Below are 57,671 nucleotides of genomic sequence, written 5' to 3' on the forward strand. Positions count from 1 at the left end.
AAGAATTTCGACCGCAGCGGCTCGATCGGTCCCTGGCTGGTGCCGTTCACGGACGAGGCGCAGATCGCCGACATCACGCTGACCACTCGCGTCAACGGAGAGCTGCGCCAGCAGGACCGCACCAGCCGGATGATCTTCTCGTTCCGCAAGATCATCGCCTATGTCTCGACCTTCACCACACTGGTGCCCGGCGATATCATCGTCACCGGCACGCCGACGGGTGCCGGCGCCCGCTTCGAACCGCCGATCTGGCTGAAGCCGGGCGATGTGATCGAGGTGGAGGCCGACGGCATCGGCGTGTTGCGCAACAGCGTCGTCGACGAGGCAGCGACATGACCCCGGAGCAAGTGGAAGACGCCGCCAACCGGCTGTTCGAAGCCGAGCGTTCGCGCCGCCAGATCCGGCTGCTCAGCCTCGATTTTCCCGAGGCGACGATGGAGGACGCCTATCGCGTTCAGGCGGCGCTGGTGACGCGCAAGATCGATGCCGGGCTGAAACCGAAGGGCTGGAAGATCGGCCTGACCTCCAAGGCGATGCAGTATGCGCTGGCCATCGACACGCCGGACTCGGGCGTGCTCTTCGACGGCATGTTCTTCAACGACGGCGCGACGATTCCCGCCGGCCGCTTCATCCAGCCGCGTGTCGAGGCCGAGATCGCCTTCGTCATGAAAGCGCCGCTCAAGGGTCCCGGCGTGACCCTCTTCGACGTGCTCAACGCCACCGACTACATCACGCCGGCGCTCGAAATCCTCGACACGCGCATCGAGCGCGTCAATGCGGAGACGAAGAAGACGCGCACCTTCTTCGACACGATTTCCGACAATGCCGCCAATGCCGGCATCGTCATCGGCGGGCGGCCGCAGCGACCCGATGAAGCCGACATGCGTTGGATCGGCGCCATCGTCTCGCGCAATGCCGAGGTCGAGGAGACCGGGCTTGGCGCCGGCGTGCTCAACCATCCGGCGATGGGCATTGCCTGGCTGGCGGACAGGCTCGCCCGTTACGGCATGTCGATCGCGGCCGGCGAGGTGGTTCTCTCGGGGTCCTTCATGCGGCCGGTCGAGGCGCGGCCCGGCGACACCATCGTCGCCGATTTCGGCAGTTCAGGCACGGTCAGCATTCACTTCGCTAAGGGCTGACCGGCTCTATCCGCCCCTATTCGCCGCGCAGATAGGCGATCACCACATCGGCCGCGATGTTGGACATGCGCAGGCCGACATCCCTGGTGATGTCGCCTTCGACGCGGCTCTGCACCCAGCCGAGGAAGGCGAAAGCGCGCAACGCTGAAAACAGCGGCAGTGCGGCGATGTCCTGCGCCGTCAGTCCCCGCAGCTGCCGATAACCGTCGAGCAGGGCTGCCTCGATCAGCGGATAGATCGCCTCGTCGCGGTTCTGGTAGCGGGCAACGGCAAGATCGTACATGTGCCAGCCATAGCCGCAATCGTCGAAATCGATGATGCGGATCGCGCCGTCGTGGACGAGCACGTTCTCGCGCACCAGATCGGCATGGATGATGCCGAAATTACGGGCGCTGCGTTCATGCTCCGACAGCGCCTTCACGGCCTTGTCCCTCGCCCGGAAAACCAGCTCGCGGCGGGAGCCCTCCAGGAAGGGCGAGGTCTCGAAGCGGCCCCAGGTCGGGGCCGGGCCGAAGAAGCCGTCGAAATCCCAGGCATGGCGGGTAAAGCCGGCAGGCGGTGTCCAGGCGGCGGTGACATTGTGCATATGGGCGATGGTTCGCCCGATCGCCGTGAAGACCTGTCTTGCCTGCTCGGGCGTGTAGTCCAGCGGCACGCCTCGCGCCCCGACGGCGCGGCCCTCCAGCCAGCTGAGGCAATCAACCTGGCGAGGCGGCGCCGATGTGCCGGTATCGACCGGCACGAACAGGTCGCCGGTCTGCGTCGCGACCGGAGACGGCGTGGCGACGCCGGCCGACTGCAGGAAGGACATCCATTGCAGTTCCGAGCGCAGCGCGGCGTCGGAATGATAGCCAAGCCGGTGAACGCGCATGGCCGCCGGTTGGCCATCGGGCAGGCGGACCCGAAACACCGCGTTCTCGCGGAATTTCAGCAGCTCGGGCTCACCGTCGCGGATACCCCAATGCTGGAGCGCGCGCCGCGCCAGTTCGGTGACGGTGGCGGCATCTTCCGGTTCGGACGGCACGGAAACCGCGTTCACGCCGGCACTCCGCCGACTTCATCGAGCACCTCGTCGAGCGTGCCTATCAGGAAGGCGGCATCGTCGCGGGAAAACGGCATGGGCGGGCGGATCTTCAGCACATTGCCGTGGATGCCGGTCTTGCCCATCAGCACACCCCGATGGCGCATCCGGTTGGCGACTTGCTCGGCAAGGTCTGATGCCGGCTCGCGCGTCTTGCGGTCGTGAACCAGCTCGGCGCCAAAAAACAGTCCGGCGCCCCTGATCTCGCCGATGCATTCGTGGCGTTCGGCCAGCGGGCGCAGCAGGCCATGCGCATAGGCGCCGACATCGCGTGCGTTGGCGACGAGATCTTCCTGCTCCAGAACATCGAGAACGGCATTCGCCACCACGCAGGATACCGGGTTGCCGCCAAAGGTGTTGAAGTAGCGGAAAGCGTCGCGGAAGGTCGCGAGGATCTCCCTGGTGGTGACCACGGCGGCGACCGGGTGGCCGTTGCCCATCGGCTTGCCCATGGTGACGATGTCGGGAACGAAGCCGGCGCGCCGATGGCCCCAGAAATGGCTGCCGGTGCGGCCGAATCCCGGCTGCACCTCGTCGGCGATGACCAGGCCGCCGGCCTTGCGCACTGCCGCCACGGCTTCGCCAAAGAAGCCGTTGGGAAGCGCCGGGAAGCCTTCATTGGCGAGCAGCGGACACAGGATGATCCCGGACAGGCCGATACCGTCCTGCTCCAGCGACGCCATGGCTTCGCGCACCGCGTCGCCAAAAGCCTTGCCGTTGGCCATCGCCTCCGGATGGCGATAGCTGTCGGGTGCCGGCACCAGCTTGACATGGCGGGCGCGGCCACCGACCGGCGGCATGCGCGTGCTGAGCTGCGAAACCGCTGCCGTGTTACCGTGATAGGTGGCGTCGGTGGCGATGATGCCCATGCGGCCGGTGGCGGCCTGCGCCATGCGCAACGCGATGTCGTTGGCTTCGCTGCCGGTGCAGGTCAGGATGGCGGTGGACAGGCTGGCATCGAAGGTCGCGGTCAGCCGCTCGACATAGTCGAGGATGGCGGTATGCAGATAGCGCGTGTGGGTGTTGAGCAGGCTTGCCTGCCGGCACAGGGCCTCGACCACGTGCGGATGGCAATGGCCGACATGCGCGACATTGTTGTAGGCATCGAGATATTTGCGGCCGTCGGCGTCATAGAGCCAGACGCCTTCGCCGCGCACCAGATGCGCGGGCTCGTCATAGAACAATTGCGATTTCGCGCCGAGCAGCCGGGAACGTCGGCTAACCAGCGCCTCAGCACCCTCATTCTGCTGCCCCACTTTTTCCTGCGAATAGGCCATTTGCGTACCGAAACTCCGTTGTAACCCCGTCAGACCTTGGACAGGCCTCCGTCCAGTGCTTCGCCGATCTTCACAACATCGGCGGCGCTGATGATCAGCGGCGGCGACAGGATGATGTTGTTGCCCGAAACGCGCAGCATGACGCCGGCCTCGTAGGCCGCCTCCGAAACCACGGCCATGGTCTTCTTGTCAGTCGGCTTCTTGGTGGCGCGATCCGAGACCAGTTCGAGCGCCGCCATCAGACCCTTGTACCTGACATCGCCGACGATGGCGTGCCTGGCCTTCAGCCCTTCCAGCACGGCGGCGAGTTCGTTACCCCGCGCCGCCGCGTTCTCGTCCAGGCGGAGGCGTTTGGTTTCCGCAAGCGCCGCCAGCCCCGCCGCGCAGCCGACCGGATGGCCGGAATAGGTATAGCCGTGGCCGATCGAGCCGAAGCTGGTCTTGTCGGCCTCGAAGACGTCTGCAACCTTTGCGCCGATCAGGGTGGCGCCCAGCGGGAAATAGCCGGAGGTGATCGCCTTGGCGATGGTCATGAAATCCGGCTTCACGCCCGACAGCCTGGAGCCTGACCATGCGCCCGACCGGCCGAAGCCGGTGACCACTTCGTCGGCGATCAAAAGGATCTCGTGGCGGTCGCAGATGTCACGCACCAGCGGCATGAAGCTCTCATGTGGGACAATGACGCCGCCGGCGCCGAGAACCGGTTCCATGATGAAGGCGGCAATGGTGTCGCCACCCTGGAAGGCGATCTCGTCCTCCAGCGCCCTGGCGCACAGTTTCGCCAACCGCGCCGGGTCCGTCTCGTCGAACGGGTTGCGGAAGGTCCACGGCGCCGGGATGTGGAAGACACCGGGCAGCAGCGGCTCGTAGTTGCGGCGGAAATTGGCGTTGCCGTTGACCGAGGCGCTGCCGAAATGGGTGCCGTGGTAGCCCTTCTTCAGGGCGAGGAACTTTGTTCGATCACCCTGTCCGCGGATCTTCCAGTATTGCCGGGCCAGCCGCAGCGCGGTTTCGACCGAATCCGAGCCGCCCGAGGTGAAGAAGGTCCGCACCATGCCTTCCGGCCCGAACCATTCACTGAGCTCGTAGGCGAGCTCAATCGACGGTCCGGTGGAGGTGCCGCGGAAGCCGGAATAGTAAGGAAGCGCAGTGAGCTGGTCGGCGATTGCCTTTTTGATCGGGTCGCAGCTGTAGCCGAGATTGACGTTCCACAGGCCGCCAACCGCATCGAGCACGCTTCTGCCATCGATGTCGGTGACGGTGACGCCCTCGCCCTTCATGATGATCTTCGGCGGATTGGCCCGCATCTCGGCCGGATGCGCCATCGGATGCCAGATCGGCTTGGCGTTTGTCTCGGTGAGGAAATTGATGTCGCGCATGGCAGGCTCCGCAAATGGTCTAGGCAGCTGGGACAAGGTCGAAATGGCCGAGGGCTTCGGCATAGGAAAGTGCTGGCCGCGCAACGTCGAAATGAACGGTGCGCATGCCGGCGGCACGGCCGCCATCGACATTGCGCTGCTGGTCATCGACGAAGACGCAGGCCTCGGCAGGCAGGCCGAGCGCCTCGGTGACGAAGGCATAGGCGCGAGGGTCGGGCTTGAGGATACCGGTATAGGTGGCATCGACGATGGTGTCGAACAGGTCGAGCAGCGGCAGCCGCCGGCGCAAGTCGGTGCCGTAGAAGAGGTCGAGCTCGTTGGACAGGATCGCCAGGCGAAAGCCCGCCGCATGGACGGCGCGGATGGCGGTGTCGGCCTCCGGCCGCAGCACCTTTTGCGGCTCCGCCCCGCGCGCACGCTGGACGAAGGTCTCCATTGCCTGCCAGTCCTCGCCTTTGAGCCGACCGACTTCGCTTGTGCGGGTACGCCAGTAGTCGCGCTCGCTGATCTCGTCGGCCTGCATCGCGCGCCAGAGCGGATCGCTGTCCGGATCGAACGGCCCGCGCCATTGCAGCGTTCCCGGCTCGAGGCCGAGCGCCTGTTCGGTCAAGGCATGGGTCTCGAACAGCGTCCGGGTGACGACACCGCCGAAGTCCAGGACCAACGCCTGAGCCAAAGAAACGCTCAAGCGGCTTCTCCCTTGGCTGGCGCACCGCGCGGAACAATGCCTTCCTCGACCCATCGGTCGAAGATCTCGAGCGCCTTGCCGACGAAGTCGTCGCTGTTGATGTGGGCGTCGATCTCGTGGAACTCCACGCCAACAGGCATGGCCTTGCGCATTTCGTCGACGAAGGCGGCGAGAGCCTCCGGCTCGTAGAGCGGCTCGCCCTGCATGTCCCATTCCTGGATTCCGCCGGACGGCAGAATGAAGGCAGAGCGCCCTTTCGCCGCGCCGAGCTTGGTGGCGATGGTTCTGGCGACCTGGCGGCGATCGTCGGCATCGACCGTGACCGAGCCGATCAGCCTGTTGTGCGCGTGGAACGGGCGTAGCGCAAATTTAGCCGGCAAATCCTGCCAGGTCGGCAGATCGACCATGTCGACCGCACCGGGCGCCGCGATCTGCGGAATGCCGCGGGCGCCGGCGTTCTCCAGCCGGTCGATGCCGGAACTGACGACGGAGCCGGCGAGATGGTTGGTGATTTCCTGCAGGCTGAAGTCGAGCACCGCGCAGAAATGGCCTTGCCCTGCAATCGATTCGAAGGCGCGGCCGCCCATTCCGGTGGTGTGGAAGACGGCGACATCATAGCCACGCTGCTCCAGCGCAGGCTTCAGCGTCTTCATGTAGCGCAGGCAGCTGCTGCCGAGCGAGGTCATGCCGATGGTTGGGCCGGTGGCGGGAGCCGTGGCGCGCGACGCCAGCATGATCCTGGCCGCACCGACAACCGCGCCGCAGGCCTGCGAGAGAACCGCCTTGCAGATGCTGTTGAGGCCATAAAGCCCACCCGCCCAGAGGATCATCATCAGGTCGGGCGCGACGCGTTCGGGTGGGATGAGGTGCGAATAGGCTATGGTCGAGACGACGAATTTCGGCACGCCGAGCGGCAGGCAAAGCGCCACGTCGAGCGCCAGGTCGGTTCCCATCGAGCCGCCGATGGCGATGAAGCCGTCGATCTCGCCGGATTGATAAAGCTTGCGCGCCAGCTGCACGGCGCCGCCGGCCATCAGCGTCATGGCGGTGTTCTCGTCGCCGCTCGAAACGATCTCGGCGATCGTCACATCCACGGCGCGGGCAACGGCATGCTTGTCGTGATCCGGGCTGTATGGCGGGTCGCCCAGCACGCTGACATCCATCATCACGGCGCGGCCACCCGATGCCTCGATGCACTGCTTCATAAACCCGAGCTCGTCGGCCTTGGTGTCACCGGTGCCGATGACGAGGATTCGGGGCACTGTTGCCGTCTCTGCCGACATCACGCCTGCCTCCTCAGCGTTTGCAGGTTTTCGCCATTGAGGCGCATCGAAATCTCCCGTGCCGCGGCCATCACCGCAAGTCCCCGTTCCGCGATCGCCGCCGGCGTCGTCCTGGCATTCGGCGCGGCCACCGCGATGGTGCCGAGCGCAAAGCCGTCCGCCGCGCGGATTGCCGCCGCGACGCTGATCACCCCTTCCTCGAAACCCTGGTCGCAGATCGAATAGCCGCGATCGCGCGTCTCGGCGATGGATGTGGAGATGGCGGCCGGATCGATCAACGTATGCGTCGTGAAGGCCTTGAGGGAGCCCGTCAGGCATGCCTTGACGGTCTCGTCGCGGGCGAAGGCCAGATAGGCGATGCCGGAGGCGGTGGAGTGCAGCGGCAGAAGCTGGCCGATATCGATATTGACCCGGTTTGCCCAGGCCGGATGCTCGACATGGACGGTGACCAGCGCATCGACGCCGAATTCCGACAGATGCACGGTCTCGGCTGTGGACGCCGCGAGATCCCGCACCAGGGGAACCGCTGTCTGCAGGAAGGGAAAGCGCGCCTCGCGGATGCGGGCCAGACGCGACAGGCCAGCGCCGAGGCGATAGTGCCGCGTGGCGGCATCCTGTTCGACGAAGCCATGGCCGGTCAACGCCACCAGCAGCCGTCGCGTCGTCGCCTTGTCGAAGCCCGACCGGCGCGCCAGATCCGACAGCCCGAGTTCGGGCTCGTCGACGGTGAACAGCTCCAGAAGTGAGATCGCCTTGCCGACCGTACCCAACTTCGCCTCCTTCGACTAATCATTTAACGTGTGAATTAACTTGACAGGCATCGACTTTGTTTGCAAGTCTATATTCAAAATAAGGGTTCAAATAATGAACCAACATCCAGAGCAGATGGAACAGGCCGATTGGCCGGCGGACCCAAGGGTTCGCACACAGGAGGGACCAATGTCAGCAGTTACGGAGCAGGCGCCGGCCAACAGGCTGCGCAAGAACAGTCTTGGCGTCGGCGCCATCACCTTCATGGTGATTTCGGCGGCGGCACCCCTCACGGCGGTGGCCGGCGGCACACCGCTCGGCATGCTGATGGGCAACGGCGCCGGCTTTGCCGGCACCTATCTCATCGTGACCATCCTGCTGCTGTTGTTCGCGGTCGGCTATGTGACGATGTCGCGTCACGTCGGCAATGCCGGCGCCTTCTACGCCTATGCGGCGCGTGGGCTCGGCGGCCTGGCCGGCGGCGCCACGGCGCTGATCGCCATCCTGTCCTACAACGCCATGCAGATCGGCGTCATGGGCCTGCTCGGCGCGGCGACGGCCGGATTGTTTGCCGGCTGGGGTATCAATTTGCCCTGGTGGGTATGGAGTTTCATCGCCATCGCGCTGGTCGCCGTGCTCGGTTATCGCCAAGTCGACCTGTCGGCCAAGATCCTGACGGTGCTGGTCCTGTGCGAATATCTGGTGGTGCTGGTCCTCGACATCGCCATCCTCAAGACCGGCGGCGATAGCGGCCTGTCGGCGGCGCCGTTCAGCTGGAGCCAGATCACATCAGGCGCACCGGCCATCGCCATCCTGTTTTGCTTTGCCGCCTTCATCGGTTTCGAGGCGACGACCATCTATGCCGAGGAAGCCCGCGACCCCGAGGTCACGGTTCCGCGCGCCACCTATTTCTCCGTGCTGCTGATCGGCGTCTTCTACATGGTCACGGCATGGCTGATGGCGGTCGGCGCCGGTGTCGACAAGCTGCTGCCGGCGCTGCAGGGACTGCAGGACCCGACGACCTTCCTGTTCGGCCTGTCCGACCGTTACGCCGGAACGATGCTGTCGCATGCGATGAGCATCCTGTTCGTGTCGAGCCTGTTTGCCGGCGTGCTGGCGTTCCACAATGCGGTTGCCCGCTACATCTACGTCTCTGGCCGCGAAAAGCTTCTGCCGCAAACGATCGGTGTGACCCATTCGGTGCACCAGAGCCCGCATGTCGCGTCGGTCATCCAGAGCGTGCTGGCGGCAATCGTCGTCGGGCTGTTCGCCGTGCTCGGCCTCGATCCGGTGCTGGCGCTGTTTTCGTGGCTGACCAATGTCGCAACGCTCGGCGTCATCGTCATGATGGCGGTGGCGTCGCTCGCCGTGGTGATGTTCTTCCGCGCCAATCCGGCCGCCCGGGAGAATGCGCTGAAGACCACCATCCTGCCCGGGCTGACCTTCATCGCCTTCGTCGTCATCATCTACCTGATCGTCATCAATTTCGGCAGCCTGTCAGGCGCCGGCGGCTTCCTTGGCGTGTTCCTGCCGGGGTTGGTGCTGATTGCTGCAATTGTCGGCCTGCTGCTGGCAAGCGCGCTGAAGAGCCGCGATCCGGTCGCCTTCGAAAATCTTGGCCAGCCGTTGAAGGATTGAGCGGAGCGCAGGATCGAAGGAAGCAAGGGGCGGCACGCCAAGCCGCCCCTCGTACTGCTTAACTTCAGAAGTGAGAACACAATGATCAGCCAGGATGCCATCGACGCGCTGCGCAAGACGGAGATCGGGGCGCGACGCCTGTTCATCGATGGCGTACAGATCGATGGCATGAGCGGCGCGAGTCTGCCGGTGACGTCGCCGATCGACGGCCGGCCCTTCGCCAGCATAGCCGACGGCAATGCCGCCGACATCGACCGTGCCGTCAAGTCGGCGCGCAAAGCCTTCGAGAAAGGTTCGTGGTCGCGCTCGGCACCCGCCTTCCGCAAGAAGGTGCTGACAAGACTCGCCGAGCTGGTCAAAAAGCATGCCGACGAACTGGCCGTGCTTGGCGTCCGCGACAATGGCACAGAAATCGGCATGGCCTACAAGGCCGAACCGCTGTCGGCGGCAGGCACCATCCGCTACTATGCCGAGGCGATCGACAAGATCTATGGCGAGATCGCGCCGACGGCCGAGAACGTGCTCGGGCTGATCCACAAGGAGCCGCTCGGCGTCGTCGGCGTCATCGTGCCGTGGAATTTTCCGCTGATGATCGGCGCCTGGAAGATCGCGCCCGCACTTGCCGCCGGCAATTGCGTGGTGGTCAAGCCGCCGGAGATCGCTTCGCTGACGCTGCTGCGGCTGGCCGAATTGGCAAGCGAGGCCGGACTTCCCGCCGGTGTGTTCAACGTCGTCACCGGGCGCGGCGCGGTCACCGGCGAAGCGCTCGGCCTGCATATGGATGTCGACGCCATCGCCTTCACCGGGTCGGGGCCTGTCGGCCGGCGGCTGCTCGAATATTCCGCGCGTTCCAATTTGAAGCGGGTCTTCCTCGAACTCGGCGGCAAGTCGCCCAACATCGTCTTTGCCGACGCCCCGGACCTGAAGCAGGCGGCGGTCGTCTCGGCTAATGGCATCTTCCGCAATTCCGGCCAGGTCTGTGTCGCCGGCTCGCGCCTGCTCGTCCAGGCATCCGTCTATGACCGTTTCATGAACGAGCTGCTCTCGGCGACCACGCGGCTGAAGGTCGGCGATCCGCTCGATCTCTCAAGCGACGTCGGCGCGGTGTCGAGCTCCGAACAGCTGGCCAAGAATCTCGGCTTCGTCGACCGGGCGGCGGCCGAAGGCGCCCGGCTGGTCACTGGCGGTGAACAAATTCTCGCCGAGACCGGCGGCAGCTACATGGCGCCGACGATCTTCGAAAACGTGACGCAGGAGATGCAGCTGGCCCGCGAGGAGGTGTTCGGGCCGGTGCTCGGCGTCATGCGCTTCGAGACCGAGGAGGAGGCGGTGCGCATGGCCAATTCGACCGTCTATGGGCTGGCCTCGGCGGTGTGGACAGCCAACCTTTCCACCGCGCATCGCATGGTGCGCGCCGTCAATGCCGGCGTCGTCCACGTCAACACCTATGGCGGCGCCGACATCACCGTGCCGCTCGGCGGCGTCAAGCAGTCCGGCTTCGGCCGAGACAAGTCGCTGCATGCGCTGGACAAATATCTTGATCTGAAGACCGCCTGGATCGCTCTCTGAGACCGGCGCCGGGTTGTCTTGGAACCTGGCTTCCGTCGGATCGGCGCAGTCCCGCTGCGGTCGGTCAGGCGGCGTCTTGTGCTCACTCTCCTGAAATTTTTGAGAGAATATTCCCGGCCGTGACGAGAACGGCGAAATGCGTTCTTTGATAAAATCGATAGAATTTCTGATGATGTGATCAAGGCTCGGCAATCAGCCCGGCTGCCATGACTTCACAACCGCAGAGATCAATCATGACTGACTTCAAAAACACTTTGCCATCTTCCCTTTGGTCAACCCTCAACCGGCGCAGTGGCCTTGCTCTGCTTTTTGCCTCGGCTGTTGCCATCGGCAGCCTGATGGCGCCTCATGCGTCGTTCGCCGAGGACAAGAAGGCGATCAAGGTCGGCATCATCAGCGGCGAGGACGAGGATGTCTGGCGCGTCGTTGTCGCGCAGTCGGCCGAAAAGGGCCTCACCATCGAGACCGTGGTGTTCAACGACTACACCCAGCCCAACGAAGCGCTCGAGCGCGGCGAGATCGACGCCAACGCCTTTCAGCACCTGCCCTATCTCGACAACCAGATCAAGACACAAGGGTACCATATCGTCCGCGTCGGCTATACCGGCGTCTGGCCGATCGGCCTCTACTCGAAGAAGTACACCAAGGTCGCCGACCTGCCCGAAGGCGCGGTCATCGGCGTGCCGAACGATCCGTCCAACGAAGGCCGGGCGCTGCGCGTGCTGCAGAACGAGGGGGTGATCAAGCTGAAGGACGGCACCGGCATTCTGGCCACCACCGCCGACATCGCCGAGAACGCCAAGAAGGTGGTGATCAAGGAGCTCGACGCCGGCATCGTCGGCCGCTCGGTCGAGGATCTCGACGCCGCCGTGGTCAACACCGACTGGGCGCTGAAAAGCGGCCTGACGCCGGAAAACCGCATTGCGCAGGAGCCCATCACCGACAATCCCTATCGCAACTTCATCGCGGTGAAGGTCGGCAATGAGAACGAGGCGTGGGTGAAGACGCTGGTGGCGTCCTATCAGAACGAGGCGGTGAAGGCCGAGTTCGACAAGGTCTACAAAGGCACGGGCCTCAGCGCCTACTAGGGGATATGCGGGCGCCGACGTGCCTGCTTTTACCGGGAAAGCGGTCCGCGCAACGCGCGGGCCGCAATTGTATTTCTAGGGATCCGCGCATGAATCAGCATTTTACCGCAACTGCCGAGACCGCCGACCAGCCGGGCGCAACACCGCAGGACGTGGTGCGCCTTGTCGACCTGAAGCGCCGCTTTGGCGGGACAGCGGCACTCGATGGCATCTCGCTGACGGTGCGCAAGGGCGAGATCCTCGGCATCATCGGCCGCAGCGGCGCCGGCAAATCGACGCTGATCCGCTGCCTGAACGGGCTGGAGCGGCCCGATTCCGGCGAGGTCTTCATCGAAGGCCGCGAGATTAGCCGGCTCGGCGAGCTCGATCTGCAGCCGCTGCGGCGGCGCATCGGCATGATCTTCCAGCACTTCAACCTTTTGTCGGCCAAGACGGTCGAGGACAATGTGGCGCTGCCGCTGAAGATAGAGGGCCGGCCGAAGGCCGAGCGGCTGCAGCGCGCCGCCGAACTGCTTGACCTTGTCGGCCTGTCGGAGAAGGCCAAGGCCTACCCGGTGTCGCTATCGGGCGGCCAGAAGCAGCGCGTCGGCATCGCCCGGGCGCTTGCGGCGCGGCCCGCGCTGCTGCTGTCGGACGAAGCCACCTCGGCGCTCGACCCGGAGACGACGCGCTCCATCCTCGCTTTGCTGAAAGACATCAACCGGCAGCTTGGGCTGACCATCCTGCTGATCACCCATGAGATGGAGGTGATCCGCTCGATCGCCGACCGGGTGGCGGTGATCGATGCCGGCCGCATCGTCGAGGAAGGGCCGGTGTGGTCGGTGTTTGCCGAGCCGCGCTCCGAGATCACACGCAGCCTGCTCGGCGCCATCCGGCCGCAGCTGCCCGCCGAACTGGCCGCCCGGCTGCTGCCATCGGCCGGCACGGAGACGGTCCTGCGCGTCGACGTGGCCGGCGAGGCCGCCAGCGGCCCATTGCTGTCCGATCTCGCCACTGCTATTCCCCGCCCCTTCCGCCTCGTCCATGGCGGCATCGACCACATCCAGCAGCAGCCCGTCGGCACGCTGTTCGTTTCTGTCCCTGGCAGCGATGCAAGCCATCTCGCCGCCGTCATCACATTCCTGAAGGCCCGCCACGCGCGGGTGGAGGTGCTTGGCCATGTCGCCAATCCTGTTTGAGCTTCTGCTGCGTTCGATCTGGGAAACCGTGCTGATGACGGCCGCGTCCGGCCTGATCTCGCTGGTCTTCGGCCTGCCGCTGGGGCTGGCGCTGATCGCCACCGAACGCGGCGGCATCGCCGAAAGCCCATGGGTGAACCGCGCGCTCGGCGCCGTCATCAACGGCTTCCGTTCGGTGCCCTTCATCATCCTTCTGGTGGCGCTGATCCCGGTGACGCGGCTGATCGTCGGCACCTCGATCGGCACGTGGGCGGCCATCGTGCCGCTGTCGATCGCCGCCACGCCCTACTATGCGCGCATCGCCGAAGTGTCGCTGCGCGAAGTCGACCGCGGGCTGATCGAGGCGGCGCGCGCCATGGGCGGCAATCGCTGGACGATCATCCGCGAGGTGTTGGTGCCCGAAGCCCTGCCCGGCATCGTCGCCGGTTTCACGGTGACGCTGGTAACGCTGATCGGCGCCTCGGCGATGGCCGGCGCCATCGGCGCCGGTGGGCTCGGCGATCTCGCCATCCGCTACGGCTACCAGCGTTTCGAGACCAGCGTCATGATCGCCGTGGTGATTGTGCTGATCATCCTGGTCTGCGGCATCCAGTGGGCGGGTGACCGGCTGGTGGCGAGGCTGGACCGGCGCGGGTGAGGACTGGACCGATGATCTGGGTGACGTTGTCTTCCATCCGAGCCTGTAGCGGGTGCTTCTGAACCACAGGCGCGACGATCATGGCTTGGACGAGGTCTGCGTCGCTGCGTTGGGACGAAGACGTTCAGTAGTTGCCGACGTCGTCGTCAGGTCGACGTCCGGGACTATTCGCACCAAGGCCAGTAGCCGCCCCGTAGGCCTTCCAGGTCGCGGAGGCATATGCCGCTGCTATGCTGTACAAAAAACGGCCAAGTTGGACCTTACGCCACTTCGGCAGTTCGTTCGTGAGCGTTTCACCTGCCTTTCCCAAAACCTCGGTGACGATGGACATTGGAGTTTTCTCTCGGATGTTGTTATTTGCGAGAGGCAACATCGAATGCGGGGCGTGAGATGCCTGTGAAAAGCTCGTGAATATCGCGGAAAAAGCAGAAATTCAGAGTATATCGCGATGAGCCCGGCGCGGCTCGATCTCCTGGGTGGTTTTCACCTGACGTCGCCGCAGGGGAAACCCTTGGAGGTGGCTGCCAAGAAGAATAGAGCACTTCTGGGCATTCTCGCCGTAGCACCGAACCAGGAGGCGACGCGTCACAAGCTGGCTGCTCTTCTATGGAGCGATCGCGGTGAGGAGCAGGCAAGGGACAGTCTGCGACAGGCCCTGGCTGCTATCCGCAAGGACTTTGCCGGGTTGGGAGCGGATGCCTTGGCCCTGGTCGGGGATCGTGTCGCGCTCAATCCGAAATTCTTCACCATCGACGTGACTGAATTCGTCGCTGCATCCGCGAGCCGTGACGCGGCCGAGCTTCGGCGGGCTGCCACCCTCTATGCCGGCCCTTTTCTTGATGGGGTGAGCACGTTTGACAACGCTTTCGAGGATTGGCTTCGCGAAGTCCGTGCCGACCTGTCCTTGCGGGCAATCAATGTGTTCGAGCTTCTGGCAGAATCGGAGAGCGGCATCGAGCGCGTTGCAATTTGCGAACGGCTGGTCGCTCTTGATCCGCTGCGGGAGCCGTCGCATGCCGCGCTGATGCGGGCGCATATCGCCTCCGGTCAGGCCGCGCTCGCCATCAAGCATTATGAGGCGTGCAAGCTGTTGCTGAAGCGCGAGCTGAACCTGGAGCCAGGTGACGAGCTTCGGCTATTGCGCAGGAGCATGGACGAGACGCCCAGACCGCAAACCGACGGCGCATCAAGCCGCGGACCAGTCGTTGCAGTTCTTGCATTCGAGAATATGAGCAGCGACGCCAGCCAGGAATATTTCAGCGACGGCGTCACCGAGGACATCATCACCGAACTGGGACGATTCGGTGAACTTCATCTCATAGCCCGCAATTCCTCCTTTGTGTTCAAGGGAAGGACTGTCGACGCCGTCACCATCGCGAAGCAGTTGTCCGTCGACTACCTGCTTCGGGGTAGCATTCGCCGTGCCGGCGACAGGGTCAGGATCTCATCGCAACTCATAGAGGCCAGATCCGGCAATCAAATCTGGGCCGATCGATTCGATCGGGAGCTGACAGATATTTTTGAGCTCCAGGAGGAGATCGCCAGAAGTGTCGCCATCACCGTCGTCGGCACAATCCGAACCTCGGGCGCGGAGAAGATACGGCGCCTTCCGATCACCCAGCTCGATGCCTACGACCTGTATCTTCAGGCTCGCGTTCGGATGGTTCGCTATGACACCACTTTGGAAGCAGAGCCCTATCTTGCAAGGGCGATTGAGCTCGACCCGAATGTCGCTACCATCCATGCCATGATGGCGACTGTACTCACAAGCAAATGGCTGCTTGAGGGGGACGGGAACACGCTCAAGATCGCGCTTGTCCATGCTCGCCGTGCTCTAAAGCTTGGGCCGAAGGAGGCATGGAGCCATATTGCGGTGGGTCACACGCTGATCTTCATGGGACAGTTGGAGGAGGCGCTGCTGCATCTCGAGCAGGGTGTGAACCTTAATCCGAACGAAACCCGGGCAAGGGCGATACGGGGCTTGTGCTGGAGCTATCTCGGTCGGCATGAGGAAGCTTTGTCCGATCTGGACGTCTGTATCGCCCGTGATCCCCTGAATTACGATTGGTTCTGGGATCTACGCGGACAAGTTCTTCTGGTTCTCGGACGGTATCCTGAGGCGATAGCCTCGTACCGGAATCTCAATGCCTATGCATTTTGGGCCTATGCGTTTCTGGCGGTCTGTCATTTGAGAATGGGCGACGAGCAACTCGCCGCTCACGCAGCCAGGCAGTGTCTGGCGGCAAGGCCCGGTGCGACTGTAAGCACCATCTTGATCGATCCGTATCGTAACCCAAAAATCCTGGAGGATCTTCGGAGAGACCTGATTGCTGTCGGCATACCCGATGGATGAATGTCGGCCTTCCGCAACGATACCCCGTTCATTCCCTAACCCAAAAGGAAAGCCCAAAGCGATTTCCGGAACAAGCCGCGCTAGCCCCTCAGCTTGACCCCCTCGGGGTCGAAGAACGGAATTGGCGCGACGACCGCGCGGGTCGGCTTGCCGTCGATGTCGATGCTGAGTTCCGTGCCGACAGCCGTGAACGGCAGCAGCATATGCGCGGTCGCCAGCACCTTGCCGAGGGAATAGCCGTGGTCGCTGTAGGTGACGATGCCGGCGTCCTCACCATCGGCCAGCACCCTGGCGTCGGTCGCGGCCTGACTGTCGCCGTCGAGGATCAGCCCGACCCATTGCTCGTCCAGGCCTTTGTCGCGGACCTTGAGCAAGGCTTCGCGGCCGACGAAATCGCCCTTGTCGAACTTGATCCAGCGGTCGAGGCCGACATGGAACGGTGTGCGGGTCTCGTCCATGTCGATGCCATGCGCCGGATAGGCCTTTTCAAGTCCCAGCGTGAACATCGCCAGCACGCCATAGGGTTTCAGGCCAAAGTCACGGCCGGCCGTCATCAGCGCGCTCCAGACCGATGCCGCCTCGTCGGCCGGCACGAACAGTTCGAAGCCGAGCTCGCCGGTCACGCCGGTGCGCGAAATCAGTATCTTCGTCTCACCAATTCGCCCTGAGGTGAACGACCAGCGCTTGAGCCCGTCCAGATCGGCATCGGTGATCAACGCCTTCAGCAGTTCGCGCGAGCGCGGCCCCTGGATGGTCGGGAAGGCGATGGCCGCGGTGATGTCGGTGACATAGGCCTTGCGCCCCTGCGCATGATGCAAAAGCCACGGCAGCATCTTGAGACGATTGACCGAGCCGGTCACCAGCATGAAATGCTCGGGCGCCAGACGGAACACGGTGAGGTCGTCCATGATACCGCCATCCTCGCGGCAGACGGTGGAATAACGGACCTGGCCGGGCTTCATCGCCGCCGCATCGTTGACGATGACATGATTGACCAGCGCCTCGGCGTCCGGCCCCTTGATGTCCATCTTGCCCATGGTGCTGAGATCCTGCACACCGACATTCCTGCGCGTGTTCAGGTGCTCGTCGGCAATGCCGGAATAGGTTTTGGCCGAAATGAAATCGCCGCCAACCCGACCCATGGTCGCGCCCAGTCCGACGATGCTGCTGTAGAAGGGGGAGCGCCGCTCAGCCAAGAAAGTCTCCATTATTCATAGAAAACGGCAGCGCCGGACAGCGCTGCCGGGATCAGCTGCCGTAAACGTCGAAGGAAAAGTATTTATCGTTGATTTCCTTGTATTTTCCGTTGGCACGCAGCGCGTCTATCGCGGCATTGAACTTGTCGGCCAGCTCCTTGTCGCCCTTCTGCAGCGCGATGCCGACGCCGGGGCCGTGAATGGCCGGGTCGGCCGTCAAGGTGCCAAGCAGCTTGCAGCAGGCGCCGTCCGGTTTCTTCAGCCATTCGGTCAGGATGATCGAGCCGTCCATCATCGCGTCGAGGCGGCCATTGGCCATGTCGGTGCGGGCGTCATCGCCGGTCGGATAGGCCTTGACGGTCGAGCCTGAGTATTTCTGCTCGGCGAATTTCTGGTGGATGGTCGCGGTCTGCACGCCGAGCGCCTTGCCTTTCAGGTCCTCGGGCGATGTGCCTGATATGGTCGAATCCTTCGGCACCGCGATGGCCGGCGGCGTCTGGTAGTATTTGTGGGTGAACTCGACCTTCTCGGCCCGCTCGGGCGTGATGGTGATGTTGATGATCGCATCGAACTTGCCGGCCTGCAGCGCCGGTATAGAACCGTCGAAATCCTGCACGGTGAACTCGCACTCGGCCTTCATCTCGGCGCACAGCGCCTTGCCGAGCTCGATGTCGAAACCGCCCAGCGTGCCGTCGGCATTGGCGTAGTTGAAGGGCGGATAGGCGCCCTCGGTGCCGATCCTGAGTTTCTTGTCCTGGGCGGAAGCAGCCCCCGTGGCGAGAACCAGGGCGACCGAGGCGGCAAGCACGAAACGACCGAAAAGACGCATGTCCGAGATCTCCGTTGACCGGAGAAGTCTACGGGCTTTCGTGACTCCGGCGGAGACGGAAACGACATGTGCTGCGGCGATCACGGCGCGTCGGACGATCCCGGCCGCCGTCAGTGTTAGCCGGCGCGCTGCTCGTCCGTCGCCTTCCGGTCGACGGCGAACTCGCCCGCCGACAGGACAACACCGAATTTTTCGCTGGCTTCCGCTGACGTGTAGTATCCCAGCGCCACATCGCGCAGCACCAGATCGGCATCGCGCTCAAGCGGATCGCCATAGCCGCCGCCGCCCGGCGTGCCGACGCGCACGCGGTCGCCGGCCTTCAGGGCGATGTCCTGCTCCTTGGACAGATGCGGCGGCACGTGCTCCTCGCCATTGCGGAAGACGGTCACCGTGTTGACCGCGCCGTCCTTGCCGCCGAGCGCGCCCTGCGGGCCGAAACGGCCATGGTCCATGACGAAGGAGGCGCGGGCATCGCCGCGCAGGATTTCGACCTCATAGGCGAGGCCGAAGCCGCCGCGCTGCTTGCCTGCGCCGCCCGAGCCTTCGCGCAAGGCGTAGTGGCGGTAGAGCACCGGAAAGGCCTGCTCCATGATCTCGACCGGCGGCGACTTGGAGATGCCGATGGTCGAGCAGCCATTGGTCAGGCCGTCATGGCCTGAATTGCCGCCATAGCCGCCGCCGGAGATCTGGTACATGACGTAGTCGCGGCCGCGCGCCGGATCGTTGCCGCCGAGCGCGAAATTGCCGCTGGACCCAGCCGGTGCCGCCGTCACCTTGTCCGGCAGCGCCTGGACCATCGCCGCGAACACCGCCTCGGCGATGCGCTGCGAGACCTCGGCGGCGCAGCCTGAAACCGGGCGCGGATATTTGGCGTCGAGGAACGTGCCCTCCGGACGCTTGACCTCAAGCGGCTCGAAAGCGCCGGCGCTGATCGGTACATCCGGGAAAATGTGGCGCATGGCGAGGTAGACCGAGGACAAGGTCGTCGCCAGCACACTGTTCATCGGCCCGGCGCAGGGCTTTGACGAGCCGGCGAAATCGAAGGTCAGCGTGTCGCCCCGTTTCTCGACAGCCAGCGCGATGGTCAGCGGCTCGTTGACCACCCCGTCGGAATCGACAAAGGCCCTGGAATGGTAGGTGCCGTCCGGGATGGCGGATATGTTGGCGCGCATCTGTTCGGCGGCCCGCCGACGCAGTTCGGCGATCGCCTCGACAACAGTTTCGTCTCCGTAACGATCAAGGATTCCGTTAAGCCGGTCCTGGCCGATGAACAGTGCCGCGGCCTGGGCGCGGATATCGCCGATGCGCTGGTCGGCGACGCGGATGTTGGAGCAGATGATGGCGTAGATTTCGGGGTCGAGCACGCCTTTCTTGAACAGCTTGACCGGCGGTAGCCGCAGGCCTTCCTGTTCCACTGCGGTCGCGGAAGCCGAGAAGCCGCCCGGCACCGAGCCGCCAATGTCAGGCCAGTGGCCGGTGTTGGACAGCCAGCAGAAAATCTTGCCAGCCCGGTAGACCGGCATGGCGAAGCGCACATCCATCAGATGGGTGCCGCCGAGATAGGGATCGTTGACGATGTAGATGTCGCCGGGCTCCGGCGGCAGGCAGCGGCCGTCGGCGATCATCTCGATCACCGTCTTGGTCGAATACTGCATGACGCCGACGAACACCGGCAGGCCTTGCGACCCCTGCGCGATCAGCGAGCCATCGACGGCCGAATAGATGCCGTCGGAGCGGTCGTTGGCCTCGGCGATGACCGGCGAGAAGGCGGCGCGGGAGAAGGTCAGGTCCATCTCGTCGCAGACCTGCTGCAAGGCCGCCTGGAGAACCGAAAGGGTGATGGCGTCGAGCTTTGCCATATCAATGTCAGGCATCTCAGGCCTCGCCAATGTCGATGATGATGTTGCCGTCGGCGTCCGAACGCGCCCGGTCGCCGGGTTCGAGCACGGTGGTCGCATCCATCTGTTCGAGGATCGCCGGGCCTACGATGACCGCGTCGAGCGGCAGCTTTTCGCGTGCGTAGACCGGCGTGTCGTGCCAGCGCCCGCCATACCAGACCGGCCGGATCTCGCGACGCGCCTCGTCGAGCGTTTTTCCGCGACCAGCCGGGTCGATCAAACGCGACAGATCGATCGCCGGCCGCACACCGGTCACCGAAGTGTTGAGGTTGACGAGGTTGGCGCGGATTTCCGGCAGCTCGACCTTGAAGCGGGCGAAATAGGCTTTTTCGAACAGCGTTTGCAGCTCGTGCCGGGTCACCGAGGAGGATGGCAATGGCACGTTGATGATGTGGGTCTGGCCGACGAACTGCATGTCGGCGGAGTGGGTGACGCGGATCGTCTCGGGCTTCACCGCTTCCTTGCCGATGAGCTCCTCGCCTTCGTTTCGGTGCCGTTCCAATACAGCGTGAAGCTGGTCCTCGTCGAGCACCGCCACCGGCTGGTTGACGGTGTTGACGAAGTCGTGGCGCAGATCGGCGACGACGCAGCCGAGCGCGTTGGTGATACCTGGCCGGGCCGGCACCAGCACCTTGGGCAGACCGAGTTCGCGCGCCAGGGCGGTCGCGTGCAGCGGCCCGGCGCCGCCGAAGGCGAACAGCGCAAAGTCGCGCGGATCGTGGCCGCGCGACACCGAAACCATGCGGATGGCGCCGGCCATCTTCATGTTGCCGAGCCGCAGCACCGCGCCCGCCGCCTCGACGCCGGACAGGCCGGTCGCCTTGCCGATCTTCTCCTCGAAGATACCGGTGACGCGCTCGACGGTGACCGGGTTTTCGACCGCCAGCAGCTTTTTCGGCGCCAGCCGGCCGAGCACCAGGTTGGCGTCGGTGATGGTCGGCTCGAGACCGCCGCGTCCGTAGCAGATCGGGCCGGGATTGGCGCCGGCGCTTTCCGGACCGATCTGGATCAGGCCGGCGGCGTCGACGCGGGCGATCGAGCCGCCGCCGGCGCCGACCGTGTGCACCGCCACCATCGGCACGTGGATCGGCATGGCATATTCGATCTCGATCTCGTTCGAGACAGCCGGCTCGGCGTTGCGGATCAGCGCCACGTCGGTCGAGGTGCCGCCCATGTCGTAGGTGACGAGGTTTTCGTAGCCGGCGCGTTTTCCCGTATAGGCGGCGGCGATTACGCCCGAGGCCGGACCGGACATGACGGTCTTGGCCGATTCACGTGTGACGAAGCGGGCCGAGATCATGCCGCCATTGCCGTTCATGATCAGGAAGTCGCGGGCATAGCCTTTTACGCCCAATTCCTTGCGCAGCCGCTCGACATAGCGCTCGAGGATCGGCTGCACCGAGGCGTTGACCGAAGCGGTGACGCCGCGCTCGAATTCGCGCGCTTCCGACAGCAGCGCGTGGCCCGAGGTGATGTAGCCGTTCGGCCAGAGCTCGGCGGCAATCTCGGCGGCGCGGAGCTCATGCGCCGGGTTGGCGTAGGAATGCAGGAAATGGATGACGAGGGATTCGCAACCGGCGTCGATCAGCGCCTTCACCGCCACGCGCATTTCGGCTTCGTCGAGCGGCGTGCGCACCGTGCCCGACGCCTCGACGCGCTCCGAGACTTCGAGCCTCAGATTGCGCGGAATGATCGGCACGAAACTGCCGGTCATGCCATAGGCCTGCGGCCGCGTGCGCCGGCCAAGCTCGATCACGTCGCGAAAGCCGCGCGTGGTGATCATGCCGGTTTTCGCCAGCCGGCGCTCGAGCACCGCATTGGTGGTGGTGGTCGTGCCATGCACGATGAGGTCGATGCCGTCGATCGGAAATCCGGTGGCGTCCAGCGCCGAAACGACGCCGAACGCCTGGTTGTCGACCGTGGTAGGGGTCTTGGCGATATGCACTCGGCCGCCGTCGCGTCCGTCGATCAGAAGCAGGTCGGTGAAGGTCCCGCCGACATCGATACCGGCGACGACGCTGCCCAGGGAATCCGGCGGCTGCACCGAAAAATTCTCTTTCATTGTCGAAACCCGAAATGCGCGGACTACGGATATGTCACAGTTTGGAAAGGTGTTTCGCGGCGGTATCTTGACGCAAATATCGTTTGTATACTAATAAATTCCGGACACAAGAGCTTACTGCTTTGGAGTGTGCAGGCAGCACGCCGGAACCTGAACGGTTCGGGCGCGCAGGTGAAGGTTTGGTGCCCGCGTTAGCAGTTGGGCCAGAAGGTTGGATTTGATGAACACCACAACCGCATTCAATACCGCAGGCGCCCGCCCGCTGCAGTTTCCGATTCCGGCCAATGTCTATGCCGAGACCGTCGTCTCGGTGAAGCACTATACGGACCGGCTGTTCTCGTTCCGCATCACCCGGCCGCAGTCGCTGCGCTTCCGTTCCGGCGAGTTCGTCATGATCGGCCTGCCCAATGCCGAGAAGCCGGTGTTCCGCGCCTATTCGGTGGCGAGCCCCGCCTGGGACGACGAGCTGGAATTCTTCTCGATCAAGGTGCCGGACGGCCCGCTGACCTCTGAACTGCAGAAGATCCAGGTCGGCGACACCGTCATCATGCGCCAGAAGTCGACCGGCACGCTTGTCGTCGACGCGCTGACGCCCGCGAAACGGCTGTTCATGATCTCGACCGGCACCGGCATCGCGCCCTTCGCCAGCCTGCTGCGTGACCCCGACACCTATGAGAAGTTCGAGCAGGTCGTCCTGACCCACACCTGCCGCGACACTGCCGAGCTCATCTATGGCCAGGAGCTGGTCGCCGGGCTCGAAAGCGATCCGCTGATCGGCGAGCTGACCGGCGGCCGCGTCACCCTCTACAATTCGACGACCCGCGAAGACTCGGCGCGCATGGGCCGCATCACCGCACTGATCGGATCCGGCAAGTTCTATACCGATCTCGGCATCGACAAGCTCAATCCGGAAACCGATCGCATCATGATCTGCGGTTCGATGCACATGCTGAAGGACGTCAAAGAGCTGGCCGAAAGCCTCGGGTTCGAGGAAGGCTCGCTGCATCATCCGGCGAGCTTCGTTGTCGAACGCGCCTTCGTCGGCTGAGCAGGGCGCCCACGCCTTCAAATCCGCATTTTGACCTTTCGGTCAAAAAACTAACTGCTTTCGCGGCCTTTTTCGGCTATGAGCGCAAAAGCGCGTCGCCTTACGCGACGCGCTTTTTGTTTTTTGTCGATGCATGCCGGTGTCCCAAAACGGCTGCGCACTTTTGGGCGGCATGCATTAAGGGACTCGTGAAGCGTCAATTCACGGGCTATCTTCGGCGCAAGTCGCTGAATGAAAGGGCAGGAGATGAGCAGCACAATCCGCGAAGCCGAGCTTGGTGCCGGCGCGTCGAAGGTGACGCCACTGCCGGCGCGCGCCGCCGCCAATACCCCCGTTCCGCTGGACCATCGCATCGCGCGCAACCCCGGCATGAAGCTCGACCTCGGCTTCATGGAATCGGTGCGCAGCGTCAACCGCTCGGCGCTTGAACGCCGCGTCGCGAGCCTGACCAAGCGGCGCTCTCTCAAGGCCGACAATCAGGCCGCCTGGCTGCTGCGCGCCGTCGCCTGCATGGACCTGACGACGCTGAATTCCAACGACACCGAAGAGCGCGTGCGCCGGCTCTGCGCCAAGGCGATCAATCCGTTCCGCCGCGACATCGTCGAGGGTCTCGGTATTGCGGACGAGGTCATTCGCCCAGCCGCCGTCTGCGTCTACCATCCCTTCGTCGCCACCGCGGTCGATGCCGTGCGCGGCACCGGCATCCACGTCGCCGCCGTTTCCACCGCCTTCCCGCACGGCCTTGCCCCACTTTCCACCCGCCTACAGGAAATCGAGGCCTCGGTGAAGGACGGCGCCGACGAGATCGACGTTGTCATTCCACGCGGGTTGGTGTTCGGCGCCAAGTGGCGGGAGCTCTACAACGAGATCGTCTCGATGCGCGCCGCCTGTGGGGATGCGCATCTGAAGGTCATCCTCGGTACCGGCGACCTCGCCACGCTGCGCAACGTCATGCTGGCCTCGATGGTCGCTATGATGGCCGGCGCCGACTTCATCAAGACCTCGACCGGCAAGGAAAGTGTCAACGCCACGCTGCCGGTCGGCCTCGCCATGGTTCGCGCCATCCGAGCCTATTTCGAGGAGACCGGCTATCTCATCGGCTTCAAGCCGGCTGGCGGCATCTCAACGGCAAAAGCCTCACTCGACTGGATGGTGCTGATGAAGGAAGAACTCGGCCGGCCATGGCTGGAGCCCGAGCTGTTCCGCTTCGGCGCCTCGAGCCTTTTGACCGACATCGAGCGCCAACTCGAACACCATCTGACCGGGCACTATTCGGCCAATCATCGCCACGCGATGGCTTGAACGCCCCACCGCGATCAGCCTAGCCGATCGACCCTCCCCACGAGGAGAGGTGAAGGAGGAACCCCATGAACATTCTCGACCGCTATCACGCCATGGAGTACGGCCCGGCGCCGGAAGCCCGCAACGAGGCCGACGCCTGGCTTGCGGCGCGCGACTTCGGCAAGGCACTGTTCATCGGCGGCGACTGGAAAGCCGCTTCCGGCGGCAAAACCTTCGAGACCAGCGAGCCCTCCTCCGGCAAGCTGCTGGCCAAAGTGTCGGACGCCAATGCCGCCGATATAGACGCCGCGGTTTCGGCCGCGGCCAAGGCGCTGCCGAAATGGTCGGCGTCTTCAGGCTATACCAGGGCGAAAGTGCTCTATGCCATCGGCCGCGCCATGCAGCGCCACCAGCGCCTGTTCGCCGTGCTGGAATCGATCGACAACGGCAAGCCGATCCGCGAAAGCCGCGATATCGACGTGCCGCTGGCCATCCGCCATTTCATCCACCATGCCGGCTGGGCGCAGGCGCTGGACAGGGATTTCCCCGGCCACAAGGGTGTCGGCGTCGTCGGCCAGATCATCCCGTGGAATTTTCCGCTGCTGATGCTGGCCTGGAAGATCGCACCGGCACTCGCCGCCGGCTGCACCGTGGCTCTGAAACCGGCCGAATTCACGCCGCTGACCGCCATCCTGTTCGCCGAGATCTGCGAACGTGCCGGCGTGCCGAAAGGCGTCGTCAACATCGTCCAGGGTGGCCCGGAAGCAGGCGCGGCCATCGTCAACCATCCCGGCATCCAGAAGATCGCCTTCACCGGTTCGTCGGAAGTCGGCAAGATCATCCGGAAAGCCACGGCGGGGTCAGGGAAGAAACTGTCGCTGGAGCTTGGCGGCAAGTCGGCCTTCATCGTCTTCGAGGATGCCGATCTCGACAGCGCCGTCGAAGGGCTGGTCGACGGCATCTGGTTCAACCAGGGCCAGGTCTGCTGCGCCGGCTCGCGGCTGCTGGTGCAGGAAGGCATCGCCGATGCCCTCATCGCCAAGGTCAAGACACGCATGAGCCGGTTGCGGGTCGGCAGCCCGCTCGACAAGAACACCGATATCGGCCCGCTGGTCGACGCCACACAGCTCGACCGGGTCAAGGGCCTGGTTGCCGAGGGCGCCAGACAGGGCGCCGTGTGCTGGCAGCCGGACGCCGCGCTGCCAACGTCGGGTTACTACCACCTGCCGACGCTCGCCACCGGCATTTCGCCGGCTAACATTCTAGCGCAAGAGGAAGTGTTCGGGCCGGTGCTGGCGACCATGACCTTCCGCAACACCGAGGAAGCGATCGAGCTTGCCAACAACACGCGCTATGGGCTGGCCGCCTCGGTGTGGAGCGAGAACGTCAACCTCGCCTTGCATGTCGCGCCGCAATTGAAGGCTGGCGTTGTCTGGGTCAACGGCACCAACATGTTCGACGCCGCCTGCGGTTTCGGCGGCTACCGCGAGAGCGGTTTCGGCCGCGAAGGCGGGCGCGAAGGCATATTCGAATATCTTGCGGCCAAATTGCCGCTTGGCCCGGTGATCAAGCCGGCGGCAGTCTCTGCGCAACCTGCCGAGCAATCCGACGGCGATACGATCGACCGCACGGCAAAGCTGTTCATCGGCGGCAAGCAGGTGCGGCCGGACGGCAACTATTCGCTGGCTGTCGCCACCGCCAAGGGCAAGCTCGCCGGCGAGGTCGGTCTCGGCAGCCGCAAAGATATCCGCGATGCCGTTTCGGCCGCCCGGGCCTGCAAAGCCTGGCCGGAGGCGACGGCGTACAACCGCTCGCAGGTGCTTTACTATCTGGCCGAAAATCTTTCCGGCCGGGCCGGCGAGTTTGCCGCCCGCCTCACCGAGTTGACCGGCGCTACGCCCAAGGCAGCGCGTGACGAGGTGGACCAGTCGATCGAGCGGCTGTTCCTCTATGCTGGCCTTGCCGACAAGTTCGAGGGCCGCGTGCACCAGCCGCCGGCGCGTGCCGTGACACTGGCGCTGCACGAACCGGTCGGCGTCGTCGGCATCGTGGCACCCGACGTGTCACCGCTGCTGGGCCTGATCTCGCTCGTCGCACCGGCGCTCGCCATGGGCAACACCGTGGTCGCGGTGCCGTCCGAGCGCTACCCGCTGCTCGCCACCGACCTCTACCAGGTCATCGAATATTCCGACGTTCCGGCCGGCGCCATCAACATCGTTACCGGCCGAACGGCCGAACTCGCCGCTGTGCTGGCCAAGCATGACGATGTCGACGGGCTCTGGGTGTTTGCCGATGCCGACACCTGCGCCAAGGCGGAGGCCGAGTCGATCGGCAACCTCAAGCGCGTCTGGAGCGGCAATGGCCGCGGCCTCGACTGGGCGTCCGACGAGGCGGCTGGCGATGCCTTCCTGCGCCGCGCCGTCGAGGTCAAGAACGTCTGGGTGCCTTACGGGGACTGATGCATGTCGCCCAAAAAGCGTCAGCAGGTTTTGGGACACGACATGGATGAAGACAGGGAACCAAAGCGCGTCGTGTGCTTTGGGCAGTTTCGACGCCGCTGCCGCGATGGTGATCGTGTTCGGACTTGACGCCCGGATGCATGTTCTTTAACGAGAAAAAACATCTTTATCTGTGGGCTGACAGGCGCGCAGGCCGCATGATGGCGTCCGACTGGCCCATGACGCCGTGGCCGACCACCGGTAGACCCGGACGATCCCAAGCGGACGAGGAGAAGAGCATGGCGGATCTGGCAGGCAAGGTCGTTGTCGTCACGGCGGCGGCGCAAGGCATCGGCAAGGCGAGCGCGCTGGCCTTCGCCAAGGCGGGTGCCGTCGTCTACGCCACCGACATCAACGAGGCGCTGCTGGCAGAGCTCGCCAAGACCTCCGACATCAAGACCCGCAAGCTCGATGTGCTCAACGACGATGCCGTCAACGCCGCCTTCGCCGAGATCGGCAAGGTCGACGTGCTGTTCAATTGTGCCGGCTTCGTCCATTCCGGCTCGATCCTCGAGATGAAGGACGCCGATCTCGATTTCGCCTTCAACCTCAACGTCCGCGCCATGATACGCACCATCAAAGCGGTGCTGCCCGGCATGCTGGAGCGCGGCGACGGATCGATCATCAACATGTCGTCGGTTGCCGGCGCCGGTAAGGGCGTGCCGAACCGCTTCGCCTATGGCGTCACCAAGGCCGCGGTCATCGGCCTGACCAAGGCAGTCGCCGCCGACTATGTCGCCAAGGGCATTCGCTGCAATGCCATTTGCCCCGGCACGGTCGAGAGCCCGTCGCTGCAGGACCGTATGCATGCGCAGGGCGACTACGAAGCAGCCCGCGCCGCCTTCATCGCCCGCCAGCCGATGGGCCGGCTCGGCACGCCGGAGGAAATCGCCGATCTCGCCGTCTATCTGGCCGGCGCCACCTATACGTCCGGACAGGCCTATAATATCGACGGCGGCTGGTCGATCTGAACCAAACCGACTGAGGAGACATACCATGAAGCTGCTGCGCTATGGCGAGGCAGGGAGCGAACGCCCCGGCCTGCTCGATGCGGATGGAACGATCCGTGATCTCACCGGCCATGTCGCCGACATCGGCGGCAAGGTACTCGATCCGGCATCGCTGGCGACGCTGGCCAAGCTCGATCCCAAGTCGCTGCCAGCGGTTTCCGGCAAGCCCCGCATCGGCGCCTGCGTTGCTGGCGCCGGCAAGTTCATCTGCATCGGCCTCAACTATTCCGACCACGCCGCCGAGACCGGCGCCACCGTGCCGCCGGAGCCAATCATCTTCATGAAGGCAAGCTCGGCCATCGTCGGGCCGGACGACGACGTGCTGATCCCGCGCGGCTCGGTAAAGACCGACTGGGAAGTCGAACTGGCCGTGGTCATCGGCAAGACCGCCAAATACATCAGCGAAGCCGACGCGCTCGACTATGTCGCCGGCTATTGCGTCGCCCACGATGTCTCCGAACGCGCCTTCCAGGCCGAGCGGCAGGGCCAGTGGACCAAGGGCAAGTCCTGCGACACCTTCGGTCCGATCGGCCCGTGGCTGGTGACCAAGGACGAGGTCGCCGACCCGCAGAACATCAAGATGTGGCTGACCGTCAACGGCAAGACGATGCAGAACGGCTCGACCAAGACCATGGTCTATGGCGTGGCATACCTTGTTTCCTACCTCAGCCAGTTCATGTCGCTACACCCAGGCGACATCATCTCGACCGGCACGCCACCCGGCGTCGGGCTGGGCATGAAGCCGCCGGTGTTTTTGAAGGCCGGTGATGTTGTCGAGCTCGGCATCGAGGGCCTTGGCCAGCAGAAGCAGACGTTCAAGGCTGACGCTTGAGCACTAAGGTTCGATAAGTTTGCGCCGCCCCTCATCCGCCTGCCGGCACCTTCTCCCCGTATAGTGACGGGGAGAAGGGAGCGCTCCAACGCTGCCGACCCCCTCTCCCCGTTCTTCACGGGGAGAGGGTAAGGGTGAGGGGCAGCGCCGACCTCTGCAGCGATATTACTTCAGCACCTTCCCATCCGCGCCAAACCGATACGTCTTGGCCGGGTCCGGCGTCGCATAGAGCGTGGCGCCCGGTTCGGCGTCGTAGACGCCAAAGATGAGCACGGTGATCAGGCCGGCCTTCTCGCAGTCGAGATAGAGATTGGTGTCGGCGCCAAGATGCTCGGCGTGGACGACCGTACCCTTCCAGGCGCCGGATTTGGGATCGACGGTCAGATGCTCCGGCCGCACGCCGATGGTCTTGGCGGTTTCACCAAGCCTGGCGCCGTCGACGAAGTTCATCTTCGGCGAGCCGATGAAGCCGGCGACGAACTCATTCGCCGGCGAATTGTAGAGCTCCATCGGGCCGCCGATCTGCTCGATCCGGCCGGCGTTCAGCACCACGATCTTGTCGGCCAGCGTCATCGCCTCGACTTGGTCGTGGGTGACGTAGATCATCGTCGCCTTCAGCCGGCGGTGCAGCTGTGCGATCTCCAGCCGCGTGTTGACGCGCAATGCGGCATCAAGATTCGACAGCGGCTCGTCGAAGAGAAAAAGCTTGGGCTCGCGCACCACGGCGCGGCCGATGGCGACGCGCTGGCGCTGGCCGCCGGAAAGTTCGGCCGGCCGCCTTTCGAGATAGGGCTCCAGTGACAGCATCGAGGAGGCAATGCCGATGCGGCGGTCGATCTCGGCCGCCGGCGTGCCCGCCTGCTTCAGCCCGAGGCCCATATTGTTCTTCACCGTCAGATGCGGGTAGAGCGCATAGGTCTGGAACACCATGGCGATGCCGCGCTTGGCCGGCGGCGTGACGGACACGTCCTGGCCGTCGATGACGACCCGGCCCGAGGTCGAATCCTCCAGCCCGGCGATGACCCGGAGCAAGGTCGACTTGCCGCAGCCCGACGGGCCGACGAAGACGACGAATTCGCCGTCCGTCACCTCAAGGTTGATGCCCTTCAGCACCTCGACCGGCCCGAAGGCCTTCTTCACGTTCTCGATGTTCAGCGAGCCCACGGCTTCGTCCCTGTTCTAGAGTTTGACGGCTGCGCCGCTGCGCACGCTCTCGTCTGCGGCAAGGCAGACAGCGAGCGACTTCACCGCGTCGTCCATGTGCCTGGTGAGATCGATATCCTCGCGGATCGCCTTCAGCACGAAGGCCTGTTCGAGATCGCAGAGGTCCTGATGGCCGGGCTCGCCCGCCATCGACAGCATTTCGTCCGGCTTGGCGAACTTGCCGTCCGGGCCGGTCGCCGCACTGTGCAGGCGAATGGTCGAGGTCTTGGTGTGGGTATCGATGTCATCGGACTTCACACCCTCCTTCATGACGATCGACACGCAGCCATTGGGCGAAATGACGTCCTTCACGAAGAAGGCCGTTTCCGAAATCATCGGACCCCAGCCGGCTTCGTACCAGCCGACCGAACCGTCATCGAACAGCACCTGCAGATGGCCGTAATTGTACATCGAGGGCGCGATCTCCTCGCTCATCCGCAACCCCATGCCGCGCACCTCGACCGGCCTGGCGTCGGTGATCTGCAGCATCACGTCGAGATAGTGCACGCCGCAGTCGACGATCGGCGACGTCGTCTGCATCAACTGCTTGTGCGTGTCCCAGGTATGGCCGGAGGATTGCTGGTTGAGGTTCATGCGGAAGACATAGGGGCCGCCGAGCTTACGCGCCTCGGCGATCAGCCTGATCCAGGACGGGTGATGGCGCAGGATGTAGCCGATTACCAGTTTTCTGCCATTGGCCTTGGCGGCCGCGACAACGCGTTTGGCATCGGCCACAGTCGTCGCCAACGGCTTTTCGACGAAGACATGGCAGCCGGCCTCGAACGCCTTCACCGCATAGTCGGCATGGCTGTCGGAATAGGTGGCGATACAGGCGACGTCGGGCTTCTCGTCGCGCAAAGCCTCGTCGAAGGAACGCCTGATGCCATAGCCTGAAAGCCCTTCCGGCAGCGGCACATCGGAGCGGTTGACCAGTGCCGCGATCTGAAAACCCGGATTGGTGTGATAGGCCAGCGCGTGGCTGCGGCCCATATTGCCAAGGCCGGCGACGACGACGCGAAGGGGTGCTTGCGAACTCACTTGACGGCTCCCGAGGTGATGCCGCGGATCAGCTGCCGCGAGAAGATGACGTAGAGGATCAGCACCGGCATGATCGCCAGCGAGAGTGCGGCCAGGATCGCGTTCCAGTTGGTGACGAACTGGCCGAGGAACAATTGCGCGCCGAGCGTCACCGTCTTGGTCTCTTCCGACGGGGCCAGGATCAGCGGGAACCACAGGTCGTTCCAGATCGGGATCATGGTGAAGACGGCGACGGTCGCCATAGACGGCCTGACCAGCGGCAGCACCAGCCGGAAGAAGATGGTGTATTCGGACAGCCCGTCGATGCGGCCGGCGTTCTTCAGGTCGTCGGACACCTGCTTCATGAATTCCGACAGGATGAAGATGGCGAGCGGCAGGCCTTGCGCGGTGTAGACCAGGATCAGCGCCGTCAGCGTGTTGACCAGCCCGCTCGCTACCATCAGCTGCAGGATGGCGACGGTGCCGAGGCGGATCGGGATCATGATGCCGAGCGCCAGATAGAGCCCCATCAGCGAGTTGCCGCGAAAGCGGTATTCCGACAGCGCAAAGGCGGCCATGGCGCCGAACAGAAGCACGAAGAACAGTGACGCGACGGTGACGACGAGGCTGTTCTGGAAATAGTGGATGAAATCGCCCTGGCCGATGACGGTGGTGTAGCCGATCAGGTCGAAGGTTTTTGGCGTCGGCGGCGTCAGCGGCGCGCCGAAGATGCCGGCGCGGGACTTGAACGAATTCATGATGACGAGGATCACCGGAAACAGCGCGATCGCCGTATAGGTCAACAGGATTGCGTGTGCGCCGATGGTGCGGGGCAGGGAACGGGTGGCGGTGCTCATCTCTTGCCCCTCAGAACTGGTAGCGACGCAGGCGCGTCTGCACGAGGAAGAGATAGACGCAGACGCCGCCAAGGATGATCAGGAACATCATCGTGGCGATCGCCGCGCCCATGTTGGGGTCGCCGACCTGCAACTGGAAGCCGAAGAAGGCGCGGTAGAGGAAAGTGCCGAGAATATCGGTCGAATAGTTCGGCCCGGCGAGCGCGCCTTGCGCGGTGTAGATCAGGTCGAAGGCGTTGAAATTGCCGACGAAGGTGAGGATCGAGATGATGCCGATCGACGGCAGGATCAGCGGCAGCTTGATCTTCCAGAACTGCGACATGCCGGTGATGCCGTCGCATTCGGCTGCCTCGATCACCTCTTCGGGGATCGACAGCAGGGCGGCATAGATCAGCATCATCGGGATGCCGACGAACTGCCATACCGAGATCAGGCTGAGCGCCGTCAGCGCGTATTCTTCCTTGCCCAGCCAGGGCGTGAACAGGCTTTTCAGGCCGACGAGATCGAGGAGATGCGGCGCCACGCCCCACAAGGGCGACAGGATCAGCTTCCAGGCGAAGCCGACGATGACGAAGGACAGGATGGTCGGCACGAAGATCGCCGTGCGGTAGAAGGCCGAGAATCTCAGTCTCGGGCTGGACAGAAGTGCAGCCAGCATGACGCCGATCGGGTTCTGCACCAGCATGTGGATGATGAAGAACCAGGTGTTGTTCCTCAGGGCGTTCCAGAAATTCACCGACCAGTTGGGGTCGCCGAACAACGTGCGGAAGTTTTCCAGCCCGACGAACACCTGGTGCTGCTCGATGTTGCGGAACAGCGACAGCTGCAGTGTGCCGGCCAGCGGCAGGATCATGATCGCCGTATAGACAAGCACCGCCGGCGCCAGGAAGACGCCAACGTGCCAACGGAACGGTCTTTTCGGTCGTGTGTCTGCGGCCATGAGTTCGGTCCCCGCCGTCTCTCGGTTCCAAATGGGTGTTGATCTAGATGATGCCTCGATGCACGGCCCGAACATTCTTGCCCGGTGCGGCAAGAACAAAGGCCTGCGACTGATCAGCTAGCCTTCCCCAAGAAAAGCAAGGGTAAGGCCGAGAGGCGGTGCCGACAATCGCTATCTGAACGGGCGCAATCTGAAGAACCAGGGTAGTCCGAGACCGGCCAGGCGTACGCCCGGCCGATCTCGTTGCCTGAGCTCTTACTTCGCCGGCTTGTACCAGCTGTCGAGGCCGGTCTGCAGCTTCTTGGCCGCAGCTTCCGGGGTGTCGGTGCCGTTGATGACGTTGGCCGATTCAACCCACGTCTCGTTTTCGAGGTTCGGCGTGCCGCGCGACAGGATCTGGTAGGTCGAGCGGATCGTCGACTTGCACTTGCCGCGCCAGGAGACGAATTCCTGCGCAAGCGGGTCTGCCATCTTCACCGGCGAGGAGTTCAGGCTGAAGAAGCCTGGCAGCGCGTTGGCGTAGATGGTGGCGAAATCCGGCGAGGCGACCCAGGACAGGAAGGTCTTGGCCGCATCGGCGTTTTTCGAAGCTGCATTCAGGCCCATGCCGATGTCGGTATGGTCGGAGATGTAGCAGGTGTCGCCGGCTTTCTCGACCGGCGGCGGGAAGGCGCCCATCTTGAACTGGGCCTGGGTGTTGAACAGGCCGATTTCCCAAGAACCGGCCGGGTAGATGGCGGCGCGGCCAAGCGTGAACAGGTTCTGGCTGTCCGGATAGGTCTGTGCTTCGAAGCCGTCGCCGAGATACGGCTTCCACTTGGCCAGTTCCTCATACGGCGCGACCCAATCCTTGTCGGTCAGCTTCTGGTCGCCCTTGATCAAGGCAGCGCGGCCGTCCTCGCCCTTCCAGTAGTTGGGGCCGATATTCTGGTAGCCCATGGTCGCGGCTTCCCAGAGATCCTTGGTGCCCATCGCCATCGGGATGTAGGTGCCGTCGGCCTTGATCTTGTCGAGCGCGGCGAAGAACTCGTCGCGGGTCTCCGGCACCTTGATGCCGAGCTTGTCGAAGGCGTCCTTGTTGTAGATGAAGCCGTGGATGACCGAGGCCATCGGCACGCAGAAGCTCGCCTTGCCGTCGTCGGTCTGCCAGGCGGACTTGGCCACCGGCGAGAAGTTCTCCATACCGGGCAGCGCCGAGAGGTCGGCAAGGTTGCCCTTCTTGAACAGTTCAAGCGACTTGTCGAACGGGCGGCAGGTGATCAGGTCGCCCGCCGAGCCGGCGGCGAGCTTGGCGCCAAGGGCGGCGTCATACTCGGTCGGTGCCGACGGTGCGAACACCACCTTGATACCCGGGTTCTTGGCTTCGAAGGCCGGGATCAGCTTGTCCTTCCAGATGGCAAGGTCGTCACCGCGCCAGCTTTCGATGTTGAGCGTTACGTCTGCAGCATTAGCCACCCCGGCCGAGCCGAGAATGCTGGTGCCCAGAAGCAGTGCCGTCAGTAGTTTCGTTGTCATACTCAGTCTCCCTGTTGACCTTTTTCAGGTTCGGTTTTGATGAGAACAGAGGCAGCGCGCCCCTTGCTCCCCTCGATCGCGGAAAGCGCCGGCCTCAGCTTCTGGCCGGTTCCTTCCAGCAGTTTCTCCGCCGCATCGGCGCTGTCGGCGCCGGCGGCGAGCAGAATGGCGGTCTTGACCGCGCCGCCGCTCTTCTCGAGCAGGCGCGCCGCTTCGTCCCTGCCGCGCCCGCTGACGGCGGCGACGATGCGAGCCGCGCGGTCGCGCAGCTTGATGTTGTCGGCCATCAGGTTGACCATGTAGCCGTCATGCACATGGCCGAGATGGACGGCGGTCAGCGTCGACAGCATGTTGAGCGCGATCTTCTGGGCGGTGCCGGCGCCCATGCGCGTCGAGCCGGCAATCAGTTCCGGCGGCGTTTCGAGCAGGATGGCGGTTTCGGCCTGCCGCAGCAGGGCCGAGTCCCGGTTGTTGGCGATGCCGATGGTGGCGGCCCCGCGACGGGCGGCTTCCTCGATGGCCCGGACCGCATAGGGCGTCGTGCCGCTGGCCGAAATGGCGATCAGGCAATCGCCCTTGCCGATGCCAGCATTGATGACGGCTGCTGCCGCCTCCTCGGTGTCGTCCTCTGGACCGCCGGCCAATGTCCGGAAGGCTTCGTCGCCGCCGGCGATCAGGATGGCGATGCGGTCGCGGTGAATGCCGAAGGTGCCCGGAAGCTCAAGCGCATCGGCCAGCGCCATCAGGCCTGAACTGCCGGCCGCGGCATAGGCAAGCTTGCCGCCGCTGCTCAACCTGCCGGCGATGATCTCGGCCGCCCTGGCAATGGAGGGAATGGCGTGGCGCACGACTTTTGCAGCCTCGATCTGCGCGTCGGCCAAAGAAGAAAGGATGGCGTCCGGGGCCTGGATATCCAGCCCCTCGGCATTTTGGTGAAGCGCTTCGGTGCGCGTTTCGGCCATCCCGGTTCCTCCAATGCGGAAACAATACCAAAAAAATACCACTTGTCCACATGCATTAACGAATTCGCTGGTCGGAAATCACTGAGCCGGCGAAATGCCTAGAGTTTTCAATAAAATACGGCTTAATCTTTTTGAAACGGAAATTAACTCTTGGCTATTGGTATTTTATTGGTATTATCCGCCCGGAGGAGAAATCGCGTGAATTTCGTGCTCGGCATCGATGGCGGCGGCACCAGCTGCAGGGCCGCCTTGGCAACCGCGGATGGCGCCGTCATAGGCCGCGCCAAGAGCGGTGCCGCCAACATCCGCACCGATCTCACCGGCGCCCGGTCGAACATCGTCGAGGCGGCGAGGCAGGCGTTCGTCGCCGCCGGACAGGATCCGGAGCTGATCCCGCAGACACCGGCCATCCTCGGCCTTGCCGGCGCCAATGTCGGCACCTACCGGCAGCAACTCGAAGCGATCCTGCCGTTCAGCATCAGCCGTGTCGAGACCGACGCCGAGATTGCGCTGGAAGGGGCCGTCGGCGCCGGCGACGGCGCCATGGCGATCCTCGGCACCGGCACCGCCTATATGGCGCGCAAGAACGGCAAGTCGCGCGCCATCGGCGGCTGGGGCTTTCAGGTCGGCGACCAGGGCAGCGGCGCCCGCATCGGACGCGACCTGCTCGAACAGACGCTGCTTGCCTATGACGGCGTCCGCGAGGGCTCGCCGCTGACGCAGAGCATGCTGGCGGTCTTCCGCAACAATCCGCAGGATGTGGTCGAATTCACCACCAATGCCAAGCCCGGCGATTTCGGCGGCTTCGCGCCCAAGGTCTTCGAGCATGCCGAAAAGGGCGACAGCGTTGCCAACTGGATCCTGGACAGGGTGGTCGCCGATGTCGAAGCCGCGCTCGGCGCGCTCGACCTTGCGGACGACGCGCCGCTGTGCCTGCTCGGCGGCCTGGCGCCGCTTTACGCGTCGCGCCTTTCGGTCCGCTACCGGGCGCTGCTGAAGCCACCGCTCGACGATGCGCTGGGCGGCGCCGTGCAGATGGCGGCCCGGCTTTTCGCCGGGACAGTGGAGGCGGCTCGATGAACGATACCGCCGACCAGATCTTCGCCATGCTGAAACAGTCGTCGCAAAGCGGTGCGCCACTTTATCTGCAACTCAGGAAAAGCATCGAGGACGCCGTCAATCGCGGTCTGATCGGACCGGGCGACGCACTGCCCTCGGAGCGTGACATCGCCAGCAAGGCCGACATTTCGCGCGTCACCGTGCGCAAGGCGGTGCAGGACCTGGTCAAGGGCGGCATCCTGGTGCAACGCCATGGCTCCGGCACGTTCGTGGCGCCGCGCATGGAGCGCGTCGAGCAGTCGCTGTCGCGGCTGACCTCGTTTACCGAGGACATGGCGCGGCGCGGCATGGCGGTGCGTTCGGCCTGGCTCGACCGCGGCCTTTATGCGCCCTCGCCCGACGAGATGATGGTGCTCGGCCTGTCGTCGAACGAACTGGTGGCGCGGGTGGCGCGCCTGCGTATCGCCAACGACACGCCGCTGGCGATCGAACGCGCCTCGCTGTCGGCCAGCGTGCTGCCCGACCCGGCGGGAATAGGTTCCTCGCTCTATGCGGCGCTGGAATTGACCGGCAACCGGCCGGTGCGGGCGGTGCAGCGCATCTCCGCCGCCAACCTCGGCGACGGCGACGCGCGCCTGCTCGAGGTGCCGCCGGGCATTGCCGGCCTGCACATCGAACGCATCTCCTATCTGGCGAGCGGCAAGGTGATCGAATTCACCCGTTCCATCTACAGAGGCGACGCCTATGATTTCGTCGCCGAACTGCGGCTGACAGGGCCGAGCGAAGAGGGCCGACCATGACCACAGAGCCGACAATGCCGAATGAGCCGACCATGTCGGCTGGGATGACACATATGCGGCGCGAGATCGAAGAGATTCCGCTGGCCGTCGCCCGCCTGCTCGATGGTTCCGGCGCCGTGCTGACCGAAGCCGGGCGCGGCATCCGCGAACGCGACCCGCAATTTGTCGTCACCGTAGCGCGCGGTTCGTCCGACCATGCCGCGACCTTCATGAAATATGCCGTCGAGCTGACCGCGGGCCTTGCCGTCGCATCGGTGGGCCCGTCGATCGCGTCGATCTATGGAGCCGAGCTCAGGCTCGGCGGTTCGGCCTGCCTGGCGATTTCGCAGTCGGGCAAGAGCCCCGACATCGTCGCCATGGCCGAGACGGCGCGGGCCGGTGGCGCACTGACCATCGCCATCACCAACACCGCCGATTCGCCGCTGGCGCGTGCCTCGGACTATGCCATCGATATCCTGGCCGGACCGGAGCGCAGCGTCGCGGCGACCAAGACCTTCATCAATTCCGCCGTCGCCGGTCTTGGCCTGATGGCTCATGCCACTGGAGACGAGGCGCTGCTGGCGGCGCTCTTCCAATTGCCTGAGCATTTCCGCAAGGCGATCGCCTGCGACTGGATGACGGTGCTGTCCGAAACGATCGAAAAGCAGAAGTCGCTGTTCATCCTCGGCCGCGGCCCGTCGGCAGCGATGGCCAACGAGGCGGCGCTGAAATTCAAGGAGACCTGCGGCATGCATGCCGAGGCCTATAGTGCGGCCGAAGTCATGCATGGCCCGCTGGCGCTGATCGGCCCGGACTTTCCGGTACTGGCGCTGGCCGCGCGTGACGCATCCGAGCCGTCCGTGGCCGAAGCCGCCGACAGCCTGGCGGCCAAGGGTGCGCCGGTGTTCGTCACCTCCGCACTTGCCCAGCGTGCCGTGCGCCTGCCGCATGTCGCCACCGGCCATCCGCTAACCGATCCGCTGACGCTGATCGTCTCTTTCTACATGTTCGTCGAGGCGTTTGCCCGCCATCGCGGCCTCGATCCGGACACGCCGCGCAATCTTCGCAAGGTGACGGAGACCGTATGAGCGACCGTTTTGCCCTGACTGGCGCCCGCATTTTCGACGGCGACGACTGGCACGACGGCGCAGCACTCGTCGTGCGCGACGGCCTCGTCGAGGCCATCCTGCCCGCCGGCGCCATTGCCTCCGACATCCGCGTCGTCGAGACCGGCGGCGGCATGCTGGCGCCCGGCTTCGTCGACCTGCAGGTCAATGGCGGCGGCGGCGTCATGCTCAACGACCACCCCGATGTCGCCTCGCTCGAAACCATCTGCCGGGCGCATGCGCCCTTCGGCACGACCGCGCTCTTGGTGACGCTGATCACCGATACGCCCGCCATCACCGCTGCCGCTATCGCCGCCGGCGAAGCTGCGGCGCTGCGCAGGCTGCCGGGTTTCCTCGGCCTGCATCTCGAAGGCCCGCATCTGTCGATCGCCCGCAAGGGCGCGCATGATCCGGCGCTGATCCGGCCGATGCTGGACGCCGACCAGGTGAAGCTGATCGCGGCGCGGCAAAAACTGCCGGTTCTTTTGACCACCATCGCACCGGAATCCGTCGAACCGGCACGGGTCTCGGCGCTGACCAGGGCCGGCGTCATCGTCAGCCTCGGCCATTCCGACACCGGCTACGCCACGGCCAGCACCTTTGCCGCGGCCGGCGCCTCGATGGTCACGCATCTGTTCAACGCGATGAGCCAGATCGGCAACCGCGAGCCCGGGCTGGCTGGCGCCGCCATCGATATCGGCTCGCTGTCGGCCGGCCTCATCGCCGACGGCATCCATGTCGATCCCGCCACCATCAAGATCGCGCTGCGCGCCAAGCAGGGACCGGCCAAAATCGTGCTGGTCACCGACGCCATGGCGCCGATCGGCACCGACATGACCTCGTTCACGCTCAACGGCCGCACCATCTACCGCAGGGATGGCAGCCTGCGGCTTGCCGACGGGACGCTTGCGGGTGCCGATCTCGACATGATCTCGGCCGTTCGGTTCATCCACCGCGTCGTCGGGGTCGAGCTTTCCGAAGCCTTGCGCATGGCCTCGCTCTATCCCGCGCAAGCGATCGGCCAGTCGCACCGGCTCGGGCGCTTCGCCAACGGCACGGCAGCCGATATCGTTGCGCTGTCGGACGATCTCGACATCAGAGGCGTCTGGATCGGCGGCGACAAGGTTTTTGCAGGCTCCAACAGCGCTGGGTGATATCAGGCCATGCATGACATCGATTGCGTCATTGCAGGAGCAGGTGTCGTCGGGCTCGCTATCGCCAGGGCGCTCGCCCTGTCGGGCCGCGAGGCGCTGGTGGTCGAGCAGGCCGGCGCGATCGGCACCGGCACAAGTTCGCGCAATTCGGAAGTCATCCATGCCGGGCTCTACTATGCGCCGGGCAGCCTGAAAGCCCGGCTCTGCGTCGAAGGCCGCCAGCGGCTCTATGCCTATTGCCGCGAGCACAATGTTGCCCATGCGCGCACCGGCAAGCTGATCGTCGCCGTCGAACCGGGCCAGTTGGACAGGCTGGACGCGATCAGGGCCAACGCGCAGAGTTGCGGCGTTGGCGATCTCGAAATCTTGACGCAGGCACAAGCCGAGAGCCTCGAACCCGCGCTGGAATGCGCCGGCGCGTTGCTGTCGCCATCGACCGGCATCGTCGACAGCCAAGCACTGATGCTGTCGCTGCGCGGCGATGCCGAGGCCGCCGGTGCATCCTTCGCATTGCTCACGTCCGTTACCGGAGCGGCGATCGAAGCCGATGGTATCCGGGTCGACACGCGCGATGCCGAGGGCGAGGGCTTCGCCCTGAAGGCTGGCGCCTTCGTCAACGCCGCGGGCCTCGATGCGCAGGCTCTCGCCGGCCGTATCGAAGGTTTTCCGCAACACCTTGTTCCGCAGCGATGGCTGGCGCGCGGCAATTATTTTTCACTCTCGGGCCGGTCACCCTTCTCGCGGCTGATCTATCCGGTGCCGGTCAATGGCGGCCTCGGCGTCCATCTCACCCTCGATCTGGGCGGCAGCGCGCGCTTCGGCCCGGATGTCGAATGGATCGACAGCGTGGACTACACGGTCGACCCTGCTCGTGGTGCGGCCTTCTACGGCGAGATCAGGCGCTATTGGCCCGATCTTGCCGACGGCGCGTTGCAGCCGGCTTATGCCGGCGTCCGGCCAAAACTGTCCGGCCCGGGCCAGCCGGCGGCCGACTTTATGATCCAGGGTCCGGCCGACCATGGCGCCGGGCCGATCGTCAATCTGTTCGGCATCGAGAGCCCCGGCCTGACGGCAAGCCTGGCAATCGCCGAGCATGTCGTCGAGCTGCTGTACCCCGGCTGACGAGCTGCCTGCGCACGTCCAGCCTTACGATGTGTAGAGACCCCTGTAGGTATCGCGCAGCAGGTTCTTCTGCACCTTGCCCATGGTGTTGCGCGGCAATTGGTCGACGAAGATCACCTGCTTCGGGTGCTTGTATTTTGCGACGCGTTCAGCGATGGCGCCGAGAATTTCGGCGCCGGTGATGTTCGATGCCGGCGACCGCACGACGACAGCGGTGACGCCTTCGCCGAAATCCGGATGGGCGACGCCGATGACGGCGCTTTCACTCACCCCGTCAAGCGCGTCGATCTCGCTTTCGAGCTCTTTCGGATAGATGTTGTAGCCGCCGGAAATGATCAGATCCTTGCCGCGGCCGACGATGTGGACGTAGCCGTCGGCGTCGACAATGCCGAGATCACCGGTGATGAAGAAGCCGTCGGCGCGGAATTCCGCCTTGGTCTTTTCCGGCATGCGCCAATAGCCGCCGAAGACGTTCGGTCCCTTGACCTCGATCATGCCGACCTCGCCCTGAGCGAGCGGCCTGCCAGTTTCGGGATCGGCGATGCGAAGCGCTACACCCGGCAGGGGGAAGCCGACCGTGCCGGCGCGCCGCTCGCCGTCATAGGGGTTCGAGGTGTTCATGTTGGTTTCGGTCATGCCGTAGCGTTCGAGGATCGCGTGGCCGGTGCGCGCGCGCCAGGCCTTGTGCGTCTCGGCCAGCAGCGGCGCCGAACCGGAAATGAACAGGCGGATGGTCTTTGCCGCCTGCCGGTCCAGCCCGTCCTGCTGCAGCAGGCGCACGTAGAAGGTCGGCACGCCCATCAGGGCCGTGGCGCGCGGCAGCAGCGAGACGATGCGGGCCGGGTCGAATTTCTGCTCGAACAGCATCGAGGCGCCGGCCATCAGGACGACATTGGTGGCGACGAACAGGCCATGGGTATGGAAGATCGGCAGGGCGTGGATCAACACGTCGTCGGCCGTGAAATGCCAGTGGTCGACCAGCACCCGCGCGTTCGAAGCAAGGTTCTCGTGGCTAAGCATGGCGCCTTTCGAGCGGCCGGTCGTTCCCGAGGTGTAGAGGATCGCCGCGAGATCGTCCTTGGCCCGCACCACGTCGTGGAAGTCAGCCGGCAGCCGTGAGGCCTGATCCGTCAGCGATCCCTCGCCATTGCGGCCGAGCGTGACGGTGACGCCGCCCGATTTTTCCGCCAGTGCGCCGATGTCGGCCGCCCTGGCCGGATCGCAGACGACCAGGCGTGGTGCTGCGTCGCCGAAGAAGTACTCCAGCTCGGCCAGTGTGTAGGCGGTGTTGAGTGGCAGGAAGACGGCGCCGGCACGCAGGCAGGCGAGATAGAGCAGGACAGCTTCGGGACTCTTCTCGACCTGCACGGCGACGCGATCGCCGGGCTCGACATCCAACTGCAAGAGCGCATGCGCGAGCTGCGCCGACCGCGCCAGCATATCGCCATAGGTCAGCGAGCGCCCATCATCGGTTTCCATCAACAAGCGATCGGGCGCCGGCATCCGGGAACGGAACTCGTCGAACAGATGGTTGCTCATGAAGTCTTCCCGGGGATAGTAGAGACGGCGGCGCCGGGCATGCTTTTCGAGCGGCATGCATGGGCGGCGAAGAGTTCGCGGTTCTTGGCCGCGCCGTCAAGACCCGCGGACAGGTGTCTGCCCGTGGCGCCTATGGGCTGCAGGGATGGCTGCAAAAGACTGCCGGAGCCGACGCTATCGCCGGGCGCGTGCCGCCTTGCCGGCGACCGACTTCAGAGGCTCACTTTGCCTGATGCGTTCCATGCACATGGCAGCGGTCAGCTGGTAGTGATTGATCAGTGCTTCGACGGCGCCGTCGGCATTGCCGTCCAGCGCACATTCGGCGATCCGGCGATGCTCGCCGAAATCGTCGCGCTGGGCGCTTTCGCTGTCACTCGCCATTTGCCGGTAGCGGTAGGCGTGATCGGAAAGCTGCTCGCAGAATCCCACCAGGCATTGCGACCGGCAGGCCGAAATCAGGACCCGATGAAACACGCGGTGCAACTTCTCCCAATCCGGATTGAGCGACGAGAGATCCTGTGGCGAAAGACGTGATGCACGCCCCAGGCGATGCAGCGCCAGTACGAGTTGTTCTTCCCATTCGGCGGTGCGGTGGGCGATCGATTCGCGAAGCGCCCGCTCCTCAAGCCAGCAACGGGTGCGCGTCAGCTCTTCGAGCTCCGCCGCGCTGACCGGCATAATGAAGAAGCCGCGCTGGTCGTGCCTGCCGAGAAGTCCTTCCGAGGCGAGGCGATTGAGAGCCTCGCGGACAGGGGAAGCGCCGGCTCCATATTTGGAAACCACCCATTCGACCCGCAGCTTGCTCTCGGCTTCAAGAACTCCACCGAGAAGGTCATCCCGCAATTGGTGATAGACCGTGCTGGCAAGCGTGCTCTTGGGCCCTGCGCCGTCGTCGTTCAGATTGGCAGCTCCGTATGTCAAAGCGACTCCTTGTCCCCAAATTATGTTTGGGCAATTCGAGTCCGAAGCATCCCCCTTCGTACACGTACCATATCGCGTCTGGCCTCGGAGGCTCAAGCAGAAGATCACGCTATTGTACTTAAGCACGAAGAAATATACGGCATTTTGCCGATCAGCGATGCAAAGTCGCGTATTTCTACAACCTTCGGAAACTTAACGTGTTTTGTATGCACGCAGGATCATCTGTTCTTGTGAGCACGCGCGATCGGCTTTTCTGCCGCGCGCAAAAGACGGACCGAATCAGGCGTCTCGTCCAGGCTCGATGCTTCGCGAATCAGATTCTGACGGACCCTGCCGGGCATGAGAGCCGTTGGCGGCCAATTGGACTTGAAGACAGGATTGGCGTCGTGGATCAGCCGGCTGCCTTGTCGGCTGCCGTCCTGATCGCCTGGATGTTTTGCCGGTAGGCGTCGACGCTGCCGCCCTTGAAGATCGCGGCGCCTGCCACCAACACGTCGGCGCCGGCGGCAGTGACCAGAGGCGCGGTTTCGGCTGACACACCGCCGTCGATCTCGATGCGGATCGGCCGGCTGCCGATCAGCGCCTTGACCCGCTTCACCTTGTCGACGATCGCCGGAATGAAAGCCTGGCCGCCGAAGCCCGGATTAACGGTCATGATCAGGATCAGATCGAGCCGGTCGAGCACATATTCGACCGCACTTTCCGGTGTTGCCGGATTGAGCGACACGCCGGCCTTCTTGCCAAGGTTCCTGATGGTCTGCAGCGAGCGGTCGAGATGCGGCCCTGCCTCGGCATGCACCGTCATGCCGTCGCAGCCAGCGTCGGCGAAGGCGGCCAGATAGGGGTCGGCCGGCGCGATCATCAGATGGCAGTCGAAGAAGGCCTTGGTGCGGTTGCGGATCGCCTTGATCACCGAAGGGCCGAAGGTGATGTTGGGGACGAAATGTCCGTCCATGACATCAAGGTGAATCCAGTCGGCGCCGGCAGCCACCACCGCTTCGACTTCATCGCCGAGCCTGGAAAAATCCGATGCCAGCACCGAGGGTGCAATCAAGGTTTTTTTGCTCATGGGCGCGGCCTTTCCGAGCGCCCTTCTCATTCGGCCACTCTATCGACTGCCTAATGCGCCGCAGGTGACTTGTCGAGTGCGCAGGCGGCTGGCTGCACAGGCTACGTCCCGCCCATGTCGGCTGCCCCTTGCCCGTCCAAACAAAAACCCGCCGGATTGCTCCGGCGGGTCAGACTGCTGACAAACCCCGTCTATTTTAGGCGGGGTTTTGTTTTATGCGACTGAACGGGTTAGCGATTTCGTTGTCAGGACAATTTGACAGGAGGTTGCAGGACGGGGACCCGTGGTTCGCTGGCCTCAGGCGATGCCTGGTTTTGGCTTTGGCCACAGGCAAAGGGCGATTTTCTTGATGTTCTGGGCGGCGGCTGCAATCAGGCACTGGCAGGCGACGCGAACGTGACTTCGGAAGCGGGCGTAGCGGTGGCCATGCAGTTGCTTGGCGTCCGCGAAGGAGCGCTCGACGGTCTCCTTGCGGCGGCGGTAGATAAGCTTGCCCCAGCCGGTGAGGCGATTGGCGTCGATGCGCTCTCGCGCATCTTGCCAGACATGGCGGGTGATGGTGCGTGTCGCGGCGGCGTTGGTCGTGCAGGAGGCCAGCAGCGGGCAGGTTTGGCAAATGGCCGGGTCGCTCTTGTATTGGCGGTAGCCGTTGCGATCGGTGGTGGCGTAGCTGAGAAGCTGGCCCTGTGGGCAGCGATAGCCATCCAGATCCGGCTCATAAGCGAAGGCGGTTTTCCTCATCATGCCGGGCTTGGGTGGTGTTGGATTGCGATAGCCGGTGACGCCGAGGATGTCGCGGTCCTCCAATCCCTTGGCGATGCCAGCGGTTGCGTATCCCGCATCGAGCCCAACCGCCCCCACTTGGAAGCCGAAGCGTTGGCGCTGTCGGTCGAGGCGTGAGAGATAGACGATCGAGTCATGCACGTTGGCCGGCGTGGCATGGGTGTCGGTGATGATGGCATGGGCGGCGTCCACCGTGCGGTGGTCGAGATAGAAGAAGCCCTTCGGCTTGCCGTCGCGCACCATGTAGCCGCTGTCGGGGTCGGTACGCGACACCTTGGTCTGCTTCTCGGCGGGCTGGCGTTCCTTCTCCTTCAACGGCTTCTTGCCATGTTGGACCCGGTCCTCCTCGATCGCGGCGTCCAGCGCTTCCCAGTAGTCGGCGCGCGACTTGGCCACCACCGCAAGGTCGAAGCGGTTCTTGTTGGCGCTGGCCTTCAGATGCGTACTGTCGGTGTAGAGCACTGTGCCGTCGACAAGCCCATGCCGGATCGCCTGCTCGACGATCCTGTCGAAGATACCCTGCGCGATGGTCTCATCCTGATAGCGCCGGCGTCGGTTCTGCGACAGCGTCGAGGCGTCGAACACCTTGTCCGTCAGCTTCAGCCGCAGGAACCAGCGATAGGCGACGTTGACCTCGATCTCGCGCACCAACTGGCGTTCCGAGCGAACCCCAAACAGGTAGCCGATGAACAGCGCCTTGAACATCAAGGTCGGGTCGAGCGGCGGCCGGCCATTGTCGGCGCAGTACAGCGGCGCGGTCAGATCGTGGATGAACGAAAAGTCGATCGCGCGCTCGATCTTGCGCAACAGATGATCAGCCGGAACAAGCTGATCCAACGTTACCATCTCAAGCGCGGTCTGTTCGGGGGCGGGTCGCTTCAACATGACCCAGTGAATCAAAAACCCCCAGCAAAAGCCAGGGGTTTGTCAGCAGTCTGAGCCGCCGGATTGCTCCGGCGGGTTTATGGCTTGTGTCGCGCTGGCGGTTACGGCTTCAAGTTCTGGATGTTTCCAGCCGGATCGCCCTGCTGTTGCTGGTCGCTTTGCGTCTTGCCCCGCGGAAGCAGCTGCTGCAGGACATTCGGGTTCAGCAGGCCTGGCTCCAGTTGGCCACGGATCGGCCTGCAGTTCGGATAGCGCCCAATCGTGCCTTCCGGGCAGTGCCGCCTGATGATCGGCTGGCACTGGCCATTGATCATCTGCGAGCCCGGTGCGCACTCCTCCACCTGCGGCCTGGACCTGCGGCATGCGCCGTCGATCACCTCGGTCCCGCGCGGACAGACACACTCGCCGCGCTTGTTATGGACCTGGCCGCGAATGTCGCACTGCTCCACCGGCGGCTGTTTGCGCCGGCAGGCATTGCCTTGCACCTCGGTACCCCTCGGGCAGACACAATTGCCGTTGGCGTCGTGGACCTGGCCACGGATGGTGCATTGCTCGGGCTGCGGCCGGATCGGTCGGCAGGCATTGCCCCGGACTTCCGTACCTTTCGGGCAGACACAGTCGCCATCGGCATTGTGGACCTCGCCACGGACGGTGCACTGCTCGGGCTGCGGCCGGATCGGTCGGCAGGCATTGCCCCGGACTTCCGTACCTTTCGGGCAGACACAGTCGCCATCGGCATTGTGGACCTCGCCACGGACGGTGCACTGCTCGGGCTGCGGCCGGATCGGGCGGCAGGCATTGCCCCGGACTTCCGTACCCTTCGGGCAGACGCAATCGCCGTCCGAATTGTGGACCTGACCGCGGATCGTGCACTGCTCAGGCTTGTCGGTCTTGACGCACTTCCCGTTTTGAAGCCCGGTTCCGCGTGGGCAGACGCAACGTCCGTCCTGGGTGCGGATCTGGCCTTCGAGCAGCACGCAGGGCCGCGGCTTTGGCTCGACGATGACGCCACCGTCGGGCGAGCACTGGCCGTTGCGGAAGGTGGTGCCTTGCGCGCAGACACACCTGCCGGCGTCGTTCTTGACGAAACCTGGCGAGCACTCGTTCTTCACCTCATGTGTGATGGTGAAGGGATGGCACGCATAGGCCTTGCCACGATCGCCCTGGACATTGGCCTGGTCGCCGGGGAGCATGTCGCCGCCTTGCACCCGGGTGTCGGGAGACAGGACGCCGACGCAGTTCTGGCCGCTGACATTGCCCTGCAGATTGGCCAGGCGGCCGTCGTCGGGAATGACCACGGTGACTTGGTGCACCTGGCTCTCCCCTGCGCCGAGCGTCAGGTTGGCAATGCAGGACAGTGGCAAGGTCGCCGGTTCCGGCGAGCAGCCGAAAGGCGGATCGATCGAGGTGATCGCAACGCCGTCCAGCCTGCCGAGACCTTCGACGCCGATCGCATCACCGATGCGAACCGGACCGGAGAAGGGGCTCGTCCCATCGTTCGTGATGGTGATCTCGAACGAGCAGGGTTGGCCGAGCTTGCATTCGCGGTCGCCGGTCTTTTCGAGGCGGATGGTCGAAGAGCCGCCGCCCTTGGCGCAGGCCTGGCCGATCGGATAGACGATGTCGTCGCCGGGCGCCGGACCATACGAGCCCCGCGCGCAGTTTTCGAACTCGCCGTTCGCCGAAACCGTCACGTCGAAGTGGCGGCTGGTTCCAGGTGTCATGACGGCACCAGGAATCTGGCACGACAGCGCATTGGCCGGAACCGGCCCGCACGCCCATTCCGCGCCGTCGGGGGTGACGGTCTGGATCTGGACGGGCGCGCCGCCCGCCACCAGCGTGGCGGCGTCGTTGACCCGCACCGGACCGGTGGGGGCACCGGTGCCGGCATTGACGACGGTGATGCGGCAAGAGACGACCGCCGCACCGGCCAGCGAGCCATTGCACACCTTGGTGATGCGCAAGGCGGGCTTGCCGCCATTGGGGTGACGAATGCGTTCCTTGGCGCAGGCCTTGTTGTTGGTGAGATCGGTTTCACCAGGGATGGCCTTCACCTCGGCGCAGTTCTCCACCGTATCGGACTGATAGCCGGCCGGCATGACCGCCTTAACGAAGATCGGTGTCGAGGCGCCCGGTGCGAGCGATATGCCCGCATTGTCGCAGCGGAACTGGCCGGGGCCGGTCGGGCCGCATGTCCATGGTGGGGTCGGACCGAAGGTCGAGGAGGCAGGCGCGCCGCCTGGATAGCTGTCGATCACCGTCAGCGGTCCATTGTAGGTGAAGGTGCCGTTGTTGATGATATCGATCACGAAGGTGCAGATGCCGTCGGCCGTGCAGACCTCGGTGCGGGCACGCTTCTTCAGGATCAGGTCGACCTTCTTTTCGACCGGTGGCTGGCATTCGCGATCACGATCGCCACGCCGGCAGATCGGGATCGAGGCACAGCCGCGATCGTTCGACTGGCTGCCGAACAGCGGCTTGCCGCTGGCCGCATAATTGTAGGTGGCGCAGTTGCGCAGCACGCTGCCTTGCCAGCCTCCGGCCGGCTTGAAGCCGAGCTTGAGGTCGACGAAGGCTCCCGGATTGAGCGTGGTCACCGGATAGGTGCACGTCATGGGGGTCGTGCCGGGTACGCAGACCCAAGGCGGATTTGGCCCCGAATCGAGCGTCGAGCCGGCCGGCAGCGTCACCTCGTCGAGCACGATCTTGCCGTGATAGGCACCGGTGCCGACATTGGTCACCCTGATGGTGAAGTCGCAGCCGCCGCCCATCGTGCAACGCTGGACTTCGGCACGCTTTTCAACCTTGAGGTCCGGTTCCTTATCCTTGGGCGGGCATCTCTGGTCGCGCGGGATGACGATGTCGATGGTCTGCGTGCAGCACAGGCCCCAGCCTTCCTCCGGGCCGGCATAGGTTTCGATGCCGGTGACGATGAGGTGGATGACATCGCCGGGTGACGCGCCAACGATCTTCCAGTTGAGCACGCCGCCGCCCGCCGGCACCAGCTGGGTGTCGGGGATGATGGTGATGCCGGGTGTCGTCGTCGACACCTGCACCCATTTGCCGCCCATCTCCGGGCCGACCGGCATGTGGTAGATGAAGGCGCCGCCACCGGGCACGCAATCAACCGTGCCGCGCTCCACCTTGAAGCATTCCTTGCCGGGAGGCGGCGGTGGCGGATTGCACTTGGTGACATCGATCTTGATCGAGGTCTTTTCGCCGGTCTTGATGTCGCCGTCGTCGGGCTTGCTCGGATCCTGCGACGGGATGATGATCCCCGTGCCGGCTTCCGGCGTCACCTTGATCATGCCCTGGTTGTCGACGATGGTCGGCGAAGGAAACGCCGCATGGTCGATCTTGGCCGTGATCTGGAAGGTGATGACGCGCTCGTTGGGAGCGCCGACGCCGTCGAGATCGGAGGCGGAAATCCGGAAATCGGAAACCGTCGCCGTGTCGTTGGGATTTGCCGATGTGCTGATCGTTGCACCCGGCAGTGGTCCGCCGGCCGCATCCGTGCCGTCGCCGGACACATTGACGTTGACGATCTCAAGGCCGTGCGGAAGCTGGTCCTTGAAGTCGAGCCGGGCCTTTTTCAGTCTGGCCGCGAAGCCAGGGTCGGCAAAACCCTGCGGGTCGCCGCGCAGGCCGAAGCTCAGGGAATAGACGACATAGTCGCAGCCTCTCTGGGTGCCCTTCTTGGTGAAGAAAGGCACGACCCGGCCCGGTTCCGGATTGATGACGCGCGGATTGTCGAGGTCGAGTCTGGGCTCCGTAATGACGGTGTAGACCTCTTCGGCGAAGCCTTGCACCGGGGTCAGGGTGGCGACCGCGATACCGGCCGCCATCAGCCAGCGCGCGCCGCGCCTGGCGAGTGACAGGGGTTTCATGATCGTCTCCAAGACGGTTGACTGCTTTGACTGGTTGCTCGTTGCGAGCGGGGAAAGTGCGAGATTTTTCATCTTCCCCTCCTCAACGTTCGCAGCTGACGGCTGGGGTTCTGAGCGGCAAAGTCATCTTGCAGCAAGGGTAGTAGCCACCCTTGTCCTTGTCGGACTTCCTGTAGAAGCAGAGCCCAACATCGACTGTGTCGCCCGGGTAGTGGCCGGTGATGCCGATCGTGTATGGCGTGCCGAGCGCATGCGACATGGGGGAAGTCACCCCGACGCCTGGCGTCCTGGACTGGGCCTTGATCGAATCGCCGCCGAAGCCGGCATGGTCATGGAGATAGAGATCGGCCTCGAGGCCGGAAGGCGTGCAGTAGTACTGGACGTCCTCGACATCGAGACAGGGAGGCAGATTGCCGGGCGGTGGGAAGTCCGGCGGGTAGAAGGGGGGCAGATAGCCGCCCGGGATTTCTTCATAATAGCCGGCGCGACCTTCACAGGGATGCCAGACCGCGACGTCGCCGACATGGCCTTCCACTTCGGGATCTTCGAAATAGCCGTCGAAATCGACGAACCAGGAGCCGAAGGGCGGCACGTTGGCCGGCTTGACCAGGTCCTTGGGCGTGACCTGCACGCCGTGCACGGCCAGCGGCCCGCCGGCGGCGAGCTGCTCGGCGAGCGCCGGATTGTCGCGCAGCTTGTCGCCGGTGTTGACCAGCGTCTGCGTGCAGACCGAGGTGTCGAGATTGCCGTCGGCATCATAGCCATATTGCAGGTCGAGACCGCCGGCCGACTGGCGGTTGCCTTGCGGGAAGCCTACCGCATATTCCTGCGGCACTTCGACCCAGACCGATTCCGTCGCCGGATCGTCCGGATTCTCGCGCCAGTAGCGGATGACCTCGCCCTTGCCGGAATCGGCGAACTGACTGTAATCATAGCGGTTTTCGACCGGGCCGCGCTGCGCCAGGTACATGAAGCCGCTGTTGTCGAAGGCGATGTCGGTGACCGCGTAATCCTTGTCGGCCCTGACCGTCAGTTCCCAGCGCGGGTCGCCGGCAAAGGTGCCGTCGCGGGCAATGCCCACCGACCAGATTTCCGACTTTTCGCCGACCGAGTAATAGAGCCGGCCGCCGTGATAGGAGACGCCCCAGACGCGGCGCTCGTCCTGCGTGTAGCCCCAGCTGTCGGGGTCTTCGCTATCGAAGGCGGCGCCCTGTATGTCCATCACCGAACCATCGTCGGCGATCGGAGCCAGTCCGTGCGCCGGACGCCCGGCAACGCCATGGTCGAAGCTGTCGATCAGCCTGCCTTCGGCGTCGATGCGATGGATCAGGCCGGTGTCGAGGTCGGAAGCGAAGAACTGGCGGTGGATGGGATCGAAGGTGAGATTGCCGATGCCGGGACCGCTGTTGGTGTCGATGTCGGCAAATTTGGAGACCTGGCCGGTGATGCCGTCGATCTTCCAGATGGTACCCGGCCCGCCACCGTTTTCAGTGCCGAACTGGCCATCCATGAAGGTGGCGCCGGCCGCGCCGCGGCGCTGCCGCTCCGGCCTTCCATCGCTATCGGCATCCGGGGTGACGATGCGGATGCCGTGCAGCGAGGTGGCGCCGGCATAGAGATTGGGGACGCCCGACGGAACTCCGTCGCGCACGCCGTCATCATAGGTGAGGCCGAACACCTGGCCGATCTGTTCGGCCGTCACCTCGAAGGGCGGCGGCGTGGAGACGAGCTGGCCGGCGGCCGGCCCGCCGAGATGCGAGACGTCGAACACGCGCAAGGTGGCGCGCGTGGTGTCGATGAAGGTTTCGTCGACCGGATCGACGCCGGGCGGCAGGCCCTCGTCGAAATTGGGAATGATGGTGCCGGAAAATCCGGTTACCGCCATCGAGCCGGGATAGATGATCTGGGTGTCCTGCGCCCGTGCTGCGTCACCCAGCCAAAGGCCGGCAGTGAGTGCCAGCGCCAGCAATCCGCCCGGATGCATGGCGCGGCGCAGGCCGCAGTTGAGAGAAGACACGAACGTGCCGCGGACGCGAGACATGAAGCTACCCCCGTTAGCCACGGGAGAAACATCCGGCGTTACCGCGCAAACCAGGGCAAGGCGCGGTGGTCCGGCACGTTCTTCCCTGATCGAATTGTCTGCTTTCCTCATCTTGACGATACGCCTGCTCTTACGCAGGGTCAACGGAATCAACAGGAAGCCCAGCGCGTCGACCTCGTCCCGAAGGCGGTGGTCGCGCCGAGTTCCTGTTGTTCCCGGAGACCTCAGAGCCTCTGGGTTAATGGTCATGGGGGCTTCCTTTCCGGGCCGCACAATGCGGCACCTGGACATCAGTCGCGGGCTGAGGTGGAAAGGTTCATGGAAGCCTTGCGCAGAATGCTTGCGCGCGATGCTGCCTGTTCTTATATAGGCGCCAAGCCGTTCGGCGCCGGAATGCCGGTAGCCGGAACGGAATTTCTTGTGAACAGGGGCTTTCGTCGGAACGCCTGTACGGGTCCTGAGAGCCTGCTTAGCGGAGAGACTAGAAAAATGGCAAAAGTAATCGGTATCGATCTCGGCACCACCAACTCCTGTATCGCCATCATGGATGGCAAAGAGCCGAAGGTGATCGAGAATGCGGAAGGCGCGCGCACGACGCCTTCCATCGTCGCCTTCAGCGGCGACGGCGAACGTCTCGTCGGCCAGCCGGCCAAGCGCCAGGCGGTCACCAATCCTGAAAACACCATCTTCGCGGTCAAGCGCCTGATCGGCCGCCGCTATGACGATCCGGTGACGGAGAAGGACAAGAAGCTTGTCCCCTACAAGATCGTCAAGGGCGACAATGGCGATGCCTGGGTCGAGGCCGGCGACAAGAAGCAGTCGCCCAGCCAGATCTCGGCCATGATCCTACAGAAGATGAAGGAAACGGCGGAAGCCTATCTCGGCGAGAAGGTCGAGAAGGCGGTCATCACCGTTCCGGCCTATTTCAACGACGCCCAGCGCCAGGCAACCAAGGACGCCGGCAAGATCGCCGGGCTGGAAGTGCTGCGCATCATCAACGAGCCGACCGCGGCCGCGCTCGCCTACGGCCTCGACAAGAAGGATGGCAAGACCATTGCCGTCTATGACCTTGGCGGCGGCACGTTCGACATTTCGGTGCTCGAGATCGGCGACGGCGTGTTCGAGGTGAAGTCGACCAATGGCGATACCTTCCTCGGCGGCGAGGACTTCGACATGCGTCTGGTCGAGTATCTGGCGGCCGAGTTCAAGAAGGAACAGGGCATCGACCTGAAGAACGACAAGCTGGCCCTGCAGCGCCTCAAGGAGGCGGCTGAAAAGGCCAAGATCGAGCTCTCGTCGACGACGCAGACCGAGATCAACCTGCCCTTCATCACCGCCGATGCGACCGGGCCGAAGCACCTGACGCTGAAGCTGACGCGCGCCAAGTTCGAGCAGCTGGTCGACGACCTCGTCCAGCGCACCATCGACCCTTGCAAGGCGGCGCTCAAGGATGCCGGCCTGAAGGCTGGCGAAATCGACGAAGTCGTCCTGGTCGGCGGCATGACCCGCATGCCCAAGATCCAGGAGATCGTTAAGCAGTTCTTCGGCAAGGAGCCGCACAAGGGCGTCAACCCGGATGAGGTCGTCGCTCTCGGCGCCGCAATCCAGGCCGGCGTGCTGCAGGGCGACGTCAAGGACGTGCTGTTGCTCGACGTGACGCCGCTGTCGCTCGGCATCGAGACGCTGGGTGGCGTGTTCACGCGGCTGATCGAGCGCAACACGACTATCCCGACCAAGAAGAGCCAGGTGTTCTCGACGGCCGAGGACAGCCAGTCCGCCGTGACCATCCGCGTCTTCCAGGGCGAGCGTGAAATGGCCGCCGACAACAAGGCGCTTGGCCAGTTCGACCTGGTCGGCATCCCGCCGGCGCCGCGCGGCGTGCCGCAGATCGAGGTCACCTTCGACATCGACGCCAACGGCATCGTCAACGTTTCGGCGAAGGACAAGGGCACCGGCAAGGAGCACCAGATCCGCATCCAGGCATCGGGTGGCCTTTCGGACGCCGACATCGAGAAGATGGTCAAGGACGCCGAGGCCAATGCCGAGAGCGACAAGAAGCGGCGTGCCGTGGTCGAGGCCCGCAACCAGGCCGAGGCGCTGGTGCATTCGTCCGAGAAGTCGCTGAAGGAATATGGCGACAAGGTCTCGGAAGCCGAACGCACGGCGATCGCAGATGCGATCACGGCGCTGAAGGCCGCGGCCGAAGGCGATGACGCGGCCGACATCGAGGCCAAGTCGCAGGCGCTTGCCGAGGCTTCTATGAAGCTTGGCCAGGCCATGTACGAGGCTTCGCAGAAGGAAGCGGCGGAAGCCGACGCCAAGGCGGATGCCGCCAAGGACAGTGACGTGGTCGATGCCGATTTCGAGGAAATCGACGAGGACGACGACAAGAAGAAGTCGGCCTGAACCGTTTGACGGCAAGATAAAGCGAAAAGCCCGGCGCAGGCCGGGCTTTTTTGCAACCCTGGCGGAAAAAATCGCTGAAAAAGACAGACAGAAACGCGCCGGCCCTAGCATCCGGGCAGCACCGCTCCTAAATCGAGACAACGTGCCGGCAAACGACGCAACATATGCATCAAGACGTTGAACATCCGGACTGCGGGAAAAAATGAAAGCTGATTTCTACGAAACGCTGGGTGTCCAAAAAGGCGCCGACGAGAAGGAGCTCAAGAGCGCTTTCCGCAAGCTCGCCATGCAGTTCCATCCCGACCGCAATCCCGGCGATCATTCCTGCGAGCACAAGTTCAAGGAAATCAACGAAGCCTACGAGACGCTGAAGGACCCGCAAAAGCGCGCGGCCTATGACCGTTTCGGTCACGCGGCCTTCGAGCAGGGCGGCATGAATGGCGGCGCGCAAGGCTTCGGCGCCGGCGGCTTCGCCGATATCTTCGAGGATATTTTCGGCGACATGATGGGCGGGCGCCAGCGCCGTTCGTCGGGCGGCCGCGAGCGCGGCGCCGACCTGCGCTACAATATGGAAATCTCGCTGGAGGAAGCCTACGCGGGAAAGACCGCGCAGATCCGCGTGCCGGCATCGATCTCCTGTTCGGAATGCTCGGGCAGCGGCGCCAAGCCAGGCACCCAGCCTGTCACCTGCTCGATGTGCAACGGCCACGGCAAGGTGCGCGCCACGCAAGGCTTCTTCTCTATCGAGCGGACCTGCCCGCAATGCCAGGGCCGCGGCCAGACCATCAAGGACCCGTGCCCGAAATGCGCTGGTCAGGGCCGCGTCACCGAAGAGCGTTCGCTGTCGGTCAACATCCCTGCCGGCATCGAGGACGGCACCCGCATCCGCCTTGCCAATGAGGGCGAGGCCGGCCTGCGCGGCGGGCCGTCGGGCGATCTCTATATATTCCTCGCGGTCAAGCCGCACGAGTTCTTCCAGCGCGACGGCGCCGATCTCTACTGCAAGGTGCCGATCTCGATGACGACGGCCGCCCTTGGCGGCTCCTTCGAGGTGACGACGCTGGATGGCACGCAGACCAAGGTGAAGGTGCCGGAAGGCACCCAGAACGGCCGCCAGTTCCGCCTCAAGGGCAAGGGCGTGCCGGTGCTGCGCCAGCCCAATGTCGGCGATCTCTACATCCAGACCGCGGTCGAGACGCCGCAGAACCTCACTCGCCGCCAGCGCGAGCTGCTGGAGGAGTTCGAACAGCTCTCCTCGCAGGACAATTCGCCCCAATCGAGTGGCTTTTTCACCCGCATGAAGGATTTCTTCGAATCCTTCGGCGAGCGCTGATGGGAATTCTAGGTAAGCCTCGTGATTTCGTGAAATGCGTCGCACCTTGAGACGCGACGAGACTTATCTTATCCACGACATGCGTCTGACCGCGCCTTGCCTTGCGCCGCTCAGGTGTTAAGTAATTTTGGGGGAGTGCTGAGGAGAGCTTGCATGACACGTCCCGGACTGCGCAAGGCGCTTGCCGAAAAGTTCGACGACGAGCTCAAATTCTTCAAGGGCTGGATCGACAAGCCGAAGACGGTCGGCTCGATCGTGCCGACCAGCTCGATCACCGCCCGCAAGATGGCCTCGATCGTCAATCCGAAATCCGGCCTGCCGGTGCTTGAGGTCGGTCCCGGCACCGGCGTCATCACCCGCGCCATCCTGGCCCTCGGGGTGCGACCCGAAAGTCTCTACGCTGTCGAATATTCCACCGACTTCGTCCGCCACCTGCGGCAACTCTATCCCGGCGTCAACGTCATCGAGGGCGATGCCTTCAACCTCAACGCGACGCTTGGCGAGAAGAGCGGGATGATCTTCGATTCCGTGGTTTCCGGCGTGCCGCTGCTCAATTTTCCGGTCGCCCAGCGCATCGCCTATATCGAGAGCCTGCTCGACCGCATCCCGGCAGGACGGCCGATCGTGCAGCTGACCTACGGACCGATGTCGCCGATCCCGGCCGGCCGTGGCGACTACACGGTCAAGCATTTCGATTTCATCTTCCGCAACATCCCGCCGACGCAGCTGTGGATCTACCGGCGCGAGGCCCATTAGAGCGACCTGAATTTCGACCTTGATTTTTGGGCAGATGCGTTGATTTGAGCGGCCTCTGGCTGTACCTGTCCGGGAACAAGGTTGGCCAATGGCAGTGATCCCGAAAATCCTCGTCTTCGCCGGCTCGGTGCGCAGTGGCGCCTACAGCGGCAAGACCGCCGACGTGGCGCAAAAGGAGCTCGCCATGCAAGGCGCCGAGGTGACCCGCATCTCGCTCGCCGACTATCCCCTGCCGATCCTCGACGAGGATCTGGAAAAGGAAAAGGGCGTTCCCGCAAATGCCCTGAAACTTGGCCGTCTGGTCATCGCCCATGACGGTCTGCTGATTGCTACGCCCGAATATAACGGCTCGATCCCGCCGCTGCTCAAGAACACGATCGACTGGGTGAGCCGGGTGCGCCGTGATGGCGGCCGGACGGTCAGGCCGCTGGCCGGCAAGGTGGCTGGCCTATGCTCGTCCTCCAACGGGCACTTTGCCGGGATCCGCTGCATCAACCATCTGCGCGCCGTGCTGGTGCGTTGCCAGATGGAGGTGGTGACGCCGGAATGCTCGGTGCCGGAAGGCGGCAGCGCCTTCGACGAGGGCGGCAATTTCCGCGACGAAAGACTTTACAAATCGATGGAGCACCTATGCCGCACGCTGATCGAAACCTCGCGCATGCTGTCGACCCGGATCGAGGCGTGATCGTCGACACCATGCGGTCAGAATCCACCCAGGCCCCATCGATAAAGGCCAAATCCATGCAGGAAAGACTGATCGTCGGCCTCGACGTACCGACCGTGCAGGAGGCCGAACAGGCGGTGCGCGAACTCGACGGCGTCGTCTCCTTCTACAAGATCGGCTATCAGCTGGCGTTTGCCGGCGGGCTCGACTTTGCCAGGGAACTGGCCAGCGGCGGAACAAAGATCTTCCTCGACATGAAGCTGCTCGACATCGACCACACGGTGGCCAAGGGCGTCGAGAACATCGTCAAGATGGGCGTGACCATGCTGACCATCCACGCCTATCCAAAGGCGATGGCGGCGGCGGTGGAGGCGGCCAGGGGTAGCGGCCTTTGCCTGCTGGCGGTCAGCGTGCTGACCTCGATGGACGAGCAGGACATGATCGACGTCGGCTATGAATACGACCCGCACACGCTGGTGCTGCGGCGTTCGGAACAGGCGCTGCATGCCGGCATGGGCGGTATCGTCTGCTCGGCCGCGGAAGCGGAAGCGGTGCGCCGCATCGTCGGGCCCGACATGGCCGTGGTGACACCCGGCATCCGGCCGGCGGGTAGCGGCCATGGCGACCAGAAGCGCGTGGTGACGCCGGCACAGGCGATCCGCAACGGCGCCAGCCATCTCGTCGTTGGTCGGCCGATCGTTGCGTCGGCCAACAGACGAGAAGCGGCCGAAGCGATCATCGCCGAGATGCGCTCAGCGTAAGCAACAGGGAGAAGAAGAATGCCCAAGGGATACTGGATCGCCCGCGTCGATGTGCGCGATGCCGAAGGCTACAAGGAGTATGTCGCCGCCTCGAAACTGGCCTTCGACCGCTTCGGCGCGAAATTCCTGGCGCGCGGCGGTGCGCATGAGCTGGCCGAGGGTGTCGGACGCCCACGCAACGTCATCATCGAGTTCGAA

The 57,671-nt window shown here is 64.1% G+C and carries 47 protein-coding genes (2 of these 47 only partly in view); 24 read left to right on the plus strand and 23 right to left on the minus strand.

Annotation, left to right across the window (positions count from 1 at the left end):
* Both CGZ66_RS09065 and hpaH read left to right on the plus strand, forming a co-directional pair.
* Nucleotides 1–336, plus strand: partial view of a fumarylacetoacetate hydrolase family protein gene (locus tag CGZ66_RS09065; protein ID WP_095083612.1) — the end only. The gene continues 537 nt to the left of window position 1, outside the view; only the last 336 of its 873 coding nucleotides appear in the window; its start codon lies beyond the left edge, outside the window; its stop codon occupies nucleotides 334–336.
* Nucleotides 333–1,139 (plus strand): 2-oxo-hept-4-ene-1,7-dioate hydratase, encoded by an 807-nt coding sequence (gene hpaH / locus CGZ66_RS09070; protein ID WP_095083613.1) that lies wholly within the window; start codon nucleotides 333–335, stop codon nucleotides 1,137–1,139. Before CGZ66_RS09065 ends, hpaH begins: the two co-directional genes overlap by 4 nt.
* 16 nt (nucleotides 1,140–1,155) lie before the next feature.
* On the opposite strand, the gene CGZ66_RS09075 is transcribed toward hpaH, so the two are convergent.
* Genes CGZ66_RS09075 through CGZ66_RS09100 form a run of 6 tightly spaced genes read right to left on the minus strand, consistent with a single transcriptional unit; the run spans nucleotide 1,156 to nucleotide 7,617 of the window.
* Nucleotides 1,156–2,178 carry a phosphotransferase enzyme family protein gene (locus CGZ66_RS09075; protein WP_095083615.1) on the minus strand — a complete coding sequence of 341 codons (1,023 nt, stop codon included), beginning with the start codon at nucleotides 2,176–2,178 and terminating at the stop codon, nucleotides 1,156–1,158.
* Nucleotides 2,175–3,497, minus strand: coding sequence for an aminotransferase class III-fold pyridoxal phosphate-dependent enzyme (locus CGZ66_RS09080; protein ID WP_095083617.1), 1,323 nt, complete (start codon nucleotides 3,495–3,497; stop codon nucleotides 2,175–2,177). Before CGZ66_RS09080 ends, CGZ66_RS09075 begins: the two co-directional genes overlap by 4 nt.
* 29 nt (nucleotides 3,498–3,526) lie before the next feature.
* Nucleotides 3,527–4,876: an aminotransferase class III-fold pyridoxal phosphate-dependent enzyme gene (locus tag CGZ66_RS09085; RefSeq protein WP_095083619.1), complete on the minus strand. Its 1,350-nt coding sequence runs from the start codon at nucleotides 4,874–4,876 to the stop codon at nucleotides 3,527–3,529.
* A gap of 19 nt (nucleotides 4,877–4,895) precedes the next feature.
* Entirely contained in the window at nucleotides 4,896–5,552 is a 657-nt protein-coding gene (locus CGZ66_RS09090; RefSeq protein ID WP_206073705.1) for an HAD-IA family hydrolase, read from the minus strand.
* 8 nt (nucleotides 5,553–5,560) lie between these two features.
* On the minus strand, nucleotides 5,561–6,847 hold the full coding sequence (locus CGZ66_RS09095; RefSeq protein ID WP_095083622.1) for a Tm-1-like ATP-binding domain-containing protein: 1,287 nt from the start codon (nucleotides 6,845–6,847) through the stop codon (nucleotides 5,561–5,563).
* Complete coding sequence (locus tag CGZ66_RS09100) at nucleotides 6,847–7,617, minus strand: IclR family transcriptional regulator (RefSeq protein ID WP_095083624.1); 771 nt, start codon at nucleotides 7,615–7,617, stop codon at nucleotides 6,847–6,849. Before CGZ66_RS09100 ends, CGZ66_RS09095 begins: the two co-directional genes overlap by 1 nt.
* Before the next feature lie 169 nt (nucleotides 7,618–7,786).
* Between CGZ66_RS09100 and CGZ66_RS09105 the strand changes: the two genes are divergently transcribed.
* The 5 genes from CGZ66_RS09105 (at nucleotide 7,787) to CGZ66_RS09125 (ending at nucleotide 13,707) form a co-directional block, all read left to right on the plus strand.
* On the plus strand, nucleotides 7,787–9,235 hold the full coding sequence (locus tag CGZ66_RS09105) for an APC family permease (protein ID WP_095083626.1): 1,449 nt from the start codon (nucleotides 7,787–7,789) through the stop codon (nucleotides 9,233–9,235).
* An 81-nt stretch (nucleotides 9,236–9,316) separates the two neighbouring features.
* Nucleotides 9,317–10,804: an aldehyde dehydrogenase gene (locus CGZ66_RS09110; protein ID WP_095083628.1), complete on the plus strand. Its 1,488-nt coding sequence runs from the start codon at nucleotides 9,317–9,319 to the stop codon at nucleotides 10,802–10,804.
* A gap of 233 nt (nucleotides 10,805–11,037) precedes the next feature.
* A complete protein-coding gene (locus tag CGZ66_RS09115) occupies nucleotides 11,038–11,892 on the plus strand; it encodes a MetQ/NlpA family lipoprotein (protein ID WP_095083629.1) in 855 nt (284 codons plus the stop codon).
* An 89-nt stretch (nucleotides 11,893–11,981) separates the two neighbouring features.
* Nucleotides 11,982–13,070 (plus strand): methionine ABC transporter ATP-binding protein, encoded by a 1,089-nt coding sequence (locus tag CGZ66_RS09120; RefSeq protein WP_095083631.1) that lies wholly within the window; start codon nucleotides 11,982–11,984, stop codon nucleotides 13,068–13,070.
* On the plus strand, nucleotides 13,051–13,707 hold the full coding sequence (locus CGZ66_RS09125) for a methionine ABC transporter permease (RefSeq protein WP_095083632.1): 657 nt from the start codon (nucleotides 13,051–13,053) through the stop codon (nucleotides 13,705–13,707). The genes CGZ66_RS09120 and CGZ66_RS09125 overlap by 20 nt, the downstream gene beginning before the upstream one ends.
* Before the next feature lie 124 nt (nucleotides 13,708–13,831).
* Here CGZ66_RS09125 and CGZ66_RS09130 read toward each other — a convergent pair whose 3' ends face one another.
* A complete protein-coding gene (locus tag CGZ66_RS09130; protein WP_143748698.1) occupies nucleotides 13,832–14,038 on the minus strand; it encodes a hypothetical protein in 207 nt (68 codons plus the stop codon).
* 186 nt (nucleotides 14,039–14,224) lie between these two features.
* On the opposite strand from CGZ66_RS09130, the gene CGZ66_RS09135 reads away from it, so the two are divergent.
* Nucleotides 14,225–16,060, plus strand: coding sequence for a BTAD domain-containing putative transcriptional regulator (locus CGZ66_RS09135; protein ID WP_167392043.1), 1,836 nt, complete (start codon nucleotides 14,225–14,227; stop codon nucleotides 16,058–16,060).
* 80 nt (nucleotides 16,061–16,140) lie between these two features.
* Here the strand turns inward: CGZ66_RS09135 and CGZ66_RS09140 are convergent, their stop codons facing one another.
* From CGZ66_RS09140 to CGZ66_RS09155, 4 genes are all read right to left on the minus strand, one after another.
* Nucleotides 16,141–17,256, minus strand: a complete 1,116-nt coding sequence (locus CGZ66_RS09140; protein ID WP_245331045.1) for an aminomethyl transferase family protein — start codon at nucleotides 17,254–17,256, stop codon at nucleotides 16,141–16,143.
* 52 nt (nucleotides 17,257–17,308) lie between these two features.
* Nucleotides 17,309–18,085 carry an ABC transporter substrate-binding protein gene (locus CGZ66_RS09145; protein ID WP_095083640.1) on the minus strand — a complete coding sequence of 259 codons (777 nt, stop codon included), beginning with the start codon at nucleotides 18,083–18,085 and terminating at the stop codon, nucleotides 17,309–17,311.
* Nucleotides 18,086–18,201: 116 nt separating this feature from the next.
* Nucleotides 18,202–19,944: a hydantoinase B/oxoprolinase family protein gene (locus CGZ66_RS09150; RefSeq protein ID WP_095084349.1), complete on the minus strand. Its 1,743-nt coding sequence runs from the start codon at nucleotides 19,942–19,944 to the stop codon at nucleotides 18,202–18,204.
* Between the two features lie 16 nt (nucleotides 19,945–19,960).
* Complete coding sequence (locus tag CGZ66_RS09155) at nucleotides 19,961–22,045, minus strand: hydantoinase/oxoprolinase family protein (protein ID WP_095083641.1); 2,085 nt, start codon at nucleotides 22,043–22,045, stop codon at nucleotides 19,961–19,963.
* 220 nt (nucleotides 22,046–22,265) lie between these two features.
* Between CGZ66_RS09155 and CGZ66_RS09160 the strand changes: the two genes are divergently transcribed.
* From CGZ66_RS09160 to CGZ66_RS09180, 5 genes are all read left to right on the plus strand, one after another.
* Entirely contained in the window at nucleotides 22,266–23,093 is an 828-nt protein-coding gene (locus CGZ66_RS09160; RefSeq protein WP_095083643.1) for a ferredoxin--NADP reductase, read from the plus strand.
* Between the two features lie 246 nt (nucleotides 23,094–23,339).
* Nucleotides 23,340–24,395: a deoxyribose-phosphate aldolase gene (gene deoC, locus CGZ66_RS09165; protein ID WP_095084350.1), complete on the plus strand. Its 1,056-nt coding sequence runs from the start codon at nucleotides 23,340–23,342 to the stop codon at nucleotides 24,393–24,395.
* Nucleotides 24,396–24,460: 65 nt separating this feature from the next.
* The gene (locus CGZ66_RS09170) at nucleotides 24,461–26,833 is read left to right on the plus strand and encodes an aldehyde dehydrogenase family protein (RefSeq protein ID WP_095083644.1); all 2,373 of its coding nucleotides are present in this window, start codon (nucleotides 24,461–24,463) and stop codon (nucleotides 26,831–26,833) included.
* 278 nt (nucleotides 26,834–27,111) lie between these two features.
* Nucleotides 27,112–27,843 carry an SDR family oxidoreductase gene (locus CGZ66_RS09175; RefSeq protein ID WP_095084351.1) on the plus strand — a complete coding sequence of 244 codons (732 nt, stop codon included), beginning with the start codon at nucleotides 27,112–27,114 and terminating at the stop codon, nucleotides 27,841–27,843.
* Between the two features lie 25 nt (nucleotides 27,844–27,868).
* Nucleotides 27,869–28,714 carry a fumarylacetoacetate hydrolase family protein gene (locus CGZ66_RS09180; RefSeq protein WP_095083646.1) on the plus strand — a complete coding sequence of 282 codons (846 nt, stop codon included), beginning with the start codon at nucleotides 27,869–27,871 and terminating at the stop codon, nucleotides 28,712–28,714.
* 165 nt (nucleotides 28,715–28,879) lie between these two features.
* On the opposite strand, the gene CGZ66_RS09185 is transcribed toward CGZ66_RS09180, so the two are convergent.
* The 6 genes from CGZ66_RS09185 to CGZ66_RS09210 all read right to left on the minus strand — a co-directional run bounded on the left by CGZ66_RS09185 (nucleotide 28,880) and on the right by CGZ66_RS09210 (nucleotide 35,208).
* Entirely contained in the window at nucleotides 28,880–29,878 is a 999-nt protein-coding gene (locus tag CGZ66_RS09185; protein WP_095083648.1) for an ABC transporter ATP-binding protein, read from the minus strand.
* 15 nt (nucleotides 29,879–29,893) lie between these two features.
* Nucleotides 29,894–30,955: a Gfo/Idh/MocA family protein gene (locus CGZ66_RS09190; protein WP_095083650.1), complete on the minus strand. Its 1,062-nt coding sequence runs from the start codon at nucleotides 30,953–30,955 to the stop codon at nucleotides 29,894–29,896.
* On the minus strand, nucleotides 30,952–31,791 hold the full coding sequence (locus tag CGZ66_RS09195; protein WP_095083652.1) for a carbohydrate ABC transporter permease: 840 nt from the start codon (nucleotides 31,789–31,791) through the stop codon (nucleotides 30,952–30,954). The genes CGZ66_RS09190 and CGZ66_RS09195 overlap by 4 nt, the downstream gene beginning before the upstream one ends.
* A gap of 10 nt (nucleotides 31,792–31,801) precedes the next feature.
* Nucleotides 31,802–32,731 carry a carbohydrate ABC transporter permease gene (locus CGZ66_RS09200; protein WP_095083654.1) on the minus strand — a complete coding sequence of 310 codons (930 nt, stop codon included), beginning with the start codon at nucleotides 32,729–32,731 and terminating at the stop codon, nucleotides 31,802–31,804.
* Between the two features lie 255 nt (nucleotides 32,732–32,986).
* Nucleotides 32,987–34,246 (minus strand): ABC transporter substrate-binding protein, encoded by a 1,260-nt coding sequence (locus CGZ66_RS09205; protein WP_095083656.1) that lies wholly within the window; start codon nucleotides 34,244–34,246, stop codon nucleotides 32,987–32,989.
* A 2-nt stretch (nucleotides 34,247–34,248) separates the two neighbouring features.
* Nucleotides 34,249–35,208: an N-acetylmuramic acid 6-phosphate etherase gene (locus CGZ66_RS09210; protein ID WP_095083658.1), complete on the minus strand. Its 960-nt coding sequence runs from the start codon at nucleotides 35,206–35,208 to the stop codon at nucleotides 34,249–34,251.
* A 198-nt stretch (nucleotides 35,209–35,406) separates the two neighbouring features.
* Between CGZ66_RS09210 and CGZ66_RS09215 the strand changes: the two genes are divergently transcribed.
* The 5 genes from CGZ66_RS09215 to CGZ66_RS09235 are packed head-to-tail and all read left to right on the plus strand — an operon-like array spanning nucleotide 35,407 to nucleotide 40,428.
* Nucleotides 35,407–36,288: a glucosamine kinase nucleotide-binding domain-containing protein gene (locus tag CGZ66_RS09215; RefSeq protein ID WP_095083660.1), complete on the plus strand. Its 882-nt coding sequence runs from the start codon at nucleotides 35,407–35,409 to the stop codon at nucleotides 36,286–36,288.
* A complete protein-coding gene (locus tag CGZ66_RS09220; protein WP_095083662.1) occupies nucleotides 36,285–37,067 on the plus strand; it encodes a GntR family transcriptional regulator in 783 nt (260 codons plus the stop codon). The genes CGZ66_RS09215 and CGZ66_RS09220 overlap by 4 nt, the downstream gene beginning before the upstream one ends.
* Before the next feature lie 32 nt (nucleotides 37,068–37,099).
* Nucleotides 37,100–38,134 carry an SIS domain-containing protein gene (locus tag CGZ66_RS09225; protein ID WP_167392082.1) on the plus strand — a complete coding sequence of 345 codons (1,035 nt, stop codon included), beginning with the start codon at nucleotides 37,100–37,102 and terminating at the stop codon, nucleotides 38,132–38,134.
* Entirely contained in the window at nucleotides 38,131–39,306 is a 1,176-nt protein-coding gene (nagA, locus tag CGZ66_RS09230; RefSeq protein ID WP_095083664.1) for an N-acetylglucosamine-6-phosphate deacetylase, read from the plus strand. The genes CGZ66_RS09225 and nagA overlap by 4 nt, the downstream gene beginning before the upstream one ends.
* Before the next feature lie 9 nt (nucleotides 39,307–39,315).
* On the plus strand, nucleotides 39,316–40,428 hold the full coding sequence (locus tag CGZ66_RS09235; RefSeq protein WP_095083666.1) for an NAD(P)/FAD-dependent oxidoreductase: 1,113 nt from the start codon (nucleotides 39,316–39,318) through the stop codon (nucleotides 40,426–40,428).
* Between the two features lie 24 nt (nucleotides 40,429–40,452).
* Here the strand turns inward: CGZ66_RS09235 and CGZ66_RS09240 are convergent, their stop codons facing one another.
* The 6 genes from CGZ66_RS09240 to CGZ66_RS09265 form a co-directional block, all read right to left on the minus strand.
* A complete protein-coding gene (locus CGZ66_RS09240) occupies nucleotides 40,453–41,967 on the minus strand; it encodes a malonate--CoA ligase (protein WP_095084353.1) in 1,515 nt (504 codons plus the stop codon).
* Nucleotides 41,968–42,141: 174 nt separating this feature from the next.
* Complete coding sequence (locus tag CGZ66_RS09245) at nucleotides 42,142–42,888, minus strand: GntR family transcriptional regulator (RefSeq protein ID WP_095083668.1); 747 nt, start codon at nucleotides 42,886–42,888, stop codon at nucleotides 42,142–42,144.
* Nucleotides 42,889–43,279: 391 nt separating this feature from the next.
* A complete protein-coding gene (gene rpe, locus CGZ66_RS09250) occupies nucleotides 43,280–43,957 on the minus strand; it encodes a ribulose-phosphate 3-epimerase (RefSeq protein WP_095083670.1) in 678 nt (225 codons plus the stop codon).
* A gap of 297 nt (nucleotides 43,958–44,254) precedes the next feature.
* Entirely contained in the window at nucleotides 44,255–45,625 is a 1,371-nt protein-coding gene (locus CGZ66_RS09255) for an IS1182 family transposase (protein WP_095081263.1), read from the minus strand.
* 101 nt (nucleotides 45,626–45,726) lie between these two features.
* Nucleotides 45,727–49,584, minus strand: coding sequence for a DUF7929 domain-containing protein (locus tag CGZ66_RS09260; protein ID WP_095083673.1), 3,858 nt, complete (start codon nucleotides 49,582–49,584; stop codon nucleotides 45,727–45,729).
* 10 nt (nucleotides 49,585–49,594) lie between these two features.
* The gene (locus tag CGZ66_RS09265; RefSeq protein ID WP_095083677.1) at nucleotides 49,595–51,553 is read right to left on the minus strand and encodes an NHL repeat-containing protein; all 1,959 of its coding nucleotides are present in this window, start codon (nucleotides 51,551–51,553) and stop codon (nucleotides 49,595–49,597) included.
* 489 nt (nucleotides 51,554–52,042) lie between these two features.
* On the opposite strand from CGZ66_RS09265, the gene dnaK reads away from it, so the two are divergent.
* The 6 genes from dnaK to CGZ66_RS09295 all read left to right on the plus strand — a co-directional run.
* On the plus strand, nucleotides 52,043–53,959 hold the full coding sequence (gene dnaK / locus CGZ66_RS09270; RefSeq protein WP_095083681.1) for a molecular chaperone DnaK: 1,917 nt from the start codon (nucleotides 52,043–52,045) through the stop codon (nucleotides 53,957–53,959).
* A gap of 202 nt (nucleotides 53,960–54,161) precedes the next feature.
* Nucleotides 54,162–55,292 (plus strand): molecular chaperone DnaJ, encoded by a 1,131-nt coding sequence (dnaJ, locus tag CGZ66_RS09275; protein ID WP_095083683.1) that lies wholly within the window; start codon nucleotides 54,162–54,164, stop codon nucleotides 55,290–55,292.
* Nucleotides 55,293–55,445: 153 nt separating this feature from the next.
* Nucleotides 55,446–56,048: a phospholipid N-methyltransferase PmtA gene (pmtA, locus tag CGZ66_RS09280; RefSeq protein ID WP_095083685.1), complete on the plus strand. Its 603-nt coding sequence runs from the start codon at nucleotides 55,446–55,448 to the stop codon at nucleotides 56,046–56,048.
* Nucleotides 56,049–56,136: 88 nt separating this feature from the next.
* Nucleotides 56,137–56,733, plus strand: a complete 597-nt coding sequence (locus CGZ66_RS09285) for an NADPH-dependent FMN reductase (protein WP_095083687.1) — start codon at nucleotides 56,137–56,139, stop codon at nucleotides 56,731–56,733.
* An 11-nt stretch (nucleotides 56,734–56,744) separates the two neighbouring features.
* A complete protein-coding gene (pyrF, locus tag CGZ66_RS09290) occupies nucleotides 56,745–57,473 on the plus strand; it encodes an orotidine-5'-phosphate decarboxylase (RefSeq protein ID WP_167392084.1) in 729 nt (242 codons plus the stop codon).
* Nucleotides 57,474–57,491: 18 nt separating this feature from the next.
* Nucleotides 57,492–57,671: the 5' portion of a DUF1330 domain-containing protein gene (locus CGZ66_RS09295; protein WP_095083689.1), read on the plus strand. Its footprint extends 108 nt past the window's final position; the window shows 180 of its 288 coding nt (coding positions 1–180); its start codon is at nucleotides 57,492–57,494; its stop codon lies off the right edge, out of view.

The organism is Mesorhizobium sophorae (assembly GCF_002270415.1).
Lineage (GTDB): Bacteria > Pseudomonadota > Alphaproteobacteria > Rhizobiales > Rhizobiaceae > Mesorhizobium > Mesorhizobium sophorae.

Excerpts from the sequence above, each read along its gene's own strand:
- CGZ66_RS09080 (WP_095083617.1), bottom strand. The coding sequence starts at position 3,497 with ATGGCCTATTCGCAGGAAAAAGTGGGGCAGCAGAATGAGGGTGCTGAG.
- CGZ66_RS09195 (WP_095083652.1), bottom strand. The coding sequence starts at position 31,791 with ATGAGCACCGCCACCCGTTCCCTGCCCCGCACCATCGGCGCACACGCA.
- CGZ66_RS09125 (WP_095083632.1), top strand. The coding sequence starts at position 13,051 with ATGTCGCCAATCCTGTTTGAGCTTCTGCTGCGTTCGATCTGGGAAACC.
- CGZ66_RS09205 (WP_095083656.1), bottom strand. The coding sequence starts at position 34,246 with ATGACAACGAAACTACTGACGGCACTGCTTCTGGGCACCAGCATTCTC.
- CGZ66_RS09160 (WP_095083643.1), top strand. The coding sequence starts at position 22,266 with ATGAACACCACAACCGCATTCAATACCGCAGGCGCCCGCCCGCTGCAG.
- CGZ66_RS09105 (WP_095083626.1), top strand. The coding sequence starts at position 7,787 with ATGTCAGCAGTTACGGAGCAGGCGCCGGCCAACAGGCTGCGCAAGAAC.
- CGZ66_RS09170 (WP_095083644.1), top strand. The coding sequence starts at position 24,461 with ATGAACATTCTCGACCGCTATCACGCCATGGAGTACGGCCCGGCGCCG.
- CGZ66_RS09235 (WP_095083666.1), top strand. The coding sequence starts at position 39,316 with ATGCATGACATCGATTGCGTCATTGCAGGAGCAGGTGTCGTCGGGCTC.
- CGZ66_RS09130 (WP_143748698.1), bottom strand. The coding sequence starts at position 14,038 with ATGTCCATCGTCACCGAGGTTTTGGGAAAGGCAGGTGAAACGCTCACG.
- CGZ66_RS09225 (WP_167392082.1), top strand. The coding sequence starts at position 37,100 with ATGTCGGCTGGGATGACACATATGCGGCGCGAGATCGAAGAGATTCCG.
- dnaJ (WP_095083683.1), top strand. The coding sequence starts at position 54,162 with ATGAAAGCTGATTTCTACGAAACGCTGGGTGTCCAAAAAGGCGCCGAC.
- CGZ66_RS09110 (WP_095083628.1), top strand. The coding sequence starts at position 9,317 with ATGATCAGCCAGGATGCCATCGACGCGCTGCGCAAGACGGAGATCGGG.
- CGZ66_RS09220 (WP_095083662.1), top strand. The coding sequence starts at position 36,285 with ATGAACGATACCGCCGACCAGATCTTCGCCATGCTGAAACAGTCGTCG.
- CGZ66_RS09260 (WP_095083673.1), bottom strand. The coding sequence starts at position 49,584 with ATGAAAAATCTCGCACTTTCCCCGCTCGCAACGAGCAACCAGTCAAAG.
- dnaK (WP_095083681.1), top strand. The coding sequence starts at position 52,043 with ATGGCAAAAGTAATCGGTATCGATCTCGGCACCACCAACTCCTGTATC.
- deoC (WP_095084350.1), top strand. The coding sequence starts at position 23,340 with ATGAGCAGCACAATCCGCGAAGCCGAGCTTGGTGCCGGCGCGTCGAAG.
- CGZ66_RS09120 (WP_095083631.1), top strand. The coding sequence starts at position 11,982 with ATGAATCAGCATTTTACCGCAACTGCCGAGACCGCCGACCAGCCGGGC.
- pyrF (WP_167392084.1), top strand. The coding sequence starts at position 56,745 with ATGCGGTCAGAATCCACCCAGGCCCCATCGATAAAGGCCAAATCCATG.
- CGZ66_RS09175 (WP_095084351.1), top strand. The coding sequence starts at position 27,112 with ATGGCGGATCTGGCAGGCAAGGTCGTTGTCGTCACGGCGGCGGCGCAA.
- CGZ66_RS09145 (WP_095083640.1), bottom strand. The coding sequence starts at position 18,085 with ATGCGTCTTTTCGGTCGTTTCGTGCTTGCCGCCTCGGTCGCCCTGGTT.
- CGZ66_RS09115 (WP_095083629.1), top strand. The coding sequence starts at position 11,038 with ATGACTGACTTCAAAAACACTTTGCCATCTTCCCTTTGGTCAACCCTC.
- hpaH (WP_095083613.1), top strand. The coding sequence starts at position 333 with ATGACCCCGGAGCAAGTGGAAGACGCCGCCAACCGGCTGTTCGAAGCC.
- CGZ66_RS09240 (WP_095084353.1), bottom strand. The coding sequence starts at position 41,967 with ATGAGCAACCATCTGTTCGACGAGTTCCGTTCCCGGATGCCGGCGCCC.
- CGZ66_RS09155 (WP_095083641.1), bottom strand. The coding sequence starts at position 22,045 with ATGAAAGAGAATTTTTCGGTGCAGCCGCCGGATTCCCTGGGCAGCGTC.
- CGZ66_RS09085 (WP_095083619.1), bottom strand. The coding sequence starts at position 4,876 with ATGCGCGACATCAATTTCCTCACCGAGACAAACGCCAAGCCGATCTGG.
- CGZ66_RS09200 (WP_095083654.1), bottom strand. The coding sequence starts at position 32,731 with ATGGCCGCAGACACACGACCGAAAAGACCGTTCCGTTGGCACGTTGGC.
- rpe (WP_095083670.1), bottom strand. The coding sequence starts at position 43,957 with ATGAGCAAAAAAACCTTGATTGCACCCTCGGTGCTGGCATCGGATTTT.
- CGZ66_RS09255 (WP_095081263.1), bottom strand. The coding sequence starts at position 45,625 with ATGTTGAAGCGACCCGCCCCCGAACAGACCGCGCTTGAGATGGTAACG.
- CGZ66_RS09180 (WP_095083646.1), top strand. The coding sequence starts at position 27,869 with ATGAAGCTGCTGCGCTATGGCGAGGCAGGGAGCGAACGCCCCGGCCTG.
- CGZ66_RS09150 (WP_095084349.1), bottom strand. The coding sequence starts at position 19,944 with ATGGCAAAGCTCGACGCCATCACCCTTTCGGTTCTCCAGGCGGCCTTG.
- CGZ66_RS09285 (WP_095083687.1), top strand. The coding sequence starts at position 56,137 with ATGGCAGTGATCCCGAAAATCCTCGTCTTCGCCGGCTCGGTGCGCAGT.
- CGZ66_RS09095 (WP_095083622.1), bottom strand. The coding sequence starts at position 6,847 with ATGTCGGCAGAGACGGCAACAGTGCCCCGAATCCTCGTCATCGGCACC.
- CGZ66_RS09265 (WP_095083677.1), bottom strand. The coding sequence starts at position 51,553 with ATGTCTCGCGTCCGCGGCACGTTCGTGTCTTCTCTCAACTGCGGCCTG.
- nagA (WP_095083664.1), top strand. The coding sequence starts at position 38,131 with ATGAGCGACCGTTTTGCCCTGACTGGCGCCCGCATTTTCGACGGCGAC.
- pmtA (WP_095083685.1), top strand. The coding sequence starts at position 55,446 with ATGACACGTCCCGGACTGCGCAAGGCGCTTGCCGAAAAGTTCGACGAC.
- CGZ66_RS09210 (WP_095083658.1), bottom strand. The coding sequence starts at position 35,208 with ATGGCCGAAACGCGCACCGAAGCGCTTCACCAAAATGCCGAGGGGCTG.